General features: G+C 38.3%; 42 protein-coding genes (1 of these 42 running past the window's edge). 12 read left to right on the top strand and 30 right to left on the bottom strand.

Features of this window, described 5'->3' with window-relative positions; genetic code table 11:
• The 4 genes in view from OM074_RS07305 to OM074_RS07290 are tightly spaced (at most 20 nt apart) and all read right to left on the bottom strand, a layout consistent with a single transcriptional unit that may run on beyond the window.
• On the bottom strand, window positions 1-976 hold the 5' portion of the coding sequence (locus OM074_RS07305; RefSeq protein WP_301198801.1) for a SusF/SusE family carbohydrate-binding protein. The gene continues 749 nt to the left of window position 1, outside the view; 976 of the gene's 1725 nt are visible here — the first part of the coding sequence; it begins with the start codon at window positions 974-976; the stop codon falls past the left edge of the window.
• 2 nt (window positions 977-978) lie between these two features.
• Window positions 979-2067, bottom strand: coding sequence for a SusF/SusE family carbohydrate-binding protein (locus OM074_RS07300; protein ID WP_301198800.1), 1089 nt, complete (start codon window positions 2065-2067; stop codon window positions 979-981).
• 20 nt (window positions 2068-2087) lie between these two features.
• Window positions 2088-3653, bottom strand: a complete 1566-nt coding sequence (locus OM074_RS07295; protein ID WP_301198799.1) for a RagB/SusD family nutrient uptake outer membrane protein — start codon at window positions 3651-3653, stop codon at window positions 2088-2090.
• A gap of 18 nt (window positions 3654-3671) precedes the next feature.
• Window positions 3672-6644 carry a SusC/RagA family TonB-linked outer membrane protein gene (locus tag OM074_RS07290; protein ID WP_301198798.1) on the bottom strand — a complete coding sequence of 991 codons (2973 nt, stop codon included), beginning with the start codon at window positions 6642-6644 and terminating at the stop codon, window positions 3672-3674.
• A 442-nt stretch (window positions 6645-7086) separates the two neighbouring features.
• Between OM074_RS07290 and OM074_RS07285 the strand changes: the two genes are divergently transcribed.
• From OM074_RS07285 to OM074_RS07270, 4 genes are all read left to right on the top strand, one after another.
• Window positions 7087-8100, top strand: coding sequence for a LacI family DNA-binding transcriptional regulator (locus OM074_RS07285; RefSeq protein ID WP_301198797.1), 1014 nt, complete (start codon window positions 7087-7089; stop codon window positions 8098-8100).
• A gap of 603 nt (window positions 8101-8703) precedes the next feature.
• Complete coding sequence (locus OM074_RS07280; protein WP_301198796.1) at window positions 8704-10098, top strand: MFS transporter; 1395 nt, start codon at window positions 8704-8706, stop codon at window positions 10096-10098.
• An 87-nt stretch (window positions 10099-10185) separates the two neighbouring features.
• Window positions 10186-10842 (top strand): beta-phosphoglucomutase, encoded by a 657-nt coding sequence (pgmB, locus tag OM074_RS07275; protein WP_301198795.1) that lies wholly within the window; start codon window positions 10186-10188, stop codon window positions 10840-10842.
• A gap of 18 nt (window positions 10843-10860) precedes the next feature.
• Window positions 10861-13167: a family 65 glycosyl hydrolase domain-containing protein gene (locus OM074_RS07270; protein ID WP_301198794.1), complete on the top strand. Its 2307-nt coding sequence runs from the start codon at window positions 10861-10863 to the stop codon at window positions 13165-13167.
• A gap of 218 nt (window positions 13168-13385) precedes the next feature.
• Here the strand turns inward: OM074_RS07270 and glmM are convergent, their stop codons facing one another.
• The 9 genes from glmM to OM074_RS07225 all read right to left on the bottom strand — a co-directional run bounded on the left by glmM (window position 13386) and on the right by OM074_RS07225 (window position 24513).
• Window positions 13386-14777 carry a phosphoglucosamine mutase gene (glmM, locus tag OM074_RS07265; RefSeq protein WP_301198793.1) on the bottom strand — a complete coding sequence of 464 codons (1392 nt, stop codon included), beginning with the start codon at window positions 14775-14777 and terminating at the stop codon, window positions 13386-13388.
• A gap of 46 nt (window positions 14778-14823) precedes the next feature.
• Entirely contained in the window at window positions 14824-15648 is an 825-nt protein-coding gene (locus tag OM074_RS07260; protein ID WP_301198792.1) for a pseudouridine synthase, read from the bottom strand.
• 65 nt (window positions 15649-15713) lie between these two features.
• A complete protein-coding gene (gene xseA / locus OM074_RS07255) occupies window positions 15714-17081 on the bottom strand; it encodes an exodeoxyribonuclease VII large subunit (RefSeq protein ID WP_301198791.1) in 1368 nt (455 codons plus the stop codon).
• 2 nt (window positions 17082-17083) lie between these two features.
• The gene (locus tag OM074_RS07250; RefSeq protein WP_301198790.1) at window positions 17084-18709 is read right to left on the bottom strand and encodes a S8 family serine peptidase; all 1626 of its coding nucleotides are present in this window, start codon (window positions 18707-18709) and stop codon (window positions 17084-17086) included.
• 43 nt (window positions 18710-18752) lie between these two features.
• Complete coding sequence (locus OM074_RS07245; protein ID WP_301198789.1) at window positions 18753-19613, bottom strand: toxin-antitoxin system YwqK family antitoxin; 861 nt, start codon at window positions 19611-19613, stop codon at window positions 18753-18755.
• A gap of 57 nt (window positions 19614-19670) precedes the next feature.
• Window positions 19671-20387 (bottom strand): sulfite exporter TauE/SafE family protein, encoded by a 717-nt coding sequence (locus tag OM074_RS07240; RefSeq protein WP_301198788.1) that lies wholly within the window; start codon window positions 20385-20387, stop codon window positions 19671-19673.
• 3 nt (window positions 20388-20390) lie between these two features.
• On the bottom strand, window positions 20391-21320 hold the full coding sequence (locus tag OM074_RS07235) for a YeiH family protein (protein ID WP_301198787.1): 930 nt from the start codon (window positions 21318-21320) through the stop codon (window positions 20391-20393).
• An 83-nt stretch (window positions 21321-21403) separates the two neighbouring features.
• On the bottom strand, window positions 21404-22291 hold the full coding sequence (locus tag OM074_RS07230; RefSeq protein WP_301198786.1) for a LysR substrate-binding domain-containing protein: 888 nt from the start codon (window positions 22289-22291) through the stop codon (window positions 21404-21406).
• A 38-nt stretch (window positions 22292-22329) separates the two neighbouring features.
• Complete coding sequence (locus tag OM074_RS07225; RefSeq protein WP_301198785.1) at window positions 22330-24513, bottom strand: S9 family peptidase; 2184 nt, start codon at window positions 24511-24513, stop codon at window positions 22330-22332.
• Window positions 24514-24622: 109 nt separating this feature from the next.
• Here OM074_RS07225 and OM074_RS07220 point away from each other — a divergent pair, with 109 nt between their 5' ends.
• A complete protein-coding gene (locus OM074_RS07220; RefSeq protein ID WP_301198784.1) occupies window positions 24623-24865 on the top strand; it encodes a hypothetical protein in 243 nt (80 codons plus the stop codon).
• Window positions 24866-25438: 573 nt separating this feature from the next.
• On the opposite strand, the gene OM074_RS07215 is transcribed toward OM074_RS07220, so the two are convergent.
• The gene (locus OM074_RS07215; RefSeq protein ID WP_301198783.1) at window positions 25439-26887 is read right to left on the bottom strand and encodes a sugar transferase; all 1449 of its coding nucleotides are present in this window, start codon (window positions 26885-26887) and stop codon (window positions 25439-25441) included.
• 80 nt (window positions 26888-26967) lie between these two features.
• Between OM074_RS07215 and OM074_RS07210 the strand changes: the two genes are divergently transcribed.
• The 6 genes from OM074_RS07210 to cobU all read left to right on the top strand — a co-directional run bounded on the left by OM074_RS07210 (window position 26968) and on the right by cobU (window position 31178).
• The gene (locus tag OM074_RS07210) at window positions 26968-27606 is read left to right on the top strand and encodes a protein-L-isoaspartate(D-aspartate) O-methyltransferase (protein ID WP_301198782.1); all 639 of its coding nucleotides are present in this window, start codon (window positions 26968-26970) and stop codon (window positions 27604-27606) included.
• 300 nt (window positions 27607-27906) lie between these two features.
• Window positions 27907-28545 (top strand): MBL fold metallo-hydrolase, encoded by a 639-nt coding sequence (locus OM074_RS07205; protein ID WP_301198781.1) that lies wholly within the window; start codon window positions 27907-27909, stop codon window positions 28543-28545.
• A 152-nt stretch (window positions 28546-28697) separates the two neighbouring features.
• Window positions 28698-29450: an adenosylcobinamide-GDP ribazoletransferase gene (locus OM074_RS07200; RefSeq protein WP_301198780.1), complete on the top strand. Its 753-nt coding sequence runs from the start codon at window positions 28698-28700 to the stop codon at window positions 29448-29450.
• A gap of 28 nt (window positions 29451-29478) precedes the next feature.
• Window positions 29479-29877 carry a GxxExxY protein gene (locus tag OM074_RS07195; protein WP_301198779.1) on the top strand — a complete coding sequence of 133 codons (399 nt, stop codon included), beginning with the start codon at window positions 29479-29481 and terminating at the stop codon, window positions 29875-29877.
• Window positions 29878-29929: 52 nt separating this feature from the next.
• Window positions 29930-30502 (top strand): alpha-ribazole phosphatase, encoded by a 573-nt coding sequence (gene cobC, locus OM074_RS07190; protein WP_301198778.1) that lies wholly within the window; start codon window positions 29930-29932, stop codon window positions 30500-30502.
• A gap of 169 nt (window positions 30503-30671) precedes the next feature.
• Window positions 30672-31178, top strand: coding sequence for a bifunctional adenosylcobinamide kinase/adenosylcobinamide-phosphate guanylyltransferase (gene cobU / locus OM074_RS07185; protein WP_301198777.1), 507 nt, complete (start codon window positions 30672-30674; stop codon window positions 31176-31178).
• 281 nt (window positions 31179-31459) lie between these two features.
• On the opposite strand, the gene OM074_RS07180 is transcribed toward cobU, so the two are convergent.
• From OM074_RS07180 to mce, 14 genes are all read right to left on the bottom strand, one after another.
• Window positions 31460-32044, bottom strand: a complete 585-nt coding sequence (locus OM074_RS07180; protein ID WP_301198776.1) for a Uma2 family endonuclease — start codon at window positions 32042-32044, stop codon at window positions 31460-31462.
• A gap of 412 nt (window positions 32045-32456) precedes the next feature.
• Complete coding sequence (locus OM074_RS07175; protein ID WP_301198775.1) at window positions 32457-33635, bottom strand: hypothetical protein; 1179 nt, start codon at window positions 33633-33635, stop codon at window positions 32457-32459.
• A 270-nt stretch (window positions 33636-33905) separates the two neighbouring features.
• Window positions 33906-34544: a DUF6266 family protein gene (locus OM074_RS07170; protein ID WP_301198774.1), complete on the bottom strand. Its 639-nt coding sequence runs from the start codon at window positions 34542-34544 to the stop codon at window positions 33906-33908.
• Window positions 34545-35355: 811 nt separating this feature from the next.
• Window positions 35356-36174 carry a hypothetical protein gene (locus tag OM074_RS07165; protein ID WP_301198773.1) on the bottom strand — a complete coding sequence of 273 codons (819 nt, stop codon included), beginning with the start codon at window positions 36172-36174 and terminating at the stop codon, window positions 35356-35358.
• Window positions 36175-36207: 33 nt separating this feature from the next.
• Entirely contained in the window at window positions 36208-37083 is an 876-nt protein-coding gene (locus OM074_RS07160) for a hypothetical protein (RefSeq protein ID WP_301198772.1), read from the bottom strand.
• 12 nt (window positions 37084-37095) lie between these two features.
• Window positions 37096-38553: a SusD/RagB family nutrient-binding outer membrane lipoprotein gene (locus OM074_RS07155; protein ID WP_301198771.1), complete on the bottom strand. Its 1458-nt coding sequence runs from the start codon at window positions 38551-38553 to the stop codon at window positions 37096-37098.
• Between the two features lie 14 nt (window positions 38554-38567).
• Entirely contained in the window at window positions 38568-41693 is a 3126-nt protein-coding gene (locus OM074_RS07150; RefSeq protein ID WP_301198770.1) for a SusC/RagA family TonB-linked outer membrane protein, read from the bottom strand.
• Between the two features lie 810 nt (window positions 41694-42503).
• On the bottom strand, window positions 42504-43910 hold the full coding sequence (locus OM074_RS07145; protein ID WP_301198769.1) for a SusD/RagB family nutrient-binding outer membrane lipoprotein: 1407 nt from the start codon (window positions 43908-43910) through the stop codon (window positions 42504-42506).
• An 11-nt stretch (window positions 43911-43921) separates the two neighbouring features.
• Window positions 43922-46996, bottom strand: a complete 3075-nt coding sequence (locus OM074_RS07140; protein WP_301198768.1) for a SusC/RagA family TonB-linked outer membrane protein — start codon at window positions 46994-46996, stop codon at window positions 43922-43924.
• 842 nt (window positions 46997-47838) lie between these two features.
• On the bottom strand, window positions 47839-49086 hold the full coding sequence (locus tag OM074_RS07135) for a sodium ion-translocating decarboxylase subunit beta (RefSeq protein WP_301198767.1): 1248 nt from the start codon (window positions 49084-49086) through the stop codon (window positions 47839-47841).
• Window position 49087: 1 nt separating this feature from the next.
• Window positions 49088-49510, bottom strand: a complete 423-nt coding sequence (locus OM074_RS07130) for a biotin/lipoyl-containing protein (RefSeq protein WP_301198766.1) — start codon at window positions 49508-49510, stop codon at window positions 49088-49090.
• Between the two features lie 177 nt (window positions 49511-49687).
• On the bottom strand, window positions 49688-50044 hold the full coding sequence (locus OM074_RS07125) for an OadG family transporter subunit (protein WP_301198765.1): 357 nt from the start codon (window positions 50042-50044) through the stop codon (window positions 49688-49690).
• 87 nt (window positions 50045-50131) lie between these two features.
• On the bottom strand, window positions 50132-51691 hold the full coding sequence (locus OM074_RS07120) for an acyl-CoA carboxylase subunit beta (RefSeq protein WP_301198764.1): 1560 nt from the start codon (window positions 51689-51691) through the stop codon (window positions 50132-50134).
• Window positions 51692-51716: 25 nt separating this feature from the next.
• Window positions 51717-52127: a methylmalonyl-CoA epimerase gene (gene mce / locus OM074_RS07115; RefSeq protein WP_301198763.1), complete on the bottom strand. Its 411-nt coding sequence runs from the start codon at window positions 52125-52127 to the stop codon at window positions 51717-51719.
• 529 nt (window positions 52128-52656) lie between these two features.
• Between mce and OM074_RS07110 the strand changes: the two genes are divergently transcribed.
• Window positions 52657-54765, top strand: a complete 2109-nt coding sequence (locus OM074_RS07110; protein ID WP_301198762.1) for a M3 family metallopeptidase — start codon at window positions 52657-52659, stop codon at window positions 54763-54765.
• Between the two features lie 249 nt (window positions 54766-55014).
• Here OM074_RS07110 and tal read toward each other — a convergent pair whose 3' ends face one another.
• Together tal and OM074_RS07100 are read right to left on the bottom strand one after the other, a co-directional pair.
• A complete protein-coding gene (gene tal, locus OM074_RS07105; RefSeq protein ID WP_301198761.1) occupies window positions 55015-55974 on the bottom strand; it encodes a transaldolase in 960 nt (319 codons plus the stop codon).
• A 26-nt stretch (window positions 55975-56000) separates the two neighbouring features.
• Window positions 56001-57539, bottom strand: a complete 1539-nt coding sequence (locus OM074_RS07100; RefSeq protein WP_301198760.1) for an acyl-CoA carboxylase subunit beta — start codon at window positions 57537-57539, stop codon at window positions 56001-56003.
• Between the last annotated feature and the right edge of the window lie 132 nt (window positions 57540-57671).

Genomic DNA, 57671 nt, shown 5'->3' with positions numbered 1-57671 from the left:
CCGCATCTGCCCAATCCAGTCCTTCCCAATTTTGCTGATTTATGAATTTCAAAGCAGCTCCATCTTTAAGGGTCACTTCAATTGAATAAACGCCTTCTGATTTACGGGTCATTTCTGGTGATGTTCCTGGACTCCATGCCGGATCAACTGCATTATAATCTCCAACAAGGTAAATATTTGGATAGTCACTAACGTAGCTATCATAAGCTGCAATAGTTAAATTACTATTTACAAAATCTGCAGTAACAACATACCATCCTGTTTCACCGGTAAACTTAAAGTTACCATCGTCGTCTCCGGCATCAGCTATATTATCAGAAAGTGTAGCAAATTTACCAAAGTTATAATCAAACCCACTGCTTTCTTTCGCATCTGAGAACTGGAAAACTCCATCTTTAGTCAGTTTCAAATACTTTGTAAATACATCATCTTTACCATAAGCTGCAAGGCCATCTGTTACTTCTGCCACAACTGTAGCAGATCCATATATATATAATTCCTCTGGCACGGCAACATCCAGGTAAGGGGTTACTTTCATAGTAAACGAATCTGAATACAAATCATCAAGATCTTCGTTTGCCGCAGCTCTGATCCTAACTTCCAGCTCAACCTTTACGGCTGGAGCATATCGGTCAGAAATCAAAGTATTTAAATCACCCACAACAATTGAAGTAGATGTCTCTGCTACCCTGTCAAATTCCAAAGCATCAGCAAAACCATTACCGGGAGCATCTACTTGAACATAGTATCTTACACCAATAGGATCGGCGTAGGTAGCTGCAGTCCAGCTTAAATCTACAACAGTTTCTTTTTCATTCTTTTTGGCAAGAACAAGATCTATATCCTGGGAAACATCTGCAAGAACCGGCGCAGTTCCTTGAACTGGCGCAGTTACATTTGGCGTATCAAAATCATCTTCACAAGAGAAAAAGAGTACAGCCAATAATGATATAAATAAATATTTTAGATTCTTCATTGTTATTTCATTTTACCAGTTTGATTAATAAAGTCAAGCTCTATTGTTTGCGTACCACCGCTAATACTAACTCTTTCCTGATCTCCACCATCAGCTCTGTATTCAATTTTTCCATCAAGGAATATAAACTCAGCATGCCACCAGTCACTTGCAGAAATATATGGATGAGTAACATGAAGCCTTAGCTCTCCACCTAATAAGCTTTTAGTTAGATACATCGTTTTATTTTCAGCATCCAACTGAAACTTATTTTCTTCAACAACAGAACTTGTTGGCCATCCCCCTACATTATCACCACAGATGTATACGTTAGCAGGTTCTATCAATAATTTATTGTTAGCCAAATCTACACCAACCGTATAATATCCTGCAGTTCCGGGAACAGGAATATCTTCTCCTCTATTATCAACAGTTCCTAGCGTATATTCACCACTAACAGGATCCCCTACTTTACCAATAACACCCTTATAATCAACATCAGAACAGATCTTAAATGTTCCTGTTGCTTCCATCCATACAATCATCCAATTATCATCAGGCTCACTATGGACTTTATTTAACCTCAATTTATTATTCTGCGCAATACGTCCTACTCCGTCACCAAATAAGTAAAGCGTATTTGGCGCAAATAAAATATCCAAATAAGGGGTAGTTTTAAAGTTTACAACAGAAGAATATAATGTATCAACTCCTTCTAAAGAATTAGTCACCACCCTTGCATATACATCAGCTTCCTCATCAACAGGCAGCAATAACGATTCTGTTAGAAATTCATTAAGAGCACCCACCGAAAATGTAAAAGCGTCGTCAGATGCATCCACATCAAAAGTTACAGGATCTGAAAAATCAGATGCTGTTGAAAACTGAAGTGTATGTGTAACAACCAGGTCTACCCCATAATAAGCAGGCGTATACGCCACTTCGATAGATTCTGTTTTTGTAGCTTTTGATATGGCCAAAGTTTCACCAAAACCCATAATATTGGTAGCTGGAGTGTACTTTGACTCATTCAATTTTAAAATATCATCATCCTCGCACGAAAAAATGCTTAATGCAAGAAATAATATTAATATGTATTGTATATTTTTCATATTGTTTCTTTTAAAATCTATTAATAACCTGTGATATTTGATAGATTTGGATTGGCATTAATATCCGACGAAGGAATAGGGAACACATTGTATTTTGCGTTGGTTGACTGACCGTTAGCAACAGCCCCTTTCCATGGCCATACATAATCGCCACCTGTTAATTTACCAAATCGAACCAAGTCTGTTCTTCTGTGACATTCCCAGTATAGCTCACGCCCTCTTTCGTCAAGAATAAAATCCAGTGTTAAATCAGCTTCATCAATATTACCTGATTCATCTCCATAGGCTCTTTCTCTTAATTGGTTAACATAGCCCACTGCTGTTGCCATATCACCTCCTGTTCCACCACGCACTACAGCCTCGGCATAGGCTAAATAAAAGTCTGCCAATCGGTACAATGGAAAATCTGTATCAGGAAATGATAAACTTGAACCAACTTCACCTGTTGAAGTAATATTTTTAAACTTACGCAATGCATACCCATGTCTGAAGTTGAAAATATCTTCTATTTCATATTCCTGACCTTCTGTATAAAACATCCCCCTCACATCTGTTCCTGTAAGATCAGGGAAAAGGTTTACAAAAGCTTTGGTGGTTCTGTTTCCACCCCAACCTCCGTCAATTCCGGATTCGCTTGCAGGCATATCTCCTCCAACAGTTGAGTGAAGTATAAATGTCATACCTCCCCAGGATTGAGTGTTGTTGCCATCTGATGTAATAGGAAAAATAATTTCGTTGGTTCTTAGATGGTTATCTGCTAAGAACAGATTTTCATAATCTGACTCTAAAGAATAACCTCCTCCAATAATTTTATTACAATAAGTAATCGCTTCTGTATATTTAGAAGTACCAATATATACTTCTGCATTTAAATACATTTTAGCCAGGATAGCCCAGGCCAAACCTTTATCAGCCCTACCATATTCATTAGTTCCGGGAGCAGCTAAATCTTCTTCAATAGTAGTCAGCTCAGTCTCTATATAATCAAATATCTTTTGTTGGGTAGCCATCTCCGGAAAGAAAAACGAACCGATTTCATCTTCCTCGGTAACAAATGGCCCACGTCCAAACATATCCAGCAAATGGTAATAACTTAAAGCCCTTAAAGCTCTGGCTTCAGTACTAAACGCTTCATACTCCGATTGCCCTTCAGTCAGTTTAATCAGATTATTACAATAAGCTATTTGAAGAGTAATACGATAATACATAGCAGTAACAAACTCATTTGAACTAGTCCAGTCCTGATCATGCAAATCTCTCAGGTTACCATCATTCCAGGCACAAATAGCCTCATCCGTAGGCAACTCCTGATGATTCCAAAGTAATCTTAGGTAAGATGAAAATCCACCATTAATACTACTTATGTCAGGTTCTCCATCTACGCCAGTCTGACCACCTAAAATCAACCCTGCATAACATTTTGCCAAAAGCTCTTTATATGATTCGGCATCAGTCAAAACATTCTCTGCAGTTTTTATATCCTCATCCAGAGGTAAGGTGTCCAAATCATCAGTACACGATGCAAATGCAAATAATAAAGCAAATGCAATGATGATATAATTTGTTTTATAATATTTCTTATTCATAATCAAAACACTTATCAATTAAAAATTCACATTTAATCCAAACAAGAAAGTTCTTGGTCTTGGATACACATCATTGTCAATCCCACCGTTTACTTCAGGATCTAATCCACTATAATCGGTTATCACAAAAGCATTTTGAACTGTAGTAAATGCTCTGGCATGAAGGTCAAAACCTAAAAGAGGTTTCAATAATTTAGTAAAATTATAACCCAGGGTTATATTATCTATTTTTAAGAATGATGCATCTTCAAGAAAATAGTCTGAATATTGTTGGGCCGTTTCAAACTTCGATTTGTTAATTTCAGACGGCATATTGGTTAAATATTCATTTACAGTCATTTCCTGATAACGGCCTCCTACAATAACGTTGTTGTAAATTTGCCCGCCAATGCCTATTCTACCATTAAAGCCAAAATCAAAGTCTTTATATTTAAGGTTTGATGAAAAACCTATATTATAATCCTGTGCAGGATCCTCAGCGTAGTATTTATCGGCTGTAGTAATTTGCCCATCTTTATTTCTATCCACATAAAGGCCTTCAATTGGCTTTCCGTTAGAATTATACACCTGCTCGTATACGTAGAATGTATTTAATGGATGTCCTACTGCATTGATCTGAATAGTATTACCAACACCAACCCCACTAATATCACCAGTTTCAACTCCTCTGTAATCAGGATCATCGTAATTTGTTAAACGGGTAATTTCATTATTGTTATACGCCAGGTTAAAACCAACTTCCCAAAACAAATCTTTCTTTTCCAACAGGATTGCATTAACAGAGAATTCAAATCCGTTGTTTTCCAAATCACCTACGTTGGTCAATAACCTGTCGGTAAAGTTTGTTCCTGCCGGAACCGGGATAGTGTTTAACAGATCTTCAGTTTTACGTTTATAGATGTCAAACGTACCGTAAATTCTGTTATTAATAAATCCATAATCAATACCGGCATTGTATGTAGTTGTTTTTTCCCATTGTAACCCGGCATCGTATCCATCAGGTCTTATCAAGGTATAATATTGATTTCCGAACTGATATTGTGTTCTTGAGTCACTTAACCTGTAAGTTCCCATATATGGATAATCACCACTATTTAGCTCTTGCTGACCGGTTATACCATAACTTAAACGAACTTTTACATTACTAATGGCATCAATATTTTTAAGAAAAGTTTCTTCACTTGCCCGCCATGCCAACGCTGCCGAAGGGAAAGTTCCCCATCTGTTATCTTCATGGAATCTTGAAGAACCATCTTTACGTACTGTTGCTGTTAAAATATACTTGTCCTTAAATGTATAGTTAGCTCTACCAAAGAAAGAAACTAGGTAGTTCTCTGTTTCATCTTCAGAATCTTCTATAGCAGTATTAAACCTGTCAACCTCATAAGCTGTAGCCTTCGACCAGAAATGTTGCCATTCATATCCACCCATTACATTAATTTTACTTTTTAGGGATGGAAGCTCTTTATCATAAGTAAGATAAAAATCCAGCAATTCATTCTTTTTCTCCTGCGTATAGTCTCTATCCACACCTGTTGAAGAAGCTCTAACCCACGAAGCATCCAAATCTGTATTCACCTCACCATCACTGTCTGAATAGTCGTAACCCAACTTCACGCTTGCTTTTAATTCCGGAAGGAAATGCAATTTATAATCAGCTTGAAAGTCGGCAATGATCCTTGATACATCAGAAATATCTTCTCTTTGTTGCAATTGTGCCACCGGGTTTCTTGTACCGTTTACATTCCGGGAACCATCACCCATTAACCAGGTTGTATATCCTCCATATATTCCTGTATTGTTAAAAACAGATTGTGTAGGATCAAAACGTAAAGCATTTCCAATCGCACCCCTATCTGCAAATTGATTTTCAACGGCCATGTATTTGGCACCTAAATTTATTTTTAAGTGTTCATCAAAAAAGCTGGGATTAATATTTAAAGTCCCTGTTGTCCTTTGCATTTCAGAGGTCTGTAAAATACCGTTTTGGTCAGTATATCCTGCTGAAACCCGGAATGGGATATCTTTGAATGAACCAGAAACACCAATATTGTGCTCTTGTCCGGTTGCATCTCTGTATATTTCATCCTGCCAATCTGTTGAAGCATCTCCCAATAAGTCTGGATTTACAGAAGAATTGGTTAGCGCCCTCTCATTTACTAAAGTACGATACTCATCTGCACTTAAAACATCTATGGTCTCTTTAATCTTGCCGATTGAGAATTTAGTGTCATAGGTAACTTTAACCTTTTGCCCTGCAGACCCCTTTTTAGTTGTAATAAGGATTACACCATTGGAAGCACGTGATCCATAAATTGCAGTTGCCGATGCGTCTTTTAATACAGTAAATGTTTCAATATCATTTGGGTTCAATGAGCTTAACACATTGCTCATTCCATCGATAGCCCGATTATCCAAAGGCATCCCGTCAATTACAATCAACGGATCATTACTTGCCGACATTGAAGAACCTCCACGGATTCTAATGGTCGCTTCAGAACCGGGGGCACCCCCATCACTAACAATTTGTACACCGGCAATCTTACCCACAATAAGATCCTGAGGAGATGTTGTAGAACCCTGGTTAAAATCATCCGACTTTACCGTAAAAACAGATCCTGTAGCATCCTCTTTTCTTACCTGACCATAACCTACAACGACAACCTCATCCATCCCAATCACATCTGGAACTAAGGCCACATTCAATTCTTTTTGGTCATTTAATGCAATTTCCTGAGTAACATAACCAATAAAAGAGAAAATCAGAATATCTCCCGCATTGGCTTTTAAAGTATATGTACCATCCGGAGTTGTGATTGTACCTGTAGTTGTATTTTTTATTGCAACTGTAACACCTGGCAATACATCACCGGTGTTTGAGTCGGTAACAACACCGGAAAGTGTCATCTCTTGCGCAAACGAGAGGCTTGTTAGCATAAACAAACCTGCCAGCAGCAGAATGACTTTGTTAAAATTCAATGATTTAATCATAAAACTAAAGATTTAACAGTTTAAAAACTTGTTTAATTTTCTTAAATAAATTTTTTGTGGACTTTTTAAGGATTTTATAATACAACAACCACCTAACTCTTTATTTGCAGCCGTTTTTACTTTAAATGGACATTACAAATCTACATGAAAAAAGCATACGGATTATACATTTATTAACATAGAGCTATGTAAAGTTGACATTTTTTAACGCAAACGACGTCGCAAACGTTTGCGACGTCGTTTGCAAAAAACAAGTATGTTGTACAACATGTTTTTACGATTTTGTAAATACCCGAAAAGCAAAACTTTTTATGGTCTGGAGGAAATAAAAACATCATTTTTTAGAAGATTTTAACTAAAAAACACTTTTTTTGATGCGGTAATTGTATCTTTAAAATGTGGGGTACTAATAAAAAAACGCTATTATATTGTAATTATTCCTATGGCTCACCAGGTTACGATTAAAGACATTGCTAAAATTTTGGGAATTTCTGCCTCTACTGTTTCCAGGGCATTAAAAGATCACCCTGATATTAGTCCCAAAACCAAAAGAATGGTTCAGGCATTTGCTCAAAAAGTAAATTATCGTCCCAATGCACTGGCTTTAAACCTGCGCAGGAGCAAAACCAACACCATTGGGATTATTATCCCGGAAATTGTTCACCACTTTTTTTCATCAGTAATATCTGGCATTGAAAAAGTAGCCTATGCAGCGGGATACAATGTTATGATTTGCCAATCGAACGAAGATTACAATCGCGAGGTAATTGATGCACAAGCTCTTTTAGACAATCGTGTTGATGGAGTGCTAATGTCACTTAGTAAAACCACGTTCGATCATGACCATATCCGGAACCTTATCGACCATGGCATCCCTGTTGTTTTTTTCGATAGGGCACCTAATGAAATTGAGGCCGACAAAGTATTTATTGATGACTTTATGGGAGCAAAAATTGCCACCCACCATTTAATTGCAACCGGATGCCGTAACATATTACATCTGGCAGCACCATCACACCTTCTGATTGGGCAACGCAGAAGAGACGGGTATATCAAAGCCCTTGAGGAAAATGGCATTCAGTTTAATCCTGACTTTATAATAAAATGTGACACCCGGGATGATGTATTTGCCAACGCTGGCAAGATATTACAACTAGCGAATCAAATAGATGGCATATTCACTGTAAACGATTCTACTGCAATAGCCACCATGCAGGTTTTAATGAAAAATGGAATCAGGATTCCTGAACATATCTCTGTAATTGGATTTGGAGATGGCCCCAACGCCAACATTTGTTATCCCCCATTATCTACTGTAGAACAAAAAGGAACCGAAATTGGAAAAGAAGCCACACAATTATTATTAAACCAAATTGAAAATACAGAGGATATATATAAACCTACCACAAAAACAATTACCCCGGTATTGCGAATCAGGGAATCTACTCTGATGTAGAATTAGAGTTTAGCTTTTATCATATAGCTCATAGCTTATGGCATATAGCACGGATGCCACTTTAGGCCACTGAGCATTTCGCCACAGCCAATTTGATGCAAATCATAATCCTCTTGGCCCAATGGGTTTATTCAATGCCATCAAAACTCCCCCAACACTCTTCTCATTTCTCATCAACCATCACCAATGACATATTGACCATTGACCAATGAACCAATGACCAAAGACTAACAAAACCATTTTTGCAAACGGTTGCAGAACAAACATGAAAAATACTTATCATTTTTTTAAACTTTTTTATAGGCATTCCGCAAACGGTTGCAAAAAGAGAACAAAACGTAATCAGGCGCAAACACAACAAGTTAAGCGTTTCAATATATTTGTTTTTTATTTCTTTTATGTTGTATATTTGCTAACGGATTTTTAAAGGACTATTTTATCAACAACCAAGCTAATACCTTAAGTTGCTATTCTGTTTTACTCACACCTGGACATTTGATGAGTGATAAAAATTGTACACCCATCAAACATTTACAATGCATATTTATTATTAATATATTTAATGTATTACTATAAGTATTTACCTAAAATTGTTTTTTGATCATGAAGAAGATGCCTCATCTTTCATTTTGGCAAATCTGGAATGTAAGTTTCGGTTTTTTGGGGATTCAAATGGGTTTTGCACTGCAAAGCGCCAATGTAAGCCGGATATTGTCAAATTTAGGAGCAGACCTGCATGCCCTGCCACTATTTTGGATTGCAGCTCCTTTAATGGGACTGATCGTTCAACCTATTGTTGGCTCGGCAAGCGACCGTACATGGAACAGACTAGGCAGAAGAAGCCCTTATATTTTGGGAGGAGCAATAATAGCAGCCCTTGCAATGTTTTTAATGCCCAATGCCTCAATAGTAGTTTCCATTATGCCGGTGCTTCTATTTGGTTTGCTCATGTTTGCCTTAATGGATGGCTCTTTCAATATCACCATGCAGCCATTTAGAGCCTTGGTTGCCGACATGACACCGGAGGAGCAACGTAACGTTGGTTATTCAACTCAAAGTTTCCTTATCAATGCAGGTGCCGTGTTAGGATCCATCTTGCCTTTTCTTCTTACAAATTCATTAGGCATAGCCAACACAGCACCTGAAGGTCAGGTACCTGCTTCGGTAATCTGGTCGTTCTACATTGGAGGAAGTGCCTTGTTGCTATCTGTAATCTGGACTGTAGTAAAAACCAAAGAATACCCTCCGGAAGAATATGCAGCATATAAAGGATTGGATGTAAAAGCTGAAATAGATCCTCAATACAAGGGATTCTTCGGGTTCTTCAGGTTATTGAAAATAACCCCAAAAACAATGATACAATTGGCAGTAGTACAATTTTTCAGCTGGTTTGCATTGTATATTATGTGGGTCTACACCACTCCAGCTGTATCTCAACACGTATGGGGATGCGAGATTGGCGACAGTGCCTCTCAGGCAGCTCAGGATGCCGGCGACTGGATTGGGATTCTTTTTGCAGGATACAGCCTGTTTGCAGCCATATTTTCGGTATTCATGAGTAAAATAGCCACAAAAATAGGAAGAAAAACAGTATACAGTATAGCACTGCTTATAGGCGGAATTGCCTACTGCTCCACCTTTTTGTTTGAAGGAGGAGAAATGATGCATGTCAACCTGCTATTTACTCAGGTTGATGTTCCATCTAGCGCCGTACTGTGGATGTTTCCTATGATAGGGGTGGGTATAGCCTGGGCTGCTGTATTGGCCATGCCGTATGCCATCCTATCCGAATCATTGCCAGCTGATAAAATGGGCGTATTCATGGGCATCTTCAATTTTACTATTGCAGGGCCTCAAATATTAAGTGGACTGGTAGCTGGTTCGGTACTCAGATTCTTTTTTGGAGGAGAAGCAATTTATATGCTAGTTGTGGCCGGTGTAAGTATGTTCCTCGGCGCCATCTCAGTCATCTTTGTTAAACCTTCAAAATCTAACTAAACGATTAATTAACATTGAAGTAATCCATAAACAAGATACTTCATGTAACGTTGATTTAAAAAAAACATTTACAAAATTTCAAACAACATGGGTAAAATAAAAGCATGTCTCTTCGACTTGGACGGGGTAATTGTTGATACAGCCAAATACCATTATATAGCCTGGAAAGAGCTGGCAAACGAAATGGGATTTGATTTTACAGTTGAAGATAACGAAAGATTGAAAGGGGTTAGCAGAATGACTTCCCTTGATATCCTATTGTCGATTGGCAATGTGGAAAAAAGCGAAGAGGAAAAGCTTGAATTGGCCACTAAAAAGAACGAAAATTACCTATCATATATTCTAAAAATGGGACCAGAGGAAATCCTCCCGGGAACTAAAGAGTTTTTAGAGCAGCTAAAAAAAGAAGGCGTCAAAATAGCTTTGGGCTCAGCCAGCAAAAATGCCATGACAATCTTAAACAGGCTGGAGCTTACATCCTACTTTGATGCGATTATTGACGGAACCAAAGTTTCAAACGCAAAACCTGACCCGGAAGTGTTTTTAAAAGGAGCAGAAGCCCTAAATGTAAGCCCCGGGGAATGTGTGGTTTTTGAAGATGCCGAAGCCGGTGTTGAAGCTGCTATTGCAGGAGGGATGAAATGCATCGGTATTGGAAATGCAGAAATTTTGCGGAAAGCAGATTTTGTAGTTGATGGACTTCATAAAATGAACATTGCCATGCTTGAAGGACTTAACAACTAAAACTTAAACAACGACATTATGAAGAAATATTTGAAATATGACGAATGGTGTGTAATTGAAGATGGATTTGATCCTGCAAACCACCAGGCATCCGAAAGTATATTCAGCATTGGTAATGGCAAAATGGGTCAAAGAGCCAACTTTGAAGAAAAATATACCGGGGACAGTTTACAGGGCAGCTATATAGCTGGCGTTTACTATCCTGATAAAACAAGAGTTGGCTGGTGGAAAAACGGCTATCCCGAATACTTTGCCAAAGTATTGAATTCCCCAAACTGGATCGGAATCAATGTAAACATAGATGGCTTTGAACTGGACCTCAACACATGCAAAATTGACAGTTTTACACGCACCCTTAATATGAAAGAGGGCTTTTTGCAACGAGAATTTGGGGCAACCCTGAATGATGGCAAAAAGGTACTGGTTAAAACCAGGCGATTTGTTTCCATGGCAGATACTGAAAACGGAGCGATCAGATATTCTGTTACACCCATAAATTTTAGTGGAAAGATAAGCTTTACTCCTTATATTGATGGTGACATTGTAAATGAGGACTCCAACTACGACGAACAGTTTTGGAATGTTCTTGATGTACAGGCTGCCGAAGGCTTTGCCTATTTGGAATCCCAGACAAAGAAATCTGATTTTCGTTGTGGTTTTGCAATGAAATACTTGATAAAACTAAATGAGAAACCTCAAAAAACAAATGCAGAGGTAGTTCAATTAAATAAATGGGTAGGCAATAAGGTTGAGTTGGAAGTAAAAGAAGGAGAAACCGCATCTATTGAAAAATACGTTGGCGTAACTTCATCTTTAAACTACACTACCGGTGAGCTTAAATCAAAAGCCGAAGAATTGGCCTCTTATGCCTGTCACAAAGGTTTTGATCAGATGTTTGAGGACCACAGGTCAAAATGGGCCGAAAAATGGGTTCATAGCGACATCAAAATCAAAGGGGATGTGGCTGCCCAACAAGGAATCCGTTTCAATATCTTCCATCTAAACCAGACTTACACAGGAGAGGATGAAAGACTGAATGTGGGCCCCAAAGGTTTTACAGGAGAAAAGTATGGTGGAACAACCTATTGGGACACTGAAGCCTATTGCGTTCCTTTCTTCCTGATGACAGCTCCTTCTGAAGTTACCCGTCAGTTATTAATTTACCGGTACAAACACCTTCCCAGGGCTATTGAAAACGCCGCAAAACTAGGATTCAAAGATGGTGCCGCCCTTTATCCAATGGTAACAGCAAACGGCGAAGAATGCCACAACGAGTGGGAAATCACATTTGAAGAAATACACCGCAACGGGGCTATTGCCTTTGCCATCCATAATTACATCCGCCACACCGGAGACAAAAAATATCTTGAAGAATATGGCTTAGAGGTATTGGTTGGTATTTCAAGGTTCTGGAGCCAAAGGATTACATTTTCTGAAGCACGACAAAAATATGTTATGCTTGGGGTTACGGGTCCAAACGAATATGAAAACAACATTAACAACAACTGGTACACCAACAAAATGGCTACCTGGTGTTTAAAATACACCCAGGAGGCACTAGCTCATGTTAAGTCGGCAGCACCTGCAAGGTATGATGAACTTGTTGCAAAAATGAGCTTTAAGGAGGAAGAAACCAACAGGTGGCAAGATATAGTTGACCGGATGCATTTTCCTTACAATGAAGAATTAAAGGTATTTATGCAACAGGATGGCTTTATGGACAAGGAGCAGGTAATGGCCGATGACCTTGATCCGGCAGAGCGCCCCATAAACCAGCATTGGTCGTGGGACAGGATCCTTAGATCAAACTTTATAAAGCAGGCTGATACCCTTCAAGGTATTTATGTGCTGGAAGAAGAATTTTCTGACGAAGAAATTGAAAGAAACTTCAATTTCTATGAACCACGTACGGTTCACGAATCATCCTTATCTCCATGCGTTCATTCTGTTATGGCTGCCAAAATAGGAAGAACAGAAAAGGCTTATGAAATGTATTTGCGAACCTCAAGGCTTGACCTTGACGACTATAATGCCGAAGTTCATGAAGGTTTACACATTACCAGTATGGCAGGAACCTGGATGAGCATTGTTGAAGGATTTGGTGGCAAAAGAGCCTATGACGAAAAGCTGTATTTGACCCCCACCATCCCCAACGAATGGGAGGAGTATGCATTCCGCATTACTTTTAAGGGAAAAGACTTAGAAGTAAGAGTCAATGCCAAAGAGGTTGAAATCATCTCTCATGCAACACTGCCGGCAGAACTGTTTGTATATGGAAAGCCTGTTATGGTAGAACCAAAAAAGTCAATTACTATTTCCCGATAATGAATTGATTATCCAATCAACCCTTAAAGCACCGCAATATTTGTGGTGCTTTTTTGGTACCTTAAGAATAAGGTTCCAATCTCGAAATAAGGAATCGATCTATTAAGTTTCTGCAAGAAAACTCATGATTCCTACGCTCACTCCTTTGATTCCTCCCGTTTGATCGGGACAAGGGGTGAGCGTAGGGATACTATAAAACAGGAGTTTTCTTACAAATATTAAATACCTGCTATTTCTTTTATATCACAAATTATTTTTTGAGCAAGTTCTTCTGCTTCGGTAGCTGAAGGTGCCTCAGAATAAATGCGGATAATTGGTTCTGTATTTGATTTACGCAGATGAACCCATCTGTCTGGAAAATCAATTTTTACACCATCAATATCATTAACTTGTTCGTTGCTGTATTTATCCTTCATATCACATAAAATTTTGTCAACATCCAACTCTGGCGTTAGCTCAATTTTATTTTTAGAAATGAAATATTCAGGATATGATGCCCTCAATTCTGAACAGGTTTTCCCTGATTTAGCAAGGTGAGTCAGAAACAAACCAATACCAACCAAAGCGTCTCTTCCGTAATGTGATGCAGGATAGATAATTCCTCCATTTCCTTCTCCTCCAATAACGGCATTGGTTTCTTTCATCTTGCTTACTACGTTAACTTCACCCACTGCCGAAGCTGTATAATTTCCACCGTGATTTTCAGTTACGTCTCTTAAAGCTCTTGTGGATGAAAGGTTTGATACGGTGTTCCCTTTTTGCTGGCTCAGGATGTAATCAGAAACGGCAACCAGTGTGTATTCCTCGCCAAACATACTGCCGTCTTCGTTTACAATTGCCAACCTGTCTACATCAGGGTCCACAACAAAACCAACATCTGCTTTCTTATCTTTAATCAGTGCTGAAATTTCAGTCAGGTTTTCCGGAAGAGGTTCAGGGTTGTGTGGGAATTCGCCATTGGGCTCGCAGTACAACTCAATTACCTCCTTTACTCCAAGCGCTTTGAGCAGGGGAGGCAAATAAGTTCCTCCAACGGAGTTAACACAGTCGATAGCAACAGTAAAGCCTGCGTTTTTTATTGTATCTATATCTACAAGATCCAGATCACAAACGTGATCTACGTGCTTTTGTACATAAGTATCATTTTCAATAACTGATCCCAAATCATCAACTTGCGAAAAATTGAAATCTTCTCTTTCCGCTATGTCTAAAATTTCTTCGCCATCAGCTCCGCTTAAGAATTCGCCTTTGCTGTTTAGCAGTTTTAAAGCGTTCCATTGCTTGGGGTTATGACTGGCAGTTAATATGATTCCGCCATCTGCTTTTTCCATTGTTACAGCCAGCTCAGTTGTTGGGGTAGTTGCCAATCCAAGGTTTATAACATTAACCCCGCAGCCCATTAAGGTACCAACAACAATCTTGTCAACCATAGGCCCCGAAATACGGGCATCTCTGCCTACAACAACCGTTATATTTTCTTTTTGTGCGTTGTTTTTTGCCCAGGATGCATAAGCGGCAGTAAATTTAACAACGTCTAACGGACTTAAGCCTTCTCCGGGTACTCCTCCGATAGTTCCGCGGATACCAGATATTGATTTGATTAGTGTCATAATATATTATACTTATTTGTACGTTTCTTAATTATATAAATTCTTTTTATTTCATGATTCCTGCTTTCAGGAATGTTATTTCCTTTTGTGTGAGAAAACGCCATTTCCCTCTGGGGACATCCTTTTTGGTTAAACCTGAAAAATATACCCTGTCGAGTTTTATTACTTCGTAGCCCAGATGTTTGAATATCCGCCTGACAATCCGGTTTTTTCCGGAATGAATTTCGATACCAACTTCAAGTGGATTTTCTTTCACCAAACTTAATTTATCCGATTTGATAAAACCATCTTCCAGCTCAAAACCGGTTTCAATTTTTTTCAAATCTTCCTTTGAGATGGGCTTATCGAGAAAGGCATGGTATATTTTGCGGTGTTCGTGACTTGGGTGTGTTAACCTTTTGGCTAAATCCCCGTCGTTTGTTAACAGCAATACCCCTGTTGTCATTTTATCCAATCTTCCAACCGGGTAGATACGCTCGGTACACGCATTTTTTACAATATCAATAACAGTTCGCTTGGCATGTGGGTCGCTCAATGTAGTAACACAATCTTTGGGTTTGTTCAATAGTACATAAACCAGTTTTTCTGCATTCAACACTTTGCCTTCGTAAATAACCTCATCGTTTAATTTTACCATGGAACCTACCAGTGTAACCACTTCACCATTTACCTTAATCAGGCCTTCAGCAATTAACCTGTCTGCTTCTCTTCTGCTACAAACTCCGGCGTTTGCAATGAATTTGTTTAAACGTATTTGGTCTTTCTCTTTTGTTTGTGAAGGTGGTGTGGGAATGTTTTCTTTAATAGCTGTTTGCTTCTTGCTTTGAAAAGGACGGCCTTTTCTGTGTTTCTTCTGACTCTTATCGTTCATAATACATCCCTGTGAATTTGCTGCAAATGTCTGAAATATATTTTAAAACACCGAAAAAGAAGTGATTAATTTACCGTACTATCAATACTGCCCGTATTAAACTGTGTAGTAATTGTGTCTCCTTTTTTTAGCATGGAGGAATCTTTTACGGCCTTGCCGTTTATATATGTAATGGAATAGCCTTTGCTCAATATATTATGTGGATCAACAAGTTTGTTTGTTTTTTCCATTAGGTTTAATTGTGACTTTTTACCCGATAAAAAGAGTTTTAAATCGGAGGATAGTTGGTGGGGAATCTGTTTTAGTTCAATTCTTTCCCTGGCTATTTTTCCCAGACTTCCGGATTTGATTTTTTCACTCACCAGTGAAATGTGGGTCAGTTTACTGTTAATGTAAGTGTTGGATAAAGAACTGAGTTTGTGGGCAAAGCGGTTGAGTTCCGATTTTCGGTGAATAATAGAGTTGTTTACCAGTGGTTTAAAGCGATTTGAAGACCGTTCAAAAAGGAGCTTGTACCCGGATAATATTTCTCGTGTAGATGAAACCACATTATCTTTAAGGAAGTGAAGCTGATCGTCAAAAGAAGAAACCAACTCCAGGATGTGTTCTGCAACTGCAGTAGGAGTTTTTAGCCGGGTGTGGGCCACGTAGTCAACCACCGTTTCGTCCCTTTCGTGTCCAATGCCCGAAAAAACCGGGAGAGGGAATTGTGCAATGTTATATGCGATCCAGTAATTGTCGAAACACATCAGGTCGGAGGTTGATCCGCCACCCCTGATAATTACAACCAGATCAAAAAAATCTTCGTATTCATAAATCCGGTCAAGGGCTGCAGTAACAGAGGCTTCTGTTTGTTCGCCCTGCATGATGGCAGAAAATAGTTTGATATAAAACTTATAGCCAAAACTGTTGTTGTTTAACTGGTTGCAAAAATCTTCGTATCCAGCAGCAGTAGGCGAAGAGATGACTGCAATTTTTTGTGGAACCAATGGAACCTCTAGCTCCTTGTTCATATCAATAACCCCTTCTTCACTTAGTTTATTCAGGATGGCCTGTTTCTTTTGAGCCATATCTCCCAATGTATAATTGGGGTCAATATCTCTTATGTTCAGGCTGAAACCATAAACCTCCTGAAAATCTATGCTGGCCCTGAGTAATACTTTAATTCCTGAAGTCAGGTTCTGTCCTGTAGCCTGAAAAAAGTAGGGCTTGAGCATCCTGTACGTATAAGCCCATATGTTGGCCCTGCACTTGGCTATGATTTGTTCTGTTTTTTCGTCTTTTTCAATCAGCTCCAAATAGCAATGGCCGTTCCGTACCTCCCGTATCTCACTTATTTCTGCAACAACCCAATAGGTTTCAGCAAAGGCTTCATGCACCTTTTTTTTTATCATTGAGTTTAACTGAAATAAGGATAGTGAAGATTCGTTCATTGCTATTCTTTAAAAAGTTTGTATGTGTATTTTCCCGAAGATTCGATGATTTCAAGTATGTAAATGCCATGCGGGAGATCATTTAATCCGTCAAAGGTGATTTTTTGCTGGCCATTTGTGTTTTTCCTGCTCACCACATTGCCTGTAACGTCATAAATTGTAAGTACAGCCTTGCCCAAAGGGTTGGCTAACTTTATAATGTGGAGTTGGCTTGAAAATGGATTTGGGAATACTTGTAAATTATCTTTATCGTTTGTGCGGATGGCATTATCTAAATTTGCTGCAGCAAAGAAATCAGGAATGCCATATCCAAACCTGTTGTCCGGGCTGGTGTACTTGTTTCCCGATTGCCTGATCAGGTTAAGCACCTCCTGGTTTGAAAGGTTTTGGTTGGTTTGCCATAAACATGCTGCTAACCCGGCTGCTACCGGAGAAGAGAAGCTGGTTCCATTCCCCCTTGTTATTAAATCGCTTGTGCTTTGAATTGCATTAAGATACCCCATGGCACAAACATCTGGTTTTACCCTTCCGTCGGATGATGGACCATAGCTGCTAAAATTGGCTACTATGCTGTCTGGTTGAATGGCACCCACAGCCATAACGTGCTCCCCATCTGATGGGGTTATGATGTATTTCCAATCCAATACACCTTCGTTACCTGCACTGCAAACCACCAACATTCCTTTTGAAAAGGCTATTTCGGCTCCTTTTACACAGGTGGTTGACTGGCCATCCATGTCCGAATATGAATAATTAAAAGAGGCATCGTCAAATTCATAATAGCCCAGGGAAGAGTTTATTACATCAACGCCTGCACTATCCGCATATTCTGCTGCTATTACCCAATTATATTCTTCAATTGGATATTCACTCCTGTTGTCCTCCGATCTTAATAAAAGGTATTTTGCATCAGGGGCTGTTCCTTTATATTCATTTTCAATAAACCCTGCCATAATGGACAGTACAGCCGTTCCGTGGGTGTAATATGAATTGTATATATCGCTGCCTGGCTCTACAAAATCAATAGCTCCGGTAATTTGGTTGTTGCTCCATAAGTGTGTAAATGAAGATAAGGTGTTTACGTTTCCAAATCCATTGTCGATGACGGCAATATACATTCCTTCGCCCTGATAGCCTTCCTGATGAAGTAAATGTCCGTTTACCGTTTGGGTTTGATCCAGGGCTAAGCCATAGGTTTCTGTAGCACTCTTTAAGAATGTATTAATGGGCTGATCCGGGAATTTTTGAATGGTTTTCCCGCTTGTTGATTTCCATATCAATTGGGCCTTTGAAATAAACGATACCCTATCGATGGTATCGATCAGGGTAGTATTGTATGTTTCAATGATGGCTCCGTTTAACCATTTGGAAGGCCAGAGAATATGGACTCCCATTTTTTTTAAGCTATCAAGATAGAATGTAGATACAGGTAAATCTTCCTCTGAAAGTGCAATATTGTATTTTGTTCTTCTTTCGATTGCTTTAGTGGATAGAAATTCTTCAGGGGCTGACAATGTAAATTCATTGTTTGCTTTATCAGTAAAAGAAACAAAATACTTTTGGGCATTTAATTCGGAATAAACCAATGCCAAAAGTAGCGTAACAATATTTGCAATATAACTTTTCAAGTTCCTTTATAATACTGATTGCCTTGCAAAGACAAATTATCGGTTAATTACCCCTCATATAAGAATCCGGGTCGTGGCGGAACTCTTCCGGATCTTTCAGTCGCCCTTTGTTTTTCTCAAATTCTTCAAACAGTTTTTGTTGTTTTTCATCAAACTCCTCGGTGTTGAGTGTTTTACCTTCTTTATATTCAATTTTGTATAACAAGTTTCCGGTAGGGGTAAATACTAACCAGGTTCCTTCTTCTTTCCCGTTTAAAAACTGTCCCTGAATTTCAGTTTTTCCATTGTCGAAATACACCATGTATGGTCCTTCAATATGGCCTTTAGAATGGGCTGCTTTTAATTTGATGTTGCCGGATTCGTGAAATTTATTCCAAACTCCATCCTTAACATCTTCTTTCCACTCCAGTTCTTCTGCTTTTTTACCATTACGGAAATAGTAGGTAGTGATCCCATTTTTCTTCCCCATGTTGTAATGCTCGGTAGAATAAAGTTTGTTTTCTTTTGAAAAGAAATCCCACTTACCATCTTTAATTTTTCCAAAGTACCGGCCTCTGGAGGTTAGCTTCCCATCTTCAGAGTACATTTCAGTATCGCCATATTCTCCTTTATCATCATACCTGATTATAACCTTTTTGTTGCCATTGTTATAAAACCTTTTTAATTCGCCAATGGGCTTATCATCTTTAAAAGTTACGGAATAGGCAATTTTGCCGTTGTTATATCTTTTTTCCCAATAGCCTTGTTTTAGTCCCTGACTATCTTTTTGGTTGATTTTACCGGGGGCATTTTGTGTTGTAACTGATTTGTTAGAGGGTACTTTGTTGCCAAATACATCAAGTTCCTGAGCTTGAATTGTACTTATGCTTAACCCTAATGTTATAATAAGTGCTGTAATTTTCATTGTATTTGCTGATGTTTTTACAGTCACAAATTTAATAAGACTTATAGATAATCAAGTCTATTTAAGCAGTAAAATTATACATGATATCAGGGTAATTACCAAGGTTGACTTCTTAAATAATAAGGATGGTATCTTACTGTTTAGTTTTTTACCTATAAAAGTGCCCAAAAATAGAACAGGGGTAAAAAGCAGAACAAGGTGTAACGATTCCATGGTGATCAATCCGGCTATGGCATAACCTATTATTGCAATAGAAGCAGTGGCGATGTTAAACCATGAAAAAATAACGCGGAATTGTTGATTGCTTACCTTGGCCGCGTTTAAAAATATGGCCAGTGGAGGTCCACCTACAGAGGTGCAACCTGCCAAAAGGCCAATAATTGCTCCTATAACCGGATAGGAAAAGTCCGGTATTTTAATAGAAGTCTTTAATCTAAAGAAGGAAAGTCCGGTTAGGGTAATAAATATTAAGCTTATGGAATGTGTCAGGCTATCTGCTGTAAGGTGTTTTAAAATCAGTACCCCAAACAAAGTAAATACCGATGCTGTGGCTATCATGTATCTGGCTTTGCGGGGTACTAAATTCAAATCCTTCTTTTGAAGGATAATTATAGTTGATGAAATAAAGTTACATATTACAATTACAGGAATAATATCTGATGGTGCATACCATAAGAGCAAGGGAGGTAATGCAACCAGAGCAAAACCAAATCCGGTAATTCCTTTTATAAGGCTGGCAAGAGTTATGATGCAAATAATCCATAATGTTGTCATTGCCTAGTTGGTTGAGGTTAAATATAACAGCGATGAACCTCCAATAATTGCCCAAAGCAAAATGCCAAAAACAAAACTTTTAACGCCCGCTTTTTTAGCTTCTTTTATCGACATCTCAGAGCCAATCAGGAATAAGGCAACCACCATTCCCCTTTTTCCCAACCATTTTATATGGGCAAAACCTTCCTGGTATTGGGGCAAAAAGTGAGCAATAATTATAGCAACCACAAACAGTACAATGAAAAAAGGGAATTTAAATGCTTTTTTGTCGTTGTTTTTTTGGGTGATTGCAATAATGATGGCTAATGGAATAATCCATAAAGCCCTTATTAGTTTTACGGTTGTTGCAATTTCCAGGGCCTCTTTACCGTAACTGGCTCCAGCACCAACAACAGAGCTGGTGTCGTGTATGGCAATGGCAGCCCAATGTCCAAAGGTTTCCTGGCTGAGGTTAAAATAATGGCCTATAGACGGGAATACAAGCAAGGCTATGGCGTTTAAAATAAACACTACAATCAGTGAAAATGAAACCTGGTGGTTTCGGGCATTCAGAACATTTGATATGGCCGCAATGGCGCTTCCACCGCATATTGCAGTACCTGCCGATATTAGAAGTCCTGTTTTTGCTTCGATTTTAAATAACCGGGTCAGGAAATATCCGGCAAGCATAACTGTTATTACCGATATTGCCGTTTCAAAAAAAGCACTCTGCGAAGTATTAACTACCTGGGTCAGGTTCATGCCAAATCCCATTAATACAATAGATGCTTTTAAGCTAAGTGAGGTGTGTTGAGAGAAAACTTTGCTTTTAAGTCCTGCCAACGAAAATGCAATGCCCATGATTAATGCAAAAGCCGGAGATAGCATTGGCATAAAGCAAAAGGCTATCGCAATAATGTAGGCTGCTTGTATTTGACGTGGATTTAATTGCATCAGTTTTGTTTCTTAAATTTTACAGAAGCAAAAATAGCCTGATGCAATAACTAAAGCAAATACAAAAAAGTTATACAATATAATTAAAAGTTATGAGCATTTAAGAAATTGATAAATAGTTGCGCACTATAGGTAGGATTCCCTTTTCGAAGGGCTATCCGGAATTTTCGGTCTATCTTTAGTTTTGGGACGTTGATTTTGACAATTTGTTTCAGCTCCACTTCTTTACTGATGGATTTTTCGGAAACCAGGGCTGCACCATTAAAATCGGTTAAAAAGTTTTTGATTGCCTCGGTACTTCCCAAATGGATTACAATATTAAGATCTTCAAAATCCACTTTATTTTCGAGTAATGATTTTTTTATCACTTCAAGCGTACCAGAGCCTCTCTCTCTAAGAACAAGGGGGATATTGGCCAGGTCGGAAATGGCAATTTGCTTGCGTTTTGAATATACGCTGTTAGAACCGGTAACCACAACGATTTCATCGGGCATAAAATCAGAATATTGTAATTCCTGCATGGATGAAGAACCCTCTATTAAGGCAATATCAATTTGTTCGTTGATTAGTTTTTGTTGAATTTCGTATGAGTTTCCACTTAATAGATGCAGGTCTATTTTTGGGTATTTTTTATAAAAAGATGCGAGCGCCTCCGGGATCACATACTGCGAAATGGTTGAGCTGGCCCCGATCCTCAAGGTTCCCTTAAAGGTGTCGTTTAGCCTGCCCAGTTCAAATTCGAGTTCTTCATACTGGTGTTTTATTTTTTTTAGGTATTCATAATTGAGCTTCCCTGCCTTTGTTAAATAAATACGGTTGCCTTTTCTTTCAAACAGGGTACTCTTTAATCTGGATTCCAGCTCCTTGATGTGTTTTGTAACAGCCGGTTGACTGATAAACATTTCTTCTGCTGCTTTTGAGAAGCTCAAGTTTTCTGCTACCGATAAAAATACCCTGTCCCTAAAATCCATAATCAGTATAAAGTTCTGGTGTTTGTAGAATAATTAGCTTATAAATTTTTCTTTAGATAATCGCTCATCATCTGGTATAAGTGCATCCGTGTGTTTCCGCCATAAATACCATGGTTTCTGTTGGGGTATGCAAACATATCAAATTGCTTGTTGGCCTGAATCAGTTGTTCAATGTATTCAACCGTGTTTTGAAAATGAACATTGTCATCGGCCATGCCATGGATAATAAACAAACGCCCGGTCAGGTTGTCAGCCATGTTAATGGGCGAATTTTCGTCGTAACCTTTGGGGTTTTCCTGTGGTTTGCGCATGAAACGTTCTGTATAAACACTGTCGTAATAACGCCAGTTGGTAACAGGGGCAACCGCAATACCTACCTTAAAAATTCCGTTGGCTTTGCTTAAACAGCTACAGCTCATAAAGCCACCATAGCTCCAGCCCCAAATCCCGATTCTTGATGCATCGGTATAGTTAAGTGAGCCCAGGTATCTGGCGCCTTCAATCTGGTCGTTCGACTCAATTTGTCCCAGTTTCATGTAGGTGCACTTTCTGAATTCTTCGCCGCGTGCGCCGGTTCCCCTTGGATCGATACAGGCTACAAGATAGCCTTGCGATGCCAGGTATTGTTCCCAGCCAACAGACCATTCATCCAAAACTTCTTGAGAGTTTGGTCCACTGTATTGGGTCATTAAAACCGGGTATTTATTGTTTGTATCAAAATCAAGAGGTTTAACCATCCATCCATTTAACTCAACACCTTGGGATGTAGTAAAAGTGAAGAATTCTTTTGGGGAAATACGGAACTGAGAAACGGTTTCTTTCAGGCTTGCATTGTCCTGAAGGGTTCTGATATATTTCCCGCTTTGCGTATGTAGTGTGTATTGTGGTGGTGTACTGGTGTTTGAAAACGTATTGATGAAGTATTTAAATCCGGTACTGAAATCGGCACTGTGCATCCCGGTTTTGCTTGTGAGTTTATAGTCCTTTTTGCCATCAATGCTCACGGCGTAAACTTCTCTTTGGGTTGACGATACTTTAGCGGCCTGATAGTACAATAGTTTCTTGTTTTCATCGTACCCGTAAAAATCAGTTACATCCCATTCTCCTTTGGTGAGTTGCCTGACTTTCATTCCTGCCATAGTATAAAGGTGGATGTGGTTGTAACCATCCATTTCGCTAACGTATATAAAATATTTACCGTCATTTGAAAATGTAAGGTCGTTAAGAATCTCTACATCTAAGTAGTAATCGTTTCTGTGGGTAAATACACTTTGGGCAATGGCTGTAGCCGTGTTGGCAATAAGCAAATCGAATTGGTTTTGTAACCGGTTAAGCTTTAAGATGCCAAGTTTGCCGGGTTCCTGTGTCCATTTGATCCGTGGCAGATAATAATCTCCCTCTTCAATCTTCATGGTTTTGGTTGTCCTGTTTTTTATGTGGAAAACCTTTACCGAAACTTTTGCATTTTCCTCTCCGGCTTTAGGGTATTTAAAATTGTATTCGCCAGGATATAAAGCGTATTCATTGTGGGTAGGGTTGCTGCCTTTGTACACCGGGAATGAAAATTTTTTAACGTTGGTTTCATCAAATCGTACATAGGCCAACTCGGTACTATTGGGCGACCACGCAGTAGCTTTGTTATATTCAAATTCCTCTTCGTAAACCCAATCCGGAACACCATTGATAATTTTGTTGAACTCACCATCTTTGGTCACTCTTGTTTCGGTATCAAACTTAATTTTATAGATGTACACATCGTTGTTTTTTACAAAAGAAACCATCTCTCCATCAGGCGAAAATTCTGCAGCTTGTTGCTTGTCTCCTTCCGATAAAGGTTTTATTTCTTTGCGTTTAATGTCGTAAACAAAAAAATTGGCTTTAAATGTTCGCCTGTACACCATTTCCTGATTTGTGTATACTAATATTTTGGTGTTGGTACTGTTTATTTCATAATCCTGAATGTGTTGGATAGGACAATCTTTAATGTTGGCTATATCAAACAGGGTGGCAACTTTTTTACCCGAAGAATAAGCATATTTATTGATCTGTGTCCCTTTTTCCAAAGTAGTGTAATGTATCCCATCAGCCATCGACTTTGATTTGTTAATACCTCTGGCTGCAAAGGTTCCGAACTTATTCAGGTCTTCTAGCGAAACAGTTTTTGTTTGTGCAAATGTATTTAGGGGAATAAGCAAGGCTAGGAAAACGAATATTTTTTTCATTGTTTTTTTGTTTTTGATTGAGTGGTGCATATGTTGCATTCTTGATATTTCTTGGTCAATTATTTTACAGCCAACAAATCTAACAATATCTGATGAACATGAGAAATTTTTGAGAGATCAACAAAAGAAAGTGGTTTTGCAACCTGTTTATGCCTCTGAAACCCGCGACAGGACAGGAGAAAGTGGTGCAGACGATAAGAAAGTAATGCAGCTTCACTATATTTTTATGCAGGACGAGAAAATTATTATGCAGGACAGAAAGAAACTCGTGCAGGGCGTTAAGAAACCCGTGCAAGGCGGGGAGAATATCATGCAAGATGTGAAAAAACTTGCGCAGGATGGCAGAAAGTGATGCAATTTCAATAAGGAACCGATCTTATTTACAAGGTGCTTATAAAGATCGGATCCTATTGGTTATCTGCTATAGGCTACCGGCTATAAGCTATCAGCCATAAGCTACTCGCTCTCTGTAATTCCCTAAAATAGCTTGACAGGTTTTACATTAACTTCTTGAAGAGACCACAAACATAGATTTTATTCCTGAATAGTCAAATTAAAACTAGAATAATCCCTAAAACGCATATTGAAGAAATTATAATTACTGATATCAAATACTTACATATATGAAACACTGATTAAATCTTCATTAAACCAACTTATCCCTGTTTTGCTCTACGTTTGTTTTGTTTCTTACTTTTTTTTCGAACATTGTTTTTGTTATGCCCTGCTTAAGCAGACAAGATATTTAGTACAAGAATTTTTAGTAAAACACTACCCGAGGGATGAGGTGCACTCTGCCCTTTGCTCTCTGCTATTGTCAGATTTGCAAAATAAGGAACCGATCTTATTTACAAGGCGCCAATAAAGATCGGATCCCATTGGCTATCGGCTATCAGCTATAAGCTATTCGCTATAAGCTACCACCTCACTTCCCATCTCCGCAAATAATAGATTTAACGGTGTAAAGCATAATCTTCAAATCCACTACCAGCGTCCTGTTTTCCAAATACATGGTATCATACTTCAAACGTTCTATCATCTGTTCAATATTTTCTGCATAACCATACTTTACCATACCCCACGAAGTTATTCCGGGCTTAACCAGAAACTGCTGGGCATAATGCGGCACCCTGGCAACCAGTTGGTCAACAAAATACTTTCGTTCCGGACGCGGCCCTACCAACGACATATCCCCCAGAATGACATTATACAACTGGGGCAGCTCGTCCAAATGCCACTTACGGAGATATCTGCCAAAAGGAGTAATTCTGGGGTCGTTATTTGATGACAAGGCAGGACCATTTTCCTCTGCGTCAATGTACATTGATCTGAACTTATACATCTTAAAAGGCCTTTTATCCTTTCCAATGCGCTCTTGCTTATAAAAAACCGGTCCTGGCGAGGATAACCTGACACCCAATGCCAGCAAAACAAACACCGGCGATAAAAAAATCATCCCTCCCCAGGCAAACACATAGTCAATAGTAGTTTTTAACGCCCGCTGATACACGGGCATCTGGTTACGCGAAATAGAGATATAAGGCAAAAATTCAATATTAGCTGTCTTCAAGGTTCCTTCAATTATATGGTCTAAATCTGTTAATAACTTTATTAAACATGGCTTGCTGCGCAATTCATTAATAGCGCTGTTAACTTCATGATGGCTTGCATTTTCAAGAACAATCAAGGCTTCATCAAACGAATTTTCCTTAACAATTTGGGACATCTCTGATAATGTTCCCAAACAAGGTACAAATCCCGACAGGTCATTTCCCTTATCCATATCTTGGGCCACATACCCAATATATCTAAAACTTGATTTATTCTTTGATTCATGATAGTTTTTGATAATCTCCAGGGCTTTTTCCTGATTCCCTATTAAAATCCCCAAATAACCGATTTTTCCTTTGTGCAATTTATATTGATGCACCCACACAAGAATCATCTTTAATGCAAATACACTTCCAAAGACTATGATAAAATAGCGTACTGACATTTCCAGATGAATATCCCCAATCCCCAATTCACTCACACTTACTAATCCAAAAAACAACAAAAGGGTAATAAAAAATACGGAAACAAGGGTGGGTCCCAAAAGTTGCATCCCCGATCTTCGTGCCACATTGTAGTAATTACCAGCCAGGTAAAAAACACCCATCCAAACCAATACCATTACAAACAAAAATAAGGGCGGGGCAAATGGTAATGCTTCCTGTGGCAAAACCAACCTGTAAATCTCATGATAGTTCAGCTTATAGTTATTCACAAAAAACACATGCGCCAACACTATCGCCAGTACATCTGACACCAGATGCCAATATATTATTTTCTTTTCGTTAATTCTTCTTGGGGCTCTTTCTTCAACCATATACATTCTCTTGCAAGTTAAAATAACGCTTTTAATCCTTAATTATTTTAGAAGATGATTATTTTTACATCCTATTTAAAATGAATATGGATACATTTAGACATAAAGGCCTACGAAACAGATTAGTGCAGGAGATAGCTCAAAAAGGGATTACTTGTAATAAAGTTTTGAGAGCCATTGGAAATGTACCGCGACATATGTTTTTTGAAAGCAGCTTTATCCAATTTGCCTATCAGGACAAAGCCTTTCCTATTGGTGCAGGGCAAACCATTTCACAACCTTTTACTGTTGCTTTTCAAACCCAATTGCTAAATATAAAACGGGGAGACCGAATTTTAGAAGTGGGCACAGGTTCGGGCTACCAGGCCGCAGTACTAGTAGAAATGGGTGCTAAAGTTTTTTCCATAGAAAGGCAACGTGAGCTATACTTAAAAAGCAGCAAGTTGCTACCTCAAATGGGGTACCAGCTAAGTTTCTTTTTAGGCGATGGATACAAAGGCCTGCCCCAGTTTGCCCCTTTTGATGGGATTATTATTACTGCCGGCGCCCCGGACATCCCGGAAGAGTTGCTACTGCAACTGGCAATTGGGGCTTCGATGATTATTCCCGTTGGAAGAAAAACTCAAACAATGATCAGGGTAACCAGGGTTTCTGAAACAGAATTTAGTCAGGAAGACTTTGGCAAGTTTGAATTTGTACCCATGCTCAAAGGGGTTGTTAAGTAGCGGAGAGCAGAGGGCGAAGAGCAAAGGGCGGAGAGCTAACCGGATCCGATCTTTATAAGCACCTTGCAAATAAGATCGGTTCCGTATTGTGGAAGTCTGACGATAGCGGAGAGCAGAGGGCAAAGAGCGGAGGGCAGAGGGCGAAGAGCTAGCAGGATCCGATCTTTATAAGCAACCTGTAAATAAGATCGGTTCCGTATTGTGGGAAATAAAATCGGTTCCGTATTGTGGAAATGAAGTATAACAAAACAATGCAAAACATTCATATAAAGTCAATAACGTAATAAAATCAAGGAAACTATGCTTAAAGTACATACATTAATTTATAGCCCCTGGCAGGAAAACACTTATGTTGTGGCTGCCGAAAATGGAGACTGCATCATCATCGACCCCGGTTGCCTGACTGCCGAGGAACAACAACACCTTGTCACTTTCCTGTCACAAAACAGCTTAACACCCAAAAGACTACTCAACACCCACCTTCACCTTGACCATGTATTTGGAAACAGATATGTATGCGAAAGGTTTAACTTAGGTGCAGAAGCGCACAAAGGGGATGAGTTCTGGATTGAACAAACAGTGCCTTATGCAGCTCAAATGGGCATGCAGCTGGACCAGAATCCCCCGGCTTTAAAAGGTTACCTTGAACACAACCAGGAAATAGAGTTTGGTGGAACTACCATCAAGGTTCTGCATGTTCCGGGTCATTCTCCGGGAGGAATAGTGCTATACTGCGAAGAGGATAATTTTGTAATTGCCGGAGATGTCATTTTCCGTGAAAGCATTGGTCGCGCCGATTTACCGGGTGGCGACTTTGATACCCTGATCAATGGCATCAAGGAACATCTTTTGTCGCTTCCGGATGATGTGGTGGTATATTCAGGACATGGCCCTTCAACAACTATTGGGCACGAAAGAAACCACAACCCATTTTTCTAGCAATTCTTTATTTAACAGATCGTTAGATTTTAGATAAGAGATAAGAGACTTAGTTGCAAGATGCTTAAAATCAGATTTTTACCTAGCTTAAGTTGATTTTATTAAGCATCTCATAATCTAACACTTATAAAAAACTAACGAACTATTGTATTATGATGCAACAAATAAAACTTTTCTTTACGGCATTAATGTTCTTAACACGGATTCCAGCCCCAAAGTGGGTTGGTTATTCCCAAAGCAATATCAATAAATGCAACCGATACTTTCCCCTGGTTGGATTAATTGTTGGGGGCACGGGAGCACTGGTATATTATCTGTCGTCATTTATTTTCCCTTTGCATATATCTGTTGTGCTGTCAATGATAGCGACCATTTTATTGACCGGTGGTTTTCATGAGGATGGGTTTGCCGATACTTGTGATGGGTTTGGCGGTGGATGGAACAAGGAAAAAATCCTCCTCATCATGAAGGACTCCCGGGTTGGTGCTTATGGTATGATAGGAACGATATTATTATTGCTTTTAAAGTTTTTAGCTGTTTCTTCGGTAGAGCAGGATCTTATCATCCCCGCCATTATTTCAGCCCATGCCATCAGCCGCATGTTTGCGGTTTCTACAATGTACACCCTAGAATATGTGCGTGAGGATGAAACCAGCAAATCAAAACCAGTAACAAAAAATATTACATTTTCCGATCAGTCAATTGCAATTATTACAGGGCTTGCCTCATTACTTATATTCAGGAACTGGATGGTTTACTTGTGCATCATCCCTTTACTAATCACCAAACTTTGGCTCGAAAGGTATTTTAAAAAATGGATTGGTGGTTACGTGGGGGATTGTTTGGGCACGGTGCAACAAGTAACAGAAGTTATTTTTTATTTGAGTATTATTGCCCTAACTTAACCACAAAGAACACTAAGGAATTTTCACAATGAACACTAAGATAAATACAATAGCAAATGATATTGAAAGTGTATATAAACAACTCTTGAATGCGTCATTTGAGATTCATAAGTCACTTGGGCCTGGTTTATTGGAGAATGCTTATGAAGAATGTCTTGTTTATGAGCTAAAAAACAGGGGTATTAAGGTTGAAAGACAAAAAGGATTGCCGCTAATATATAAAGATGTTCAACTTGAGACCGGATATAGAATAGATTTATTAGTAGAAGATGAAATTGTCGTTGAATTAAAAGTTTGCGAGTCCTTAACTGATGTGCACTTAGCTCAGATACTAACCTACATGAAACTTTCAGAATGCAAACTAGGTCTATTAATCAATTTTAATGTAAAATACTTAAAACAAGGAATCAAAAGAGTTATACTATAGCTCTTTGCGTACTTTGTGAAAACTCCTTCGTGCTCTTTGTGGTTTTAAAAATATGAAACAACTTTATATTATTCGACATACAACTCCAGATGTAACACCTGGTATCTGCTACGGGATTTCTGATCTTGATGTAAACGGGTCTTTTGATGAAGAAGCCGCGGTTATTAATAAGCTATTAAAAGAGGTTAATCCTTCTTCTATCTATTCAAGCCCTTTAATCAGATGCGATAAATTGGCTCAAAAGCTTTTCCCTGATAGTGTAATCAATTATGATGTTAGACTAAAAGAACTAGACTTTGGAGACTGGGAAATGCAGCCATGGGCCAGTATAGATAAAAACACGATGGACAAATGGGCAAACAATTTCATGAACCAAAGTCCCCCCAATGGAGAAACCTTTCATCAGCTATATAATCGCTGCTTGCAAAGCTTTAATGATATTGAAAAACAGACTACAAAAGGCGAAACTGTGGCAATAGTATCGCATTCAGGTGTAATACGAAGCTTGCTCATGAGATATCTTGAAATTCCTGCCGATAAAATTTTCTCACTTCAGTTGAACTATGGTTGTGTTATTAAAATAACTTTGCATTCCACAGATTATAATCAAGTAGAGTTTTTATAATACTAACCTCAAAGCACACAAAGAAAATTTCACAAAGAACACAAAACGAATATTGATAATATTGAATACAAAATTATTTTTGAATTAAAATAGTTAAATTTTAATTCTTTGTGTTCTTCGTGAAACCTACATAGTGCCCTTTGTGGTAAAACTGTAAAGATTAACAAACATGAAGCTAACATTTATAACAGGCGGCCAACGATCAGGAAAAAGCTCTTTTGCCCAGGATCTGGCCCTTAAAAACAGTTCACGACCGGTTTACCTGGCCACTTCGCGTATCTGGGACGATGAACACAAAAAACGCATAGACCGCCATAAAGCAGACAGGGACCATAGATGGGAAAATATTGAAGAAGAAAAATACCTCTCAACACATTCTTATAACGGCAAAGTGGTGCTAGTTGACTGCATCACCCTTTGGCTTACCAACTTTTTCTTCGACAACAAAAGCGATATTGATACTTCATTAAACGAAGCAAAAAAAGAATTTGAGAAGTTGGTACTTCAAGATGCCCATTTTATTATTGTTTCAAATGAAATTGGTTTAGGTGGCATGCCCGAAAACGAAATACAAAGAAAGTTCACTGATCTTCAGGGATGGATGAACCAATACATTGCTGCAAAAGCCAACGAAGTTTTTATGATGGTAAGCGGAATCCCCATGAAAGTGAAGTAGGGGGTTGTTTTGCGGAGGGCTATTAGCTTATAGCCGATAGCGGAGAGCTGAGAGCTATTAGGATCCGATCTTTATTAGCGCCTTGTACGTAAGATCGGTTCCTTATTATACTGAGAGCAAAGAGCACAGAGCAGAGAGCTGAGAGCGAAGAGCGAAGAGCTATTAGAATCCGATCTTTATCAGAAGTACATAAGATCGGTTCCTTACCAAGAATATTAAATTACCAATAATCTTCAGATGATGTTAGATTCACTAAAGGCAAAATGCCCTAACAGCCATTCTCAATCCTTAAAAACCTCAGACATATCAACATACAAATCCTCAAACACATTTACCTTCACTTTGTCATCCTGAGTATATTTTTTTACAAATTGATATTTTCCCTTGTCATCCAATAGAAATACATCCAACAAATGCTCACCTGGATAAACCATCCAATATTCCCTTACCCCTTGCTCCTCGTACAAATCAAATTTTATGGTTGCATCCTTGGCTCCTGTTGTTGGTGATAAAATTTCAATAATAAAATCCGGAGCCCCAACGCAGCCCCTGTCATCCAGCTTTGATTTATCACAAATAACACAAATATCAGGTTGCACCACAGTATAAGTATTATCATCACCACCTTCTTTTGGAAACCTGACATCAAAAGGGGCTGTATATACTTCACAACTCCTATTATTCAGATAATTTCCAATTTGAAGAGACAATTTAAATGATGCTTTCTGATGCCTTCTTGTTGGCGCAGGTGTCATCCTAAAAATACGGCCTCTAATCAACTCCAAATGTTCCTGAAACTGCCAGGTAAGGTACTCCGCATAAGAATACTTTTTATTTAAATCCAATTGCGACAAAGAAGTAATCATGGCAACACGTTTTATTGTTATTCCAAAAATAATAAAAAAAACCCACACCCATAAATGAAAAAAGTCCCGCCGGTGCACCAGCGAGACTTTCCAATCTTTAACCAAACCTAACCCTAAACTATGAGTTAATACAAAGAAGCAACATTTTATTCGATTATACAAATATTTTGCAAATTTTTTATCGTAATTATTTAAATAAAACAAAAGTTCCAGAATAATCACCCTCAACTCACCCACTCTCTACTATCTATTATTCAATATACTACACCAAATACAACCTACTATAATACTCTACAACTAAACCATTAGACTTTTTAAATCCACAAACAATATGATAAAACAATCATTAGTATATCGTAGTACTTTTACCCCCCTTGTTGCTCTCTATAGGTTTTAATTATACTAAACAGCACTACAAGTCGCCGGTATTTGCGCGTTTAAAATAGGTAATCAGAGACTTCCGTGTAAGGCAGCCTTTATTATTTTGCTTCTTAACCTTTATAAACTGCGACAAAAACTCCAATATGGGTTTCATGTCGGTATTTCCTTTTAATGAAATATAACCGTTGCTTATTGCGGCATGAATACTCTTTACAAATTCCTTGGGGTTATGTGTCCATTCAATATACCCATCAAACCTGGAACTTTTCTTTTTATTTAGCTTTGCAACCTGATAAACTAATTCCTTAAAATAGGTTACACTTTTGGGCACAAACGAATTCTCCTGTTTTAAAAGCAATTTAGCTTCCTCATATTCGTGCTTTACAAAGCATAATTCTTCGTGCATCACTTCACTATTGTCAACATCAACAGTCTCATTTAAAATATTGATGTAGGCTGAACGGTAAAACTCGTGATTTCCCGCCATGGTGAGTCCGGCAAGTATTATGGGTCTTACCTTATACCATTCCTTAAAATCAGAACAAGCGCTTAACCTTTTGTTTACAGCCATCAATTTTCCGGTAAGGTATTCTTCTTCCTGTTGGGTTACCGGCTCCCTGTTTAAATCCTTATAAAGTTCGGTTACAACAGGAAACAACATTGATGATCCGGGAACCTTATTGATAAGCTCTTTATATTCATCTAAAGCATTTAAAAATGCATTATGGTTTCCATAATACGAAATCGTTTTTATCCACTTATACGAACGCAAGCGGGCAAGCGCTTCATTAACTTTACGAGGCTGGCTCGAAAACCTGGGCAATAGTTTAACGACGGAATAGTTTTTCAGAGTGGATAAGAAACCGGAAAACATAAACGAAGCTTTGATTAAAACTCCAGAAATCATTAAATAAAAGTTTGTATCCTGTAAAAAACTCTGATACTCTACAGGTGATAAGTTTGTTGGAAAATGCCATGGCTTTACACTTAATTTTTCCTTGACTGTAAGTAAATTATCGATATAACACCGGGCTTTTTTAATCACGTGCTTTAAAGAACCCTTCCCTATCAGCTTATTAAAGTTAGACTCAATGCCGTTGTACATTTTTTCGCAATCAATATTTATAGAGTCTTTAATATTGGTATTTTTCCAGTTGATCGATTTTCTGAAAATCACATCATCTGTAATGGTATGAATAGTTGCAAACATGACGTTGAGGTTTTATAGGTTAATAATTATATTCATCTTTAAATTAGCTATTATCCCAAACTATTCAAAACTTTTAACTTTCTGTTAACATTTTCGAATGAAAAAGGTAGGAAGGAGGAAAGGTGGGATAGTGGGGTGGTAATATAAACTTTAGACCAACGAAATAATTTAGATAGAACACAAAAAATCCCGGATGCTTTTAATGAACACCCGGGATTAATAAAAGACTACTTCCATATATTTATTCCTGCTAAAAATCTATTTTTCTAACTACGGCATTATTACAGTGCCTACATGGATACTGTTGCTTACACGCATAGACCCATCATTGGCCATAAAGGCTAAGTAGCAATGAATTTCTGCGCCTGTTGGTGCATCCGGCAAGTATAAACTCGCTGCCCCCTGGCCTCTGGTAAAGTCATTTATTGAAAACTCAGGGTATACTCCTGCGGCTATGGCAACAATAATAACACCGTTTGAATCATACTTACCCTTTGCATTCTCATTCTCACCCCAGGTATAAATAATCTGACCATCTACTATTGATACACCCTTTGTTGAAGGGGGTCTTAGAGATCCTAGCGAAAGCACCAGACTATTTAAGTCAATCTTAAAGTCAGGATTTTCACCAGTCATAGCATATTTCATCAGTTCGGATAAGGCCGCATTCTTTGGAGAGCGTTTAAAATCTTGCTGTCTAAAACCTACGTCCACCACTGGATACAACGGTTGCAAAAACTTAGCTGCTACCCTAAATTTGGTTCTTTGTGCAATTTGCCTGGCACTACCTTTTTTATTTGACAGCTTTGGTAAGGCTTTCATATAACTTATCCCTTTCCATGTGCTACCTACAGTGCTGCCAATTTTCCCTAAAAATTCTCCGTTTATTCCTCTATTATATTTTCCCATGATTTCTAGTTTTTGTAACCCACCCTGCTTTTGATCAGAAAACAGAATGGATCGGATTAAACAATGCATCGGCCGACTCTTTTTCAATTACCAATTATCAGTTATCAATTCTAGTTTGTTATAGACTTCCAGCTTATTGTCAAATCTGTAAATCACATTTAACTTTAAACTTTTTACTTAATGCTGTAAATCACTTTCTACTTTCAACGTTAGACTTTCAACTTTTAATTGATAATTGTTTAATGCTAAAGTAATGCTCAGAAAGTATCCAGAAAATAGCAGTAATTTTACTGCTACTTTTTACATCGCCTATACATTTATATATCAACCGAATACATCACAACACTACCAAAATCACCTACAAATATTTTGTTCAACAGAAGGCAATAATCACGATTTTTGCAGTTAATGCGAAAAATTGTCACGTTTCTGGGAGTTAATTGAAAAAATTATCCGGATTCGGGTTTTTTTCGGGTTTTTTCCTACGTTTCTTCGGTACGGCTTCGGGAAAGAGTCTGGATGTGTTCGGGAAGTGTTCGGGTAAGCTTCGACTACGGTTCACCATATACATGCGAACAGGAGACGAATAGAGGTCGACAAAAAGCCGAAGTTGGTACGGAGTTGCCTGGGAGCAGAATAGGATAAGGATGGGCGCGGAGTAAAAGAATACACCATGACTGTCAGGTTTAAAACGCTGACAGGTCTATGCAAAAATAAAGGGCAGACCCTATTGGATCTGCCCTCCCCACTCACACAACTAAACCTTTAATCTATGTGTCCCACCACGGAATAGTTGTTATTATTAAATGCACTACTCAACAGCAGTACAAGTATAGGAACTTCCACTCTTCTCAATCTTAACAACACGATAACCCCATCCTTTATCATAACTTTCATCATCCTCTACATCATATGTAAAGCTAAATGACTGAGCAGTATGATCCGGTTTACCAATAAGAATCTCAAATTCTACCACATCATTAAGAACATCCCATGGATCAAACTCAAGATAATAAACCCCGTCAGCTTCTTCATTCAACAATAATGTTTGCTCAGGATTGGCACCTGTAGCACCAGCCCAACCAGTCCATTCATCATTCTGACCTTCATCTACAACCATTAAATCCCAATCATCGTCACCATTATCCCATCCTACAATAATACTTAAACCTGAAGGGTCATTGTAGTTTTTAACAGTAAGTTCCTGAGAAACTACCTTAGAATTTGAATTAAGCAGATATTTGGCGGCATCAGAAAAACAACCCACCTCATACTTAATTGTTTGCTCTTCATTTGATGGCAATAAGTCATCTATAAAAGTCACTTCTATAACACCCTCTGTTGAATAGGCAGGGATAGTAACATTTTCGAATTCTATTATATCATCAGCAGACTCATCAATCACATGTAAAGCAAAGGGAGTTGCATAAGTTCTCATCTTATCCATTTTGATGGTATACTTGATAACATCACCTTCTCTGATTTCACCACCATCATAATCACTTGTTACCGTATACGTTGGATATTCATCCGGGCTCACTACATCTGCTACTTCATCCTCATAACAACCAGGTAAAACTAACAATGCAAGAACCAGACATAAAATATATATTTTATTATATTTTTTCATCTTAAAAATTTTTAAACTAACAAATTACGTTAATTAATTCTTTGGAGTAAATACTTCCCAGAAAATCCTATTACCTCCAGCACCTGAATAATGGTAATACAAGTATATCTTTCCTGTTTCAGGATCGAAATATGAGACTTTTGAAGGATCTTCAGGAATACCAAGCTTAACAGCAGAAGGCCAAGTATCATCTACAATAAAACTAATTGTATTATCTGCATTAATTGTAATCCAACAAAGGTCAGAATCTCCCCAAACAGCAAAACCTGTTTCACATTTTCTTCCGGTGATTGCAGTAAGTTCTTTTACATAATTTCTTACCCCTCCATACAAGTTATCAGGATAAGCACCTTCATTTGGATGGAAATACCTCATCTCCACATCATATTCACCTGCATATGGGTTTGGCGGAGTAAAGTTCAAGGTAATCTTTGCGGTTTTACCTGTAGCTACTGTATTATCTCCTCCAACCACACTTACTGCATTAAGGTATAAAACAGGTGCTACATAATCATCAAATTCCGGAGTACCATCCATTGGAGGAGTATTACCTTCCGTGATTAAAACAATATCAATCAACCCCTGATAATTATTTGATCTAGTTAAAGTTATCGACTTATTCTCAATTCTATAATGTTGACCTTCAACTGCAGTAGAATTATCAGCAGCAGCCACAGTCATAGTAACATCCTCTGTTAAGTCCATAATTCCAGGGCCATTAACCTTAACCTGGATAACTTTATCATATTCTGAGCCATTGGCTTCTCCTCCCATATTAACGCTATAGCTTTCAAAAGAAGCAATCGTCAATGTATCATCCAATCCTTCTAGCGGATCTAATCCATCTCCACAAGAGCTAAATAAACACACCCCCAGGAGTAGTAATAATATATAATTTAATCTCTTCATAATTAACAATTTTTATTCAGCCCAAAATATTTTATCAGTAAATGCATCCTTCTGACTTGGCACATTTTTAGTATTTCCTGTAATTTCACTATTAGGATAAAATAACCTAACTGGTCTATCTTCAGTATCTGCCTGTAAAGAAATTGGTAAATTTGAAGGAAAACCAGTACGAGTATAATCAAACCAGGATTGCTCTGCATTAACACCCATAAGTCCTAACCACTTTTGAGTAATAATCGCTTCCAATTTGTTATTGGAATAATCCCAACTAACATTTGCTATGTTTTGACTCAGGTAATCTTCTACACCTTCTGTCCCCAAATAACTAAATGAAGCTTTAACGCCATTCTCATACAAATCCTTTGCATTACCTCCAAAACCATTCAGTGCGGCCTCAGCCTGATTAAAATAACTTTCTGCCAAAGTAAATATAGGTGCTCCAGCATCATAACCTTTTAATAACCCTGCTCCAATTAATGACACATGAGTCTGATCATAATCACTTGTCAGGTTTACAACTCCCTGCTCAACACCTAAATGGGTTTCACTATCAGGTCCCTTTTGAAATAATGTATCAATTCGTGGGTCTCCGGTACTAACCAAATAATCGATAATAAATTGAGTAGCACATGTTGCATTATGATTCATGGTTGTATTTCCTGATGAATCTTCCCCAAAGCTATCCCAAAACGGATTCTGCTTATTGGTTTCTTTTAAGTAACCCGGATTTACCAAAACATCAGATGTAATATAACCTGATCCTTCGGCAGTAATTTTTGCAATTTCTGCTGTTACATAGGTATCACCTTTAACATTTGCCTCACGAACAAGAATACGAAGTTTGATGGTATTTGCAAACTGTTTCCATTTTTTCATATCACCATCAAAAATCACATCATTAACAACAGATTCGAAAGCTACTTCACTTGTAGATTCAGAGTTAATTAACTGTATTGCATCATCAAGTTGAATCATGATACTATCATAAACAGCCTCTGCCTGGTCATACTTAGGTGTGGGATTCCCACCCCTGGCTAAAGCCTCTGTATAAGGAACATCTCCATAGAAATCAACTAGCATTTGAAAATGATAAGCCATCATGATCATTGAAATCGCGCGATAGTTGTTATACTTTTCTTCACGATCATACAAATCTTTATAGTGTTTCAAACAATACAAATACGCATCGTCAAACAAATCATCATGAAAAGTTGTACTCACCAAGTAATCAAACTCTTCCTGATACCAGCTAAATCCATAAGTTTCACTCCAGTTATACATTAACATATTACCTAAGTGGTTAGCCATATCATAATCCAACACATACTCACCTGTATACACCTGAGCAACAGGCAATACTAATTCAGGAGTTACTACTGTAGGATTGTTAGGGTCTTCATTTACATCCAGGAAATCATCACATGATGCAAAAAGAACCGAAACAAAAAATATTATTAATAATTTTTTCATATCTATCATCCCTTTTAAAATTCAATATTCACATTAAAACCAAATGATCTGGTAGGAGGAGAAGTAAAGTAACCACCAATACCTACACCGTTTGAGTCATCTCCTTCATCAGTATTTCTAAATTCAGGATCCGAGAACCTGGTTTGTCCGTCAGGGAACCATGTATAAAGGTTTCTGGCAACAAAACCTACAGTCATTTTTTCAATGATGTTTGTTTTACTAAGAATGCTCTTTGGCAAATCATAACTTAATGCCAACTCTCTAACTTTTAGATTTGATGCATTACGGATATAACACTCATTTATTTCACCATACTTATCTCTCCAAAAACCTCCAACACCATTTGTAATGGCAACATTGGTATTATCAACATAAACACCCGGGCTGGTTTCATAAACTGAATTTGGCCATACAAAATCCTCTCTGTTAGCTCTTACACTCTCTTCAGTCCTACCAGTAAATTCCATTGCATCTAAACCTTGAGCGTAATAAACATAGTCAGTTCTTAAATCCCATGTGGTTGACAGTTTTAATCCTTTATAACCAAACTGAGTTGTTAAACCATAAATATACTTAGGAGTAGTTCTTCCTTGGTTTTCAATTTCACCAACAATTGGATCACCACTTTCTGAATCAACAACAACTTTTCCGTCATGACGAACATAAGAAACTGCCTTAATTTGAGGGAATGCCTCTCCTACAACAGCATAAGTACCATAACCAGAAGTATAAGAATCCAATGCAACTTCGTTAACTCCATCAATAATCTCATCTACTGTAGTAGTTTGAGTAGAGAAATTAACATTTAAATCCCATTTGAAATCACCTACATTAAGAACACGACCTCCAAGAGACAATTCAAATCCTTTTCCTGTCAATTGTCCAATATTTGTCAAATATCCAGAAGCTCCTGATGTATAAGATGGAGTAGTGTAAGTAATTAAGTCAGTAGTTTTGGTATGATAGTAAGAAGCATCAAGGTTAATTCTAGAACCAAAGAAACCTAAATTCAACCCAACTTCTGTTGTATTTAATTTTTCTTTCTTAATATCTGAATCTACAGCACTTGCTGATTTATCAAATCCGTTTATACTTCCATAAGGGAATGGGTTAAGTACATCTCCTGCTGAATTCGTTCTTTTATAATACCTTTCATTAATCTGATATGGATTAAGGTCATTATAAACAGTTGAGTTACTCAACGTTAACTTAGCATAACTCAAAACATCATTATTCTTCAATGCTTCAATTGCATCGGTTAATACAAGAGATAGACCAACTGCTGGATAGAAATAGCTATTATTATCAGAACTCAATGTAGAAGTATAGTCCTGGCGTCCTGTCAAAGTAAGGAAAGCCCAGTTTTTGTATCCAAAAGTAAAATCTCCGTAGAAACCATATGTACGTTTTTCCGACTGATCAACTTTTCCCTCTAACTGTCCGGTTCCATTTGAAATATCATAAAATCCAGGAATACTTAAATTCTTTGCAATAAGAGTACTTTCCCTATATTTATATGAGTAAGTTGAAGACCCTAAAATTGCTTTTAATGTAACATCAGTAGCAACATTAAAATCACCACTTAAAATTACATCCGTAGTATAAATATCACGTTGGAATTCAAAATCTTCAACAAAAGAAGACACTGTTGAGTGATATGGTTGAAGTGTAGCATCATAAGTCTGCTCCGCTCTCCAGTCTTTACCATTACCCCATGAATTGTTAGCTCCCAGGCGACCTGTTAAATTAATGTTATCAAAAATATCCCATGATGCTGAAACATTTCCAACAAACCTATTTGTTTCATCAACATTTCTATTGGTTCCAATAGCCCAATATGGGTTTTGATAGTAAGCATTAAAATAGTTATCTGCATATCCGTAACTTTCAGGATTATCCCAGTCGCTATACTCTGATAGAGGAATATTAGCAGGAGTATTTAATACGAACCAATACAATGGTCTATCCTGGTCACCAATTTTATCCCCAACAACATCAGTCTCATCTGTAAGGAAACTTGTATTTGCACTCAACTTTACACTACCAATTTGTTTTGAAACATTTACTCTGGCAGTATATCTTGAGTACTCATCAGAAGGCACAATTCCTTCTGCATCAGTTCTTCCTAACGACAAATAAAAAGTACTTGTTTCATCACCACCTGATAAATATGCAGTTGTTTGATTGGTAACACCAGTATTATAAAAGTCCTTCAAATTGTCTTCTATAGGAGCATATGGTACAGCTTGATATGATCCGTCAGCAAAAGTAGGCCCGATTTGCTTAACAACGCCATCAAATCTAGCTCCCCAGTTTGTATTTTCCACAGGATTATCTTCTCCATCCCAACCAATACCATATTCAGTTTGAAAATCAGGCATATATGCTACAGATTCCCAACTAGTAGCATGATTTATTCCTACTGTTAGCTTTTTACCTTTCTGGCCTTGTTTTGTAACTACAATTAAAGCACCATTAGCAGCACGAGAACCGTATAACGCAGCAGCACTTGCACCCTTCAAGATATTTATACTCTCAATATCGTTAGGGTTCAAATCATTAAAAGCTCCTGAAGTAACAATTGATCCATCGATCACAATAAGAGCTTCATTGTTACCGCTAATCGAACGCATACCCCTTAAAAGAATTTGCTTCTTAGGATTCACACCATTATCCTGGTTATTAATTTGCAGACCGGCTACTTTACCTGTTAATCCCTCGGCAGCTTTAGATGCCTGACCAACTAAAAGTTCTTCACTCTTTACTTTTTCTGTTTGATAAGTTGTTGTTCGTTTTTCACGAACAATACCCATGGCTGTTACTACAACCTCATCCAGATCTTCAGTATCCGACACCAAGGTTGCATTAATAGTTGCTTGTCCCGTGTAAGGAACTTCCTGCATCTTCATCCCCACAAAGGTAAAAATGATTGCAGGTGCATTTTCGGGTACATTTAAGTTGTAAGTACCGTCGGGACGGGTGATTGTCCCAATTGTAGTGCCCTTAACAATAATAGATACTCCAGGTATTGCCTCGCCAAGATCATCGACAACTTTTCCTGAAACAGCTTTTGTTTGGGCTGACATTGTCTGTAACCCTACAAACAGGATCATAGACAGAAATAATGCTAATTTCCGCATAAAACAAAAGGTTTAAATTAATAATGTGTATTTAATTAATTATATAGATAATTCCATAATGAAGAGAGCAAAGTATTCCCATTATCTTTGCTTCGCACAGATTCACATACATACCAAACAATGGCATATACTTATGCATACATAGCCAACAAAGGCATGCAACATCTTGAGATAATTAATATCTCTTTACTAAGAAGGTTTTGATTTTTGAATATCGACTTCCATACAGACTAAAGGTTTTAAATTAATTGGTACTATTTTGTGAGTTGACAATGTAATTTACAAAGCGTGGGGGAACACTATTCCTTGTAAATTCTCGACTAAAGTATTAAAATATTTTTTAAGCTTCAAATCTATTTTAATATTTTTTAACAGGACTACTGTAACCCAATATGGGAATTTGTCATTTTTATTGAACTAACGGATTAGTAAACTTACTAATTCTCACCACATTAAAAACCGTCATTATGCAGCATTTTATATACTTAAATCCCTATTGACCACCCAAATTTTACATAGCCTCCATTTTACTTTTAATTATTTTTAACCTACCCCTCCAAATATTCAATACAAATAAACAATATTACACTTTATTCAAAAGGCATAATTTCTTTCACCTTTAAATACCATTTTGTAAAAAAGCGCTTACAAACCCACCTGTATTAACTTTCGTTAACAAACCTTTTTGAGAAAGACAGAGAGGCCCATAAAAAAGGGCAGACCCAAACGGATCTGCCCCCCACTCACACAACTAAACCTTTAATCTATGTGTCCCACCACGGAATAGTTGTTATTTTCATAGATGATATTCTATTCTGCAAACCATGGCTTTTCATAGATATCATTTACAACAATTGCATTAGTATTATACAACCGCTCATCAATACAAGTTGGGAAACGATAAGGGATTCCTCCCGAACGAGCAAGAGGATCAGGATTTGCCACTAAAGTTGGATACCCTGTCCTAATCCAATCTGTCCAGATTTCAACCTGAGAGAACAATGCATCATATTTACCTCCTATCACCTGTTCCAAATCCACATCTCCAGCAACTAAAGAGGCATGATTATTCAAAAAATTACCAGACGCAGCCGATCCCGTAACCGCCAATACCGAAGCTTTTACCCCATCATTATACGCTGCAGCAGCTGAAGCTGCATCTGGAGAACTTTGCCTTAAATACGCTTCAGCCTGTAAAAATTTCATCTCTGCATAGGTTACCATTGGCACCGGGCCATTATTAACATTTAAGTACGTACCTATAGGACTGGCTGTTTCATTGGGAATACGAGTATCTGCAGGAGAACCCTCATATAACTCATCAGGAGAAAGAGCTGCGTAATACGACAACCTAGGGTCGCTATTCGCCACCAGCTTATCAATAAAATATTCTCCCATAGCCATATAATTACCCCTTTGTAAATAAAATGCATACCATTGGTTTGCATTGTTTGGATTAATCCCAAACTTTGCATATACATTATCAGCATTACCCACCAATCCAGCACTATTTATATAACTTAAAACATCAGCTGCACTCCCTGTAGGATTCTTCTTGCTTAACCGGTTTGCATACCTTGCCTTTAACATCCATGCCAACTTTTTCCACTGATCAATATCCCCTTCCAGCATCAGATCATCACTGCCCGGAAGCGTCACGTTTGCACTCTCACCTTTATTAAATTCAGTAATAGCATCAGACAACAAGGTTTGTATAGCACCATAAACCGCCTCTTGAGTATCGTAATGAGGATTCAAAATATCAGTACCCTGCAATGCCTCACTAAAAGGAACGTCGCCCCACATATCAGAAGCAAATCCACCGCCCCATGCTTTTAACACCAAGCCCATTCCTTTATAATAAGGATTTTCATCTCCGGCCTGATCTATTAAATTCTGGGCTGTTTCGAGCCAATCCGTATAAATAGAATTCCACTCATTGGTATTATCACCTTCATACACCTGATAGGTAGCATGCTCTTGTTGAGACTGGTTTGAAACCCCAGCCTGATTCTGTATCCAAATAGAAGTTACCCTGGCGAACTCTCCTGTTACGTTTCCAAACACTGCAACTTCGGTTGCCGTAAGCAAGTTTGATTCCTGTACTTCTGAAGGAGAATTTGGAGAAGTATTATAACCTTCCACATAGCTCTCGGTACACCCTCCAATAACAGAGGCCACCAAAAGTCCTAATATTATATATTTATTTATTTTCATAATTCAAGAATTTAAAAGTCTACTTTCACACCAAAAACATACGACTTACTACCTGGCATATTAAAGTAGTCGAAACCCGTCAAGTTCGATCCTGCTCCAGTCAAACTTGTTTCCGGATCAACACCAGGGTAGTCTGTCGACAACCAAAGATTTCTACCAGACGCAGTAAAGGTCATTGCTTTAATATAATTGCTCACAGGTGAAGAACCCTTAAATTTAAGCTTATAAGACAAAGTAACATCTCGCAATCTGACCCATGATCCATCATATACGGCATTTTCACCGGGACCCCAATCTCCAATCACATATCTCAAATAATCTTCTTTTGATATAGCAACCGTATTTTGCGCTCCCGATTCAGTTACACCATCAACTACAATAGTACCTTCCCTATCTGCAGTTATAGCGGTACGCCCGATCTGATTCAACCTGGCAATTGTACCACCCCAAATATCTCCTCCCTGCCTGATATCCAACAAGAAACTCAAAGAAAGAGACTTATAACTAAATGTATTTCTAATATTCATTAACCAATCCGGGAAAGGATTACCTACATTCCCTCTTTCATCAGCAATAATAGGGTAACCTTCATCATCAACAACCATTTTTCCATTTGCATCACGCACCCACATATCAGAATACAATGCACCATATGGATCTCCTACAATTGCATACGACCCCATAGAATAAAATGCAGCTTCTATTTCAATTTCATCGACACCTTCGGCCAACTTCTTCACCTCGTTTTCATTCTTGGTAAAGTTCAAGTTAATATCCCATGAAAAATCACGCAACTTAACAGGCGTACCTCCCACACTCAACTCAATACCCCTGTTCTCCATCTCACCACTATTCTGCCACAATTCACTAAAGCCAGTAGTTGGAGCGATTGGACGAGCCACAAGAATATCCTTTGTTTCTTGTTTATAATAAGTCAAATCAATATTTGCCCTACCATTTAACAACCTTATATCAAGCCCGGCCTCAATACCGGTTGTCATTTCCGGTTTTAAATCAGGGTTTCCAAGAGTTGTTGAATTACTAAAACCACTCTCTCCCAAATATGGATAACCAATTCCTCCAGTCATACCCGCTGCCACAATAGGCTGGGTATAATAAGATGACGTTGCATATGCATCAGGATTATTACCTGCCTTTGCCCATCCTAACCTCAACTTACCAAAAGTCAGAATAGGATTTTCAGGTAACAGTTCAGAAAAAACAAACGAGGTACTTACCGAAGGGTAGAAAAAATCCATTTGCTTAGAACCCAAGGTAGAAGCCCATTCATTTCTACCAGTTACATTCAAATAAATGAGATTATTATAATCCACATCTGCAATAAAGAAAACTGCTGAAGTCCTTATTATTTCTTTAGCCTCATCCGCATACAAATCACTTGCATTACTCAAGTGATAAAAATCCGGCGCAGTAAGATTTCTTCCCCGAGCATATAAACTTTGATTAAATTGCTCATTCAGGTTATGCCCAACACTCAAACTTCCATTTAGCCCATCCATAAAGCTATGGGATGCACTAATCATGAAATTAGAATACAATTCCCTGTTCCTAATGATATTTTCTACAACTTCCCCGGTTCCATCACCGGCGTCACCACCATATGAATCAACGGCAATAATTGCTTTCCTGGAGTCAGCATAATAGTCAACACCCAATTTATAATCAAAAGTCAACCACTTATACTTATAGTTCGCATAAAAATTACCCATCACACGGTCAATTTCATCTTCAAATGTATTATTATAAACTGACCAGTATGGATTATCAAAATACGCTATATATTTTCTTTGTTCTCCATCAGGATAATAATAACCACCATTAGCCTTATCATAAAGATTAAAACTGACAGGCGCCCTAAACAAAGACAACATCAAACCAGCAAGGTTACTACCATTCTGCCCCTTATTACCACCACTCTTCACATAATTTGCAGTTCCTCCCACTTTAAAATCCTTATACACCTCAGTTTCTCCACTCATACGAACAGATGTTCTGGTCAAATCCGTATTTGGAATCATACCATCCTGTTCCATATGGCTCAATGAAAGGCGGAAATTTGATTTTTCATTACCTCCCCTAACTGAGAAATTATGAGTATGAGTAACCCCTGTATCAAAGAAATTATCCACATTATGGATTGGGGTCAAGCCCTCATCCGACATCTTAGCTCCCCAACTGGCATATCCATCCATATTATAATCCCCACCGGATCCTTGCGTATATTCATCCTGAAAATCTGGCAATTGACTCACCTCTGAAATATCCAACTTATACTCATATGTAAAACTTGCTGCCCCTTGTGTTCCTTTTTTGGTGGTATATAGTATAGCACCATTCGCAGCTCTAACACCATATAACGCAGCAGCTGCAGGCCCTTTCAACACAGTAACACTCTCTATATCATCTGGATTGATATCCAAAGCCCTGTTTGAGTTATTAACTCCCTCCAGGTTTTTATTATAAGGGTTATCACCTGCATTTGTTTGAGATGTAGTGTTATCAATTGGCACCCCATCAACTACAATAAGAGGTTCGTTATTTCCCGTAAATGAAGAATTACCCCTAATCAAAATTTTACTGGAAGCACCCGGGGTACCCCCGGACCCTATAACCTGAATACCAGAAGCCTTACCTGCCAATGCCTGAATAACATTCTGCTCACCAGATTGCGTAAGTTCATCAGCACCTACATTTGACGTTGCATACCCTAACGCCTTGGCTTCTTTTCTAATACCTAAGGCAGTTACAACCACCTCATCAACATCAATGGCATCAGATTCCATTGTTACATTAATCGTTGATCTGCCTTCTATTAATACATCCTGGGTTTTCATACCCACAAAGGAGAATACCAGTATCTTTGCATCTCCTGGCACATTTAAACTGTAAGTACCATCCGGACGAGTAATCGTCCCAACTGTTGTACCCTTAACAATAATAGACACTCCAGGTATCACTTCGCCCTGACTATCAAACACTTTACCTGAAATAGCTTTTGTTTGGGCTGTCATCGTCTGCAATCCCACAAAAAGGATCATAGACAGAAATAATGCTAATTTCCGCATAAAACAAAAGTTTAAGTTAATAAATGCATATATCTTATTATAGATTAATCAAATAGAGAGAGACATAATTCTTCCATTATGCCACAGGGAGACCGGGCATTGCCACGTTTGACATGCTAACACTTAACGGATTTGAGCAAATCCGATCTTTAAGAAAAAACTGATTGTTGCAAAAGGACTTCCATACAGACTAAAGGTTTAAATGGTATTTATGTGAGTTGACAATTTCTCTGCAATCGTGGGGGAACACTAAAACTTGCAGAATAATATACACCAGTCACCAAAAAATGAATGTTTTTAAGGGTTAAACCCTCGGATTTTACACCCTTATATCAAATAAAAAATTCATTTTTTTGAAAGATCAAACCCAAATTATGAAAATATTATAACACTTGCAAATTTTTATTATTATTTGTTAATTTTTGTTATGTGTTTATTTTGCAGTCACATAACAAAAAAAGGGCAGACCCAAACGGATCTGCCCTTTTTTGAAATTCATTTTATGATTCAAAATTATTTTTAAAATCTGCAAACTGCTATCCCCTATTTTTATTAGCAATTTTACATTTGTTAATTAAAAATGATCACATCAACATAGTTCCCCATATATCAATATCACCACCCATAATCTCACATCAAAAATAACAATATTTAATCTCCAAACAATACACACCCCCATTTTTCAACACCAATCGTCATTATTTTTAGTACTTACCCACTCCAAACCCCTCACAAAAACCACACTAACGATCGTTTTATGATTTTTATCACATCAACCCCCCCAAACAAAAAAGGCCACCCAAAACGGGTGACCCTATACAATATATAATATATCTGTTTTTTTATAACAAGAAGCTCAGCATAATACCTGCCGCAACAGCAGAACCAATAACCCCCGACACATTAGGTGCCATGGCATGCATTAACAAATGGTTATTAGGATCGGTTTTTAAGCCTTCATTCTGAACAACCCTTGCTGAATCAGGAACTGCAGAAACACCTGCCGCACCAATCAATGGATTAATCTTATTATCTTTTTTAAGGAATACATTTAAGAACCTTGCAAACAGGAGTCCACCAGCAGTTGCAACCATAAACGACAATGCTCCCAATCCAAAGATTTTAATCGAAGCCAAAGTCAAAAACACATCTGCCTGCGTTGACGCACCTACAGTCAACCCTAAAAGGATCGTCACAATATTGATCATCGAATTACGGGCTGTATCAGCCAAGCGTTCTGTAACACCAGACTCTTTCAACAAGTTACCAAAGAACAACATCCCCAACAGAGGCAATGCCGATGGCGAGATAAAACAAGTTAGCAACAAACCAATCAAGGGGAACAAGATCTTTTCGGTTTTAGAAACTGCACGAGGCGGCTTCATCTTAATGGCACGTTCTTTTTTAGGTATCAACAAGCGCATAATAGGAGGCTGGATCACCGGCACCAAAGCCATATATGAATAAGCTGCAATTGCAATGGCTCCCATCAACTGAGGCGCCAATTTAGAAGACAGGAAGATAGCCGTTGGACCATCTGCACCCCCGATAATTCCGATTGCCCCAGCCTCTTCCGGAGAAAAGCCTAACGCTGAAGCTCCAAGAAAAGTGGCAAAAATACCAACCTGGGCTGCTGCCCCAAGAATCATCAACTTAGGATTTGAGATCAAGGAGGAAAAATCCGTCATAGCACCAATACCCAAGAAAATCAATGGAGGATAAATACCTTGTTTAACCCCAAAATACAGGTAATTCATTACCGAACCCTCTTCGTACACACCAATTTTATACCCAGGCAAAAACGGGATGTTACCTATAAGAATACCAACCCCTATGGGGATTAGCAACAAAGGTTCATAATCATATTTTACAGCAAGAAAAATAAAGAACAAGCCAACTGCAATCATGGCCATATTACCCAAAGTTACATTTGCAAAACCAGTAAAATCCCACAAAGCAACTAAACCGTGCATAACTCCACCTTCCGCACCGGAAGCAGAATCTACTGCAGCACTAATGTCTGTTCCAAAAACAATTTGCAAACAGAACAAAATTGCCAGCACAAAATAAAAGGTCATAAACTTCTTCATGCTATTCAAATTCAATTAGAATATCATTTTGAAGAACTGAATCACCAACTGCTACCTTAACACTCTTAACAACTCCACCTTTAACAGCAAGCACATTATTTTCCATTTTCATGGCTTCCATCACAATCACCACATCGCCATGTGCCACAGTATCACCAACTGCAACATTTACTTTAAATATATTTCCGGGAAGCGGAGCTTTAATAGCACCTGCTCCGGTTGCTTTTTGCGGCACAGCCCCTTCGCCTTCTTCGCGAACAACCGGCTTACGTACCAACTTTGGAGTTTTAGATTTCTTCACTTCCTGATGAACCTCAACTTCATAAGCTGTTCCATTCACATTTATCTGAGCTATAGAATCCTCAAAATCTTTTATCTCTACGTTATAACGGTTACCCGCTATTGTAAATTCAAACTTTTTCATACGCGTTTATTAATTGTCTAAGGACGTATGCAACCTGCAAATTATTTAAACGGCCCTACCCGGACAATTCAAATACACCGCCTGCTTCATGCGTTTAAATTTGAATGAAAAATTCATTAAAACAAATCCCCTGCCCCAACAGACAAGCCAGGATTCTTTTACGAATATCCCAAACTTCTAACTTCTTAACTTATAATATGAAGAATTATTCATTCCATACAACTTGGAATTCCAAGGCGAATATCTCCTTCTAACCTCTTTGATAGTAATCACAGCACTTTCCTCATCATGCATTTCACTAAAATACAAGTGCAGGGCTGTGGCGATGGCCGCATTGGTTTCTCCTGAAATAGCCAGCTGGTCATCGGTAACTTGCGTTTTCCCTTTTGTTTTCAACCTTCTTTTTGCACTCCAGGTAAAAACCTTGGGAACCAACAAAAAGACACCTACCAAAAACAATAGAGCAGCAAAAACAATAACCCAACCCAATAGAGTAATGGTCCATGTTTGGTTTGTCACTGTCAGTAAATTCATTGTAGAATATTTTATATTGTATTATTCAGCCACAAATATGGCTTGAACTGATAAGCAAAACTTATCAGTTCAATATATTATTACCAATTACAATGGAATGTTTCCATGTTTTTTAGGAGGCAAGCTTGTCTTTTTAGTCTGCAAGCTCTGGAAACCCCTGATAATGCGGAAACGAGAGTTTCTCGGCTCAATTACATCATCAATATAACCGTGAGCAGCTGCATTGTAAGGATTTGAGAACTTCTCAGTGTACTCATTCTCTTTTTCAGCAGCATATTTTTTCCTCTCTTCAGGATCCTCAATTTTCGACATGGCACGTCCTTCAAGCACTTCAATAGCACCCTTAGCTCCCATCACAGCAATTTCTGCTGATGGCCATGCATAATTAAGATCCGATTTAAGTTGCTTACAGCTCATTACATCATGCGCACCACCATACGACTTACGTAAAGTAACCGTAATCTTAGGAACAGTAGCCTCACCATATGCAAACATCAGTTTAGCACCATGTGTAATAATACCTGCATATTCCTGTCCGCTACCAGGTAAAAATCCCGGAACATCTACCAATGTTAAAAGAGGAATATTAAAGGCATCACAGAAACGAACAAAACGGGCAGCCTTACGTGAAGCATCACAATCCAACACCCCTGCAAGGAAACTTGGCTGGTTTGCTACAACCCCAACAGATTGCCCACCCATACGCACAAATCCAACAAGGATATTTTTAGCGTAATTTCTATGTACTTCCAAAAACTCTCCATCATCCGCCAGGGTATGAATTACCTCTTTCATATCATATGGCATATTTGGATTGTCAGGAATGATCGTATTCAACACATCGTCCATACGGTCAATTGGATCACCTGTAGAAACAATAGGTGCTTCTTCAAGGTTATTCTGAGGCATGTATGAAAGCAGCTTCCTGATCAACAACAAACCTTCTTCTTCATTCTCCAATTCAAAATGTGATACACCTGATTTTGATGCATGAACATGCGCACCACCTAAATCCTCAACAGTAATATCTTCACCTGTTACGGTTTTTACCACTTTAGGACCGGTTACGAACATATAGGAGTTCTGCTCAGTCATCATGATAAAGTCAGTAAGAGCAGGAGAATATACATCACCTCCGGCACAAGGACCAAAGATTGCAGAAATCTGTGGCACTACACCTGAAGCTTCGATGTTACGCTGGAAAATCTCAGCATAACCAGCCAGTGCAGTTACACCTTCCTGAATACGGGCACCTCCTGAATCGTTGATTCCTATAATAGGAGCTCCCACTTTCATGGCCATGTCCATTACTTTACAGATCTTCATGGCCATTGTTTCCGACAACGAACCTCCCAATACTGTAAAATCTTTAGAGAAAACATATACAACACGACCATCAATTGTTCCGTGACCGGTAACAACGCCGTCGCCCATAAATTTCTTTTTCTGCATACCGAAGTTAGTACAACGGTGTGTCACAAACATATCAAACTCTTCAAAGCTCCCCTCATCCAAAAGAGCCTCAATACGCTCACGGGCAGTCATTTTACCTTTTGCGTGCTGGCCATCAACTCTTTTTTGACCACCGCCTAATTTAGCCTCAGTACGAAGGTCAATTAATTTTTTAATCTTTTCTTGACTTGACATCGAATCTTAATGTATTATGAATTATTTATTTAGAAGGATCTTCACAAAGTTCAGTAAGAACACCAAAAGTAGATTTTGGATGAAGGAAACCAATATTCAATCCTTCTGCCCCTTTACGTGGAGTTTTGTCGATTACAGCAACTCCTGCATCCTGAATTGAAACTAATTTGTCAGCCAGGTTTTCCACCGCAAAAGCCACATGGTGAACACCCTCTCCTTTTTTCTCGATAAATTTACCTACAGGCCCTGCAGGATCAGTCGATTCTAACAACTCAATTTTTGTTTGTCCTACCATAAAAAAAGCAGTTTTAACTTTCTGCTCTGCTACTTCTTCTACAGCATAACACTCTAATCCAAATACTTTTTCGTAAAATGGAACTGCCTCATCTAAACTTTTTACAGCAATACCAATGTGCTCAATGTGCGTTGGTTTCATATTCATTTAAATTTTAATATATTATATAATATCAAATATGCTCCTTGCCAATCAAAACAACCATTCTCGTGACAGAAGATTGAAAGGTTCGTCACATATCTTTAATTCAATTATTTTTACTTACTAAAAACAGAGCTACAAAATTATAACTAAATATGACCTCTGCCTTATAATAACATTAAAAAAAAGATTGTTTTACAACATATACAACCCTCTCAAATCATTTAAATATCAGAATGTTATAAAACACTAAATTACCTAAAAACCAGCCCTGGTTAATTAAAGAAATAATTCTTTAATTTCTTATTTTCAAGCAATTAGCAACAAATTTCTTTATTAAACAAATCGGCTTTCACTAACAATTTATAAGTTATTTACCACCATTGGTTACAATTTTTAACCTTTTGTAACAATACACACTCCCATCCAAAACACTACTCAAAAAATAATTGTTATCCATGTCAAACATCATTAAAAAGAGATGCGAAAATTCATATTTTTACTGGCAAATTTGATAAATATATTACCTATGAAACAGAGTTTATTTGTTTTTACCATCGCAGCCCTGATTTTTTTAGGGGCTTGCTCAAAAAAAACACCAATGGAAACAAATCCGTTATTAGTGGAGTATGCAACGCCTTTTAAAATTGCTCCGTTCGAAAAAATTAAAAACCAACATTACATGCCAGCCTTTTTAAAGGGCATGGAAGAGCAGAACAAAAACATTGAGGCCATTGTAAACAACAGCGAGGCCCCAACTTTTGCCAATACAATTGAAGCCCTTGAATACAGCGGCGAATTGCTTGGCAAAGTGGGCTATGTATTTTACAACCTGACAAGTTCGAATACAAACGACAGTCTGAAGGCTATTGCGCAGGAAGTGGCCCCCATTGCTTCAAAGCACAACGATGCCATCTTTTTAAACAACAAACTATTTGCCCGTATCAAAACCGTTTATGAGCAAAAAGACCAGTTAAACCTGTCGACCGAAGAAAAAAAGCTATTAACTGAAACTTACGAATCTTTTGCTCGTGGCGGTGCCAACCTACCTGAGGACAAAAAAGAAGAGTTCAGCCAGATCAATGGAAAACTTGCCGTTTTAACGCTAAAGTTTGGCGACAATGTTTTAAACGAAACCAACAATTACCTTATGGTAGTTGACAAAAAAAACGACCTACAAGGGCTTCCACAAGCCTCTATTGATGCAGCCGCCAAATTGGCAACAAAAAAAGGTCACGAAGGAAAATGGGCTTTTACAACCCACAAACCCAGCATGATACCATTCCTGCAGTACGCAGAGAACAGGAATTTACGCGAAATGATATTTAAAGCCTACATCAACAGGGGTGATAACAACAACGAGTTTGACAACAAAGAAATTATTAAAGAGATTGTTAACCTCAGGATAAAAAGGGCAAACCTTTTAGGCTTTGAGAACCATGCTGCTTTTATCCTTGACAAAAACATGGCTAAAACGCCTGAAACAGTGAACGCCAAACTGGCTTCTTTAATGGACAAATCCTTAACGGTTGCTAAAAAAGAAGTAAAAGACATGCAACAGATCATCAAGGAAGAAGGAGGCAGATTTAAACTTGAACCTTGGGACTGGTGGTATTATGCCGAGAAGGTAAAAATGAAAAAATACAACCTTGACGAAAACGAAATCCGCCCATACCTTCAGTTAAGCAACGTAATAGATGGTGCCCTTTATACTGCCAATCAGCTTTATGGCCTGCAGTTTGAGAAAAAAGAAGGACTTCCCCTTCCTCATCCTGACGCAACAGCCTATGAAGTAAAAGAAGCAGATGGCTCCCATGTTGGTATTTTATTTATGGATTACCACCCAAGAGAAAGCAAACGAGGCGGTGCCTGGATGAATGCTTTTCAAAAGCAATTAACCATAAACGGTGAAAACATCCCTCCAATCATTACTATGGTATGCAATTTTACTTCTCCTACTGAAAAACTACCTTCTTTATTAAGTATTGATGAAGTTGAGACTCTTTTCCATGAATTCGGGCATGCATTACACGGCTTACTTTCAAGATGCAAATACGAAAGCTTGTCTGGCACCAGCGTACCCCGTGACTTTGTAGAATTACCTTCACAAATTATGGAACACTGGTCAACTCACCCTGAATTACTGAAATATTATGGGAAGCATTATAAAACAGGGGAGATTATTCCTGATGAGCTGATTGCAAAAATTGAAAATGCAGGAAAATTCAACCAGGGATTTGCAACGACTGAGTATTTAGCTGCTGCCATTTTAGACATGGATTACCATACATTAACATCTCCGCTGGACACAGACGTAAACGGCTTTGAAACCAAAAGCATGAAAAACATGAAGCTGATCCCTGAGATTGTTTCCAGATACAGGAGCACTTATTTTCAACACATCTTTGCAGGTGGGTATTCAGCCGGATACTACGCATATATCTGGGCTGCAATCCTGGATTCTGACGCTTTTGATTCGTTCAGGAAAAATGGGATATTCGACAAAGAAACTGCAACCAAGTTCCGCAAAAACATCCTTGAAAAAGGAGGAACTGAAGATGCCATGGAAATGTACACTAAATTTAAAGGTGCACAACCCGATGAAAACGCCCTTTTAAAAGACAGGGGGTTGATATAGTTGGTAGCGGATGGCTTTTAGCGAATAGCGGATGGCTTTTAGCGAATAGCAGATGGCTTCAAGCTACACAAACAAAAGTATTATACTGAAAAAAAGGGTGGACAGGAAAATAATTCTGCCACCCTTTTTTTTTGAATTAGATAATGATTTTAACTTTCTGAAAAACTTCACATAACGCCACTACAACAAAAAACACGCACACCACACCATTTAACAACCATTGATTTAATATTAGCGCTACCTCCTCAATCAACCCATTCTTACTTTCAACAACTCTTCCAGCGTTACAATATCCCTGGCAAAGCTGCGAATTCCTTCAGCCAGTTTCTCTGTTGCCATTGGATCCTCATTCATATGCCACCTAAAAGTACTTTCTGTTACTTCGATCTTTTCAATATTTAAATCTTTTGCCTTCTCCGGACTTAACCTTAAAGCAACAGATATATCCTTAGTCTCCAATTCAGAGAGCAATACGGGAGATATGGTAAGCAGGTCACAACCCGCCAACTCAATCACCTGACCAATATTCCTAAAGCTGGCACCCATCACTTCTGTTTCATAGCCAAATTTCTTATAGTAGTTATAAATATCCACCACAGACAAAACTCCGGGATCATCAACCGGATCAATATGGTCAACACCCCGGTCTTTCTTGTACCAATCATATATCCTTCCCACAAAAGGCGATATCAATTGAACTCCGGCTTCGGCACAAGCCACGGCCTGAACCATATTAAACATCAGGGTCAGGTTACAACGAATTTCCTCTTTAGCAAGTAACTCTGCTGCCTTAATCCCCTCCCATGTAGAGGCTATCTTGATTAGTATCTTATTCCTGGGGATCCCGCTTTCTTCATATAGCGCAATAAGATTTCGCGCTCTATCAATAGTTCTTTCCCTATCAAAACTCAAGCGCGAATCCACTTCCGTAGAAACCCTCCCAGGGACAACCTTTAATATTTCTTTTCCAAAATTCACGGCAACTTTATCCAATGCCAGCGACAACCGGCAGCCAACCGAAGCTTCTTTCTTTTTGGCATAATCAACGGCTTCATCAATTAAATGAACATATTGCGGATTTTGAACCGCTTTTAAAATAAGGGATGGGTTTGTTGTAGCATCCAAAGGCCTAAATGATTTCATTGATTCAAAATCACCTGTATCTGCAACCACTTTGGTCAGCTCCTTAAGTTGTTCAAGCGCATTCATACACATAAAATTATTGAAACATGTTTTCACAAAGGCATATTGCCATGTTTTTTAGGAGGATTTGTTTCGCTCTTATTCTGGGTCATATCAAGGGCCTGGATCACTTTTTTCCGGGTTTCCTTTGGTAGGATCACTTCATCAATATAGCCCAATTCAGCAGCCCTGTATGGATTTGCAAAATTTTCCCGGTAATCGTCAACACAATGCTGCCTGGCCTCTTCATCCATTTTTTCCCTAAAAATAATATTAACAGCACCTTCTGGACCCATCACTGCAATTTCAGCCGTAGGATAAGCAAAATTCACATCAGCCATCACATGTTTGCTGGCCATTACATCATAAGCACCTCCGTATGCTTTTCGGGTAATCACGGTAATTTTTGGCACCGAAGCCTCAGCATAAGCATACAGCAATTTGGCGCCATGCTTAATTATACCTCCATACTCCTGGGTGGTACCGGGCAAAAAACCAGGAACATCTACAAAAGTTACCAATGGAATATTAAACGAATCGCAAAAACGGACAAACCGGGCCGCTTTAATACTTGAATTAATATCCAAAACCCCGGCAAAACAGGCAGGCTGATTGGCCACAATCCCTACTGAGCGCCCATTAAAACGGGCAAACCCGGTAATGATATTCTGCGCATACTGTGGCATAACTTCTAAAAAATGCCCATTATCAATCACTGAATTAATCAACAGATGCATATCGTAGGGCTTATTAGGATCGGCAGGTATCAGCTCCTGAAGTTTTTCATCCTCCCGGTCAATCTTGTCGCCGGTAGGTATTATTGGGGTTTCTTCCATATTGTTTGACGGCAAAAAACTCAACAACTCCCTTATTTTCATCAGGGCATGCTCATCATCATCGCCCACAAAATGAGCCACACCACTTTTTGTATTATGGGTATGTGCACCGCCAAGATCTTCTTTGCTAACTTCTTCGTGCGTAACTGTTTTGATCACTTCTGGTCCGGTTACAAACATATAACTGGATTCTTTTACCATAAATATAAAATCTGTTAATGCCGGAGAATAAACTGCACCCCCGGCACAAGGCCCCATGATTGCAGAAATCTGCGGCACCACACCGGAAGCTTTTACGTTCAGATAAAATATTTCGCCATATCCCGCCAGGCTCTGAACACCTTCCTGTATGCGCGCCCCTCCCGAATCATTCAAACCTACAACCGGAGCTCCCATCTTCAAGGCCAGTTTATGCACTTTTATAATCTTATCAGCATTAGTACGACTAAGAGATCCTCCAAAAACAGTAAAATCCTGTGCAAAAACATAAACCAGCCGCCCATCCACCTTTCCATAACCTGTTACCACACCATCACCGGGAATGATGGTTTTGTCCATATTAAAATTTTTACAATTGTGAGTAACCAATTTATCCAGCTCAACAAAAGTGCCTGCATCCAAAAAGAGATTAATCCTTTCGCGGGCAGTAAACTTACCTGCTTTATGTTGTTTATCTATCCTACCCTGACCACCACCAATTTCTGCGGCTTCGTTTTTCTCCTTAAAAATCTTGTATTTATCTTTTAGTGAATGCATAACTATATTTTTAATTACACTAGTGTCCGACTAAAACATTATTCTTCAGACTTACATTACTTTTGTCTCAAGCCGACGGGCTTTTACTTTCTTCCTTCAGCTGAAGAAAGTAAACAAAGAAAGCCGCCGCTG

Origin of the sequence: Plebeiibacterium marinum, from assembly GCF_026013615.1 — a bacterium.
GTDB lineage: Bacteria > Bacteroidota > Bacteroidia > Bacteroidales > Marinilabiliaceae > Saccharicrinis > Saccharicrinis marinus_A.
This window is presented reverse-complemented; position numbering and strand designations above follow the sequence as displayed.

Bases quoted from the DNA above. Each gene is read 5' to 3' on its own strand.
- OM074_RS07300 (WP_301198800.1), bottom strand. From the start codon at position 2,067: ATGAAAAATATACAATACATATTAATATTATTTCTTGCATTAAGCATT.
- OM074_RS07295 (WP_301198799.1), bottom strand. From the start codon at position 3,653: ATGAATAAGAAATATTATAAAACAAATTATATCATCATTGCATTTGCT.
- OM074_RS07290 (WP_301198798.1), bottom strand. From the start codon at position 6,644: ATGATTAAATCATTGAATTTTAACAAAGTCATTCTGCTGCTGGCAGGT.
- OM074_RS07285 (WP_301198797.1), top strand. From the start codon at position 7,087: ATGGCTCACCAGGTTACGATTAAAGACATTGCTAAAATTTTGGGAATT.
- OM074_RS07280 (WP_301198796.1), top strand. From the start codon at position 8,704: ATGAAGAAGATGCCTCATCTTTCATTTTGGCAAATCTGGAATGTAAGT.
- pgmB (WP_301198795.1), top strand. From the start codon at position 10,186: ATGGGTAAAATAAAAGCATGTCTCTTCGACTTGGACGGGGTAATTGTT.
- OM074_RS07270 (WP_301198794.1), top strand. From the start codon at position 10,861: ATGAAGAAATATTTGAAATATGACGAATGGTGTGTAATTGAAGATGGA.
- glmM (WP_301198793.1), bottom strand. From the start codon at position 14,777: ATGACACTAATCAAATCAATATCTGGTATCCGCGGAACTATCGGAGGA.
- OM074_RS07260 (WP_301198792.1), bottom strand. From the start codon at position 15,648: ATGAACGATAAGAGTCAGAAGAAACACAGAAAAGGCCGTCCTTTTCAA.
- xseA (WP_301198791.1), bottom strand. From the start codon at position 17,081: ATGAACGAATCTTCACTATCCTTATTTCAGTTAAACTCAATGATAAAA.
- OM074_RS07245 (WP_301198789.1), bottom strand. From the start codon at position 19,613: ATGAAAATTACAGCACTTATTATAACATTAGGGTTAAGCATAAGTACA.
- OM074_RS07240 (WP_301198788.1), bottom strand. From the start codon at position 20,387: ATGACAACATTATGGATTATTTGCATCATAACTCTTGCCAGCCTTATA.
- OM074_RS07235 (WP_301198787.1), bottom strand. From the start codon at position 21,320: ATGCAATTAAATCCACGTCAAATACAAGCAGCCTACATTATTGCGATA.
- OM074_RS07230 (WP_301198786.1), bottom strand. From the start codon at position 22,291: ATGGATTTTAGGGACAGGGTATTTTTATCGGTAGCAGAAAACTTGAGC.
- OM074_RS07225 (WP_301198785.1), bottom strand. From the start codon at position 24,513: ATGAAAAAAATATTCGTTTTCCTAGCCTTGCTTATTCCCCTAAATACA.
- OM074_RS07215 (WP_301198783.1), bottom strand. From the start codon at position 26,887: ATGTATATGGTTGAAGAAAGAGCCCCAAGAAGAATTAACGAAAAGAAA.
- OM074_RS07210 (WP_301198782.1), top strand. From the start codon at position 26,968: ATGGATACATTTAGACATAAAGGCCTACGAAACAGATTAGTGCAGGAG.
- OM074_RS07205 (WP_301198781.1), top strand. From the start codon at position 27,907: ATGCTTAAAGTACATACATTAATTTATAGCCCCTGGCAGGAAAACACT.
- OM074_RS07200 (WP_301198780.1), top strand. From the start codon at position 28,698: ATGATGCAACAAATAAAACTTTTCTTTACGGCATTAATGTTCTTAACA.
- OM074_RS07195 (WP_301198779.1), top strand. From the start codon at position 29,479: ATGAACACTAAGATAAATACAATAGCAAATGATATTGAAAGTGTATAT.
- cobC (WP_301198778.1), top strand. From the start codon at position 29,930: ATGAAACAACTTTATATTATTCGACATACAACTCCAGATGTAACACCT.
- cobU (WP_301198777.1), top strand. From the start codon at position 30,672: ATGAAGCTAACATTTATAACAGGCGGCCAACGATCAGGAAAAAGCTCT.
- OM074_RS07180 (WP_301198776.1), bottom strand. From the start codon at position 32,044: ATGATTACTTCTTTGTCGCAATTGGATTTAAATAAAAAGTATTCTTAT.
- OM074_RS07175 (WP_301198775.1), bottom strand. From the start codon at position 33,635: ATGTTTGCAACTATTCATACCATTACAGATGATGTGATTTTCAGAAAA.
- OM074_RS07170 (WP_301198774.1), bottom strand. From the start codon at position 34,544: ATGGGAAAATATAATAGAGGAATAAACGGAGAATTTTTAGGGAAAATT.
- OM074_RS07165 (WP_301198773.1), bottom strand. From the start codon at position 36,174: ATGAAAAAATATAATAAAATATATATTTTATGTCTGGTTCTTGCATTG.
- OM074_RS07160 (WP_301198772.1), bottom strand. From the start codon at position 37,083: ATGAAGAGATTAAATTATATATTATTACTACTCCTGGGGGTGTGTTTA.
- OM074_RS07155 (WP_301198771.1), bottom strand. From the start codon at position 38,553: ATGAAAAAATTATTAATAATATTTTTTGTTTCGGTTCTTTTTGCATCA.
- OM074_RS07150 (WP_301198770.1), bottom strand. From the start codon at position 41,693: ATGCGGAAATTAGCATTATTTCTGTCTATGATCCTGTTTGTAGGGTTA.
- OM074_RS07145 (WP_301198769.1), bottom strand. From the start codon at position 43,910: ATGAAAATAAATAAATATATAATATTAGGACTTTTGGTGGCCTCTGTT.
- OM074_RS07140 (WP_301198768.1), bottom strand. From the start codon at position 46,996: ATGCGGAAATTAGCATTATTTCTGTCTATGATCCTTTTTGTGGGATTG.
- OM074_RS07135 (WP_301198767.1), bottom strand. From the start codon at position 49,086: ATGAAGAAGTTTATGACCTTTTATTTTGTGCTGGCAATTTTGTTCTGT.
- OM074_RS07130 (WP_301198766.1), bottom strand. From the start codon at position 49,510: ATGAAAAAGTTTGAATTTACAATAGCGGGTAACCGTTATAACGTAGAG.
- OM074_RS07125 (WP_301198765.1), bottom strand. From the start codon at position 50,044: ATGAATTTACTGACAGTGACAAACCAAACATGGACCATTACTCTATTG.
- OM074_RS07120 (WP_301198764.1), bottom strand. From the start codon at position 51,691: ATGTCAAGTCAAGAAAAGATTAAAAAATTAATTGACCTTCGTACTGAG.
- mce (WP_301198763.1), bottom strand. From the start codon at position 52,127: ATGAAACCAACGCACATTGAGCACATTGGTATTGCTGTAAAAAGTTTA.
- OM074_RS07110 (WP_301198762.1), top strand. From the start codon at position 52,657: ATGAAACAGAGTTTATTTGTTTTTACCATCGCAGCCCTGATTTTTTTA.
- tal (WP_301198761.1), bottom strand. From the start codon at position 55,974: ATGAATGCGCTTGAACAACTTAAGGAGCTGACCAAAGTGGTTGCAGAT.
- OM074_RS07100 (WP_301198760.1), bottom strand. From the start codon at position 57,539: ATGCATTCACTAAAAGATAAATACAAGATTTTTAAGGAGAAAAACGAA.